At 61.7% G+C, this 56893-nt stretch carries 50 protein-coding genes, 1 tRNA gene, 2 rRNA genes and 3 pseudogenes (1 of these 56 only partly in view); 32 read left to right on the top strand and 24 right to left on the bottom strand.

Annotation, left to right across the window (positions count from 1 at the left end):
- A protein-coding gene (locus tag AC5J09_RS12690) for a trimethylamine N-oxide permease (RefSeq protein ID WP_494297733.1) crosses the window boundary here: on the bottom strand, positions 1-1378 show its 5' portion. It extends 407 nt beyond the left edge of the window; the window shows 1378 of its 1785 coding nt (coding positions 1-1378); it begins with the start codon at positions 1376-1378; its stop codon lies off the left edge, out of view.
- Positions 1379-1614: 236 nt separating this feature from the next.
- On the opposite strand from AC5J09_RS12690, the gene AC5J09_RS12685 reads away from it, so the two are divergent.
- A complete protein-coding gene (locus AC5J09_RS12685; RefSeq protein WP_494297732.1) occupies positions 1615-3984 on the top strand; it encodes a trimethylamine N-oxide demethylase in 2370 nt (789 codons plus the stop codon).
- A gap of 510 nt (positions 3985-4494) precedes the next feature.
- On the opposite strand, the gene AC5J09_RS12680 is transcribed toward AC5J09_RS12685, so the two are convergent.
- The 7 genes from AC5J09_RS12680 to AC5J09_RS12650 all read right to left on the bottom strand — a co-directional run bounded on the left by AC5J09_RS12680 (position 4495) and on the right by AC5J09_RS12650 (position 11771).
- The gene (locus tag AC5J09_RS12680) at positions 4495-5832 is read right to left on the bottom strand and encodes a trimethylamine monooxygenase (RefSeq protein WP_494297731.1); all 1338 of its coding nucleotides are present in this window, start codon (positions 5830-5832) and stop codon (positions 4495-4497) included.
- A gap of 65 nt (positions 5833-5897) precedes the next feature.
- Entirely contained in the window at positions 5898-6938 is a 1041-nt protein-coding gene (locus AC5J09_RS12675; RefSeq protein ID WP_324762626.1) for a heme-dependent oxidative N-demethylase family protein, read from the bottom strand.
- A gap of 110 nt (positions 6939-7048) precedes the next feature.
- Positions 7049-8014: a PDR/VanB family oxidoreductase gene (locus AC5J09_RS12670; RefSeq protein ID WP_494297730.1), complete on the bottom strand. Its 966-nt coding sequence runs from the start codon at positions 8012-8014 to the stop codon at positions 7049-7051.
- The gene (locus AC5J09_RS12665) at positions 8011-8616 is read right to left on the bottom strand and encodes a dimethylamine monooxygenase subunit DmmA family protein (RefSeq protein ID WP_494297729.1); all 606 of its coding nucleotides are present in this window, start codon (positions 8614-8616) and stop codon (positions 8011-8013) included. The genes AC5J09_RS12670 and AC5J09_RS12665 overlap by 4 nt, the downstream gene beginning before the upstream one ends.
- 11 nt (positions 8617-8627) lie before the next feature.
- Positions 8628-9761: an aminomethyl transferase family protein gene (locus tag AC5J09_RS12660; protein ID WP_494297728.1), complete on the bottom strand. Its 1134-nt coding sequence runs from the start codon at positions 9759-9761 to the stop codon at positions 8628-8630.
- 195 nt (positions 9762-9956) lie between these two features.
- On the bottom strand, positions 9957-10841 hold the full coding sequence (purU, locus tag AC5J09_RS12655; RefSeq protein WP_324763426.1) for a formyltetrahydrofolate deformylase: 885 nt from the start codon (positions 10839-10841) through the stop codon (positions 9957-9959).
- A gap of 195 nt (positions 10842-11036) precedes the next feature.
- Positions 11037-11771, bottom strand: coding sequence for a helix-turn-helix domain-containing protein (locus AC5J09_RS12650; RefSeq protein ID WP_324762622.1), 735 nt, complete (start codon positions 11769-11771; stop codon positions 11037-11039).
- Between the two features lie 387 nt (positions 11772-12158).
- On the opposite strand from AC5J09_RS12650, the gene AC5J09_RS12645 reads away from it, so the two are divergent.
- The 6 genes and pseudogenes from AC5J09_RS12645 (at position 12159) to AC5J09_RS12620 (ending at position 15627) form a co-directional block, all read left to right on the top strand.
- On the top strand, positions 12159-12476 hold the full coding sequence (locus tag AC5J09_RS12645; RefSeq protein WP_324762621.1) for a hypothetical protein: 318 nt from the start codon (positions 12159-12161) through the stop codon (positions 12474-12476).
- Positions 12477-12484: 8 nt separating this feature from the next.
- Entirely contained in the window at positions 12485-12868 is a 384-nt protein-coding gene (locus tag AC5J09_RS12640; RefSeq protein ID WP_100669950.1) for a hypothetical protein, read from the top strand.
- A 13-nt stretch (positions 12869-12881) separates the two neighbouring features.
- Complete coding sequence (locus AC5J09_RS12635; protein WP_003532521.1) at positions 12882-13043, top strand: hypothetical protein; 162 nt, start codon at positions 12882-12884, stop codon at positions 13041-13043.
- A 14-nt stretch (positions 13044-13057) separates the two neighbouring features.
- On the top strand, positions 13058-14455 hold the full coding sequence (locus tag AC5J09_RS12630) for an APC family permease (RefSeq protein ID WP_324762620.1): 1398 nt from the start codon (positions 13058-13060) through the stop codon (positions 14453-14455).
- Between the two features lie 139 nt (positions 14456-14594).
- A pseudogene (locus AC5J09_RS12625) lies at positions 14595-15336 on the top strand (hypothetical protein); the annotation flags it as partial.
- 27 nt (positions 15337-15363) lie between these two features.
- Positions 15364-15627 (top strand): hypothetical protein, encoded by a 264-nt coding sequence (locus AC5J09_RS12620; RefSeq protein ID WP_100669952.1) that lies wholly within the window; start codon positions 15364-15366, stop codon positions 15625-15627.
- A gap of 113 nt (positions 15628-15740) precedes the next feature.
- Here the strand turns inward: AC5J09_RS12620 and glnT are convergent, their stop codons facing one another.
- The 5 genes and pseudogenes from glnT to AC5J09_RS12595 all read right to left on the bottom strand — a co-directional run bounded on the left by glnT (position 15741) and on the right by AC5J09_RS12595 (position 21184).
- Positions 15741-17048, bottom strand: coding sequence for a type III glutamate--ammonia ligase (glnT, locus tag AC5J09_RS12615; RefSeq protein ID WP_018099595.1), 1308 nt, complete (start codon positions 17046-17048; stop codon positions 15741-15743).
- A gap of 81 nt (positions 17049-17129) precedes the next feature.
- Positions 17130-18459, bottom strand: a pseudogene (locus tag AC5J09_RS12610) (FMN-binding glutamate synthase family protein).
- A 14-nt stretch (positions 18460-18473) separates the two neighbouring features.
- Entirely contained in the window at positions 18474-19160 is a 687-nt protein-coding gene (locus tag AC5J09_RS12605; RefSeq protein ID WP_411926159.1) for a GltB/FmdC/FwdC-like GXGXG domain-containing protein, read from the bottom strand.
- A 36-nt stretch (positions 19161-19196) separates the two neighbouring features.
- Positions 19197-20102 (bottom strand): class II glutamine amidotransferase, encoded by a 906-nt coding sequence (locus AC5J09_RS12600; protein ID WP_494297727.1) that lies wholly within the window; start codon positions 20100-20102, stop codon positions 19197-19199.
- A 107-nt stretch (positions 20103-20209) separates the two neighbouring features.
- On the bottom strand, positions 20210-21184 hold the full coding sequence (locus tag AC5J09_RS12595) for a GlxA family transcriptional regulator (RefSeq protein ID WP_324762618.1): 975 nt from the start codon (positions 21182-21184) through the stop codon (positions 20210-20212).
- 94 nt (positions 21185-21278) lie between these two features.
- On the opposite strand from AC5J09_RS12595, the gene AC5J09_RS12590 reads away from it, so the two are divergent.
- Genes AC5J09_RS12590 through folD form a run of 5 tightly spaced genes read left to right on the top strand, consistent with a single transcriptional unit; the run spans position 21279 to position 27262 of the window.
- The gene (locus AC5J09_RS12590) at positions 21279-22529 is read left to right on the top strand and encodes a sarcosine oxidase subunit beta (protein WP_275597055.1); all 1251 of its coding nucleotides are present in this window, start codon (positions 21279-21281) and stop codon (positions 22527-22529) included.
- Between the two features lie 25 nt (positions 22530-22554).
- Entirely contained in the window at positions 22555-22833 is a 279-nt protein-coding gene (locus tag AC5J09_RS12585) for a sarcosine oxidase subunit delta family protein (RefSeq protein ID WP_018099601.1), read from the top strand.
- Positions 22830-25793 carry a sarcosine oxidase subunit alpha gene (locus AC5J09_RS12580; protein ID WP_494297726.1) on the top strand — a complete coding sequence of 988 codons (2964 nt, stop codon included), beginning with the start codon at positions 22830-22832 and terminating at the stop codon, positions 25791-25793. The genes AC5J09_RS12585 and AC5J09_RS12580 overlap by 4 nt, the downstream gene beginning before the upstream one ends.
- A complete protein-coding gene (locus AC5J09_RS12575) occupies positions 25786-26319 on the top strand; it encodes a sarcosine oxidase subunit gamma family protein (RefSeq protein ID WP_018099603.1) in 534 nt (177 codons plus the stop codon). Before AC5J09_RS12580 ends, AC5J09_RS12575 begins: the two co-directional genes overlap by 8 nt.
- Positions 26320-26341: 22 nt before the next feature.
- Positions 26342-27262, top strand: coding sequence for a bifunctional methylenetetrahydrofolate dehydrogenase/methenyltetrahydrofolate cyclohydrolase FolD (folD, locus tag AC5J09_RS12570; RefSeq protein ID WP_494297725.1), 921 nt, complete (start codon positions 26342-26344; stop codon positions 27260-27262).
- A 111-nt stretch (positions 27263-27373) separates the two neighbouring features.
- Here folD and AC5J09_RS12565 read toward each other — a convergent pair whose 3' ends face one another.
- Both AC5J09_RS12565 and AC5J09_RS12560 read right to left on the bottom strand, forming a co-directional pair.
- Complete coding sequence (locus AC5J09_RS12565) at positions 27374-29008, bottom strand: arylsulfatase (protein WP_100669959.1); 1635 nt, start codon at positions 29006-29008, stop codon at positions 27374-27376.
- A gap of 296 nt (positions 29009-29304) precedes the next feature.
- Entirely contained in the window at positions 29305-29601 is a 297-nt protein-coding gene (locus AC5J09_RS12560) for a hypothetical protein (protein WP_494298904.1), read from the bottom strand.
- A 280-nt stretch (positions 29602-29881) separates the two neighbouring features.
- Here AC5J09_RS12560 and AC5J09_RS12555 point away from each other — a divergent pair, with 280 nt between their 5' ends.
- Complete coding sequence (locus tag AC5J09_RS12555) at positions 29882-31033, top strand: HPP family protein (RefSeq protein ID WP_494297724.1); 1152 nt, start codon at positions 29882-29884, stop codon at positions 31031-31033.
- Positions 31034-31079: 46 nt separating this feature from the next.
- On the opposite strand, the gene AC5J09_RS12550 is transcribed toward AC5J09_RS12555, so the two are convergent.
- Positions 31080-31436 (bottom strand): cupin domain-containing protein, encoded by a 357-nt coding sequence (locus AC5J09_RS12550; RefSeq protein WP_494297723.1) that lies wholly within the window; start codon positions 31434-31436, stop codon positions 31080-31082.
- 74 nt (positions 31437-31510) lie between these two features.
- Positions 31511-32362 (bottom strand): LysR family transcriptional regulator, encoded by an 852-nt coding sequence (locus AC5J09_RS12545; protein WP_494297722.1) that lies wholly within the window; start codon positions 32360-32362, stop codon positions 31511-31513.
- A gap of 205 nt (positions 32363-32567) precedes the next feature.
- On the opposite strand from AC5J09_RS12545, the gene metB reads away from it, so the two are divergent.
- The 5 genes and pseudogenes from metB to AC5J09_RS12520 all read left to right on the top strand — a co-directional run bounded on the left by metB (position 32568) and on the right by AC5J09_RS12520 (position 36272).
- Entirely contained in the window at positions 32568-33731 is a 1164-nt protein-coding gene (gene metB / locus AC5J09_RS12540) for a cystathionine gamma-synthase (RefSeq protein ID WP_275597060.1), read from the top strand.
- Positions 33732-33760: 29 nt separating this feature from the next.
- Complete coding sequence (locus AC5J09_RS12535; protein ID WP_275597061.1) at positions 33761-34438, top strand: 5-formyltetrahydrofolate cyclo-ligase; 678 nt, start codon at positions 33761-33763, stop codon at positions 34436-34438.
- Between the two features lie 75 nt (positions 34439-34513).
- Positions 34514-35146, top strand: coding sequence for a hypothetical protein (locus AC5J09_RS12530; RefSeq protein ID WP_494298903.1), 633 nt, complete (start codon positions 34514-34516; stop codon positions 35144-35146).
- Positions 35143-35736, top strand: a complete 594-nt coding sequence (locus tag AC5J09_RS12525; protein ID WP_379937221.1) for a hypothetical protein — start codon at positions 35143-35145, stop codon at positions 35734-35736. Before AC5J09_RS12530 ends, AC5J09_RS12525 begins: the two co-directional genes overlap by 4 nt.
- A pseudogene (locus tag AC5J09_RS12520) lies at positions 35733-36272 on the top strand (hypothetical protein). Before AC5J09_RS12525 ends, AC5J09_RS12520 begins: the two are co-directional and overlap by 4 nt.
- On the opposite strand, the gene AC5J09_RS12515 reads toward AC5J09_RS12520, so the two are convergent.
- The 4 genes from AC5J09_RS12515 to AC5J09_RS12500 all read right to left on the bottom strand — a co-directional run bounded on the left by AC5J09_RS12515 (position 36223) and on the right by AC5J09_RS12500 (position 40711).
- Complete coding sequence (locus tag AC5J09_RS12515; protein ID WP_494297721.1) at positions 36223-37539, bottom strand: hypothetical protein; 1317 nt, start codon at positions 37537-37539, stop codon at positions 36223-36225. The pseudogene AC5J09_RS12520 and the gene AC5J09_RS12515 sit on opposite strands and share 50 nt — an antisense overlap.
- Before the next feature lie 186 nt (positions 37540-37725).
- Positions 37726-38697 (bottom strand): Gfo/Idh/MocA family protein, encoded by a 972-nt coding sequence (locus AC5J09_RS12510; protein WP_324762609.1) that lies wholly within the window; start codon positions 38695-38697, stop codon positions 37726-37728.
- An 11-nt stretch (positions 38698-38708) separates the two neighbouring features.
- Positions 38709-39905 (bottom strand): mandelate racemase/muconate lactonizing enzyme family protein, encoded by a 1197-nt coding sequence (locus tag AC5J09_RS12505; RefSeq protein ID WP_324762608.1) that lies wholly within the window; start codon positions 39903-39905, stop codon positions 38709-38711.
- Between the two features lie 23 nt (positions 39906-39928).
- The gene (locus tag AC5J09_RS12500) at positions 39929-40711 is read right to left on the bottom strand and encodes an IclR family transcriptional regulator (RefSeq protein WP_324762607.1); all 783 of its coding nucleotides are present in this window, start codon (positions 40709-40711) and stop codon (positions 39929-39931) included.
- A gap of 210 nt (positions 40712-40921) precedes the next feature.
- Here AC5J09_RS12500 and AC5J09_RS12495 point away from each other — a divergent pair, with 210 nt between their 5' ends.
- The 14 genes from AC5J09_RS12495 to AC5J09_RS12430 all read left to right on the top strand — a co-directional run bounded on the left by AC5J09_RS12495 (position 40922) and on the right by AC5J09_RS12430 (position 53288).
- Positions 40922-41353: a VOC family protein gene (locus AC5J09_RS12495; RefSeq protein ID WP_494297720.1), complete on the top strand. Its 432-nt coding sequence runs from the start codon at positions 40922-40924 to the stop codon at positions 41351-41353.
- A gap of 2 nt (positions 41354-41355) precedes the next feature.
- Positions 41356-42504, top strand: coding sequence for a 4-hydroxybutyrate dehydrogenase (gene gbd / locus AC5J09_RS12490; protein ID WP_494297719.1), 1149 nt, complete (start codon positions 41356-41358; stop codon positions 42502-42504).
- The gene (locus AC5J09_RS12485; protein WP_494297718.1) at positions 42501-43679 is read left to right on the top strand and encodes a mandelate racemase/muconate lactonizing enzyme family protein; all 1179 of its coding nucleotides are present in this window, start codon (positions 42501-42503) and stop codon (positions 43677-43679) included. The genes gbd and AC5J09_RS12485 overlap by 4 nt, the downstream gene beginning before the upstream one ends.
- Before the next feature lie 110 nt (positions 43680-43789).
- Entirely contained in the window at positions 43790-44923 is a 1134-nt protein-coding gene (locus AC5J09_RS12480; protein ID WP_494297717.1) for a mannonate dehydratase, read from the top strand.
- Positions 44924-44978: 55 nt separating this feature from the next.
- Positions 44979-46190 (top strand): ABC transporter substrate-binding protein, encoded by a 1212-nt coding sequence (locus AC5J09_RS12475; protein WP_324762604.1) that lies wholly within the window; start codon positions 44979-44981, stop codon positions 46188-46190.
- Positions 46191-46261: 71 nt separating this feature from the next.
- Positions 46262-47122 (top strand): carbohydrate ABC transporter permease, encoded by an 861-nt coding sequence (locus AC5J09_RS12470; protein ID WP_100669977.1) that lies wholly within the window; start codon positions 46262-46264, stop codon positions 47120-47122.
- Positions 47119-47967, top strand: coding sequence for a carbohydrate ABC transporter permease (locus tag AC5J09_RS12465; protein ID WP_100669978.1), 849 nt, complete (start codon positions 47119-47121; stop codon positions 47965-47967). Before AC5J09_RS12470 ends, AC5J09_RS12465 begins: the two co-directional genes overlap by 4 nt.
- Before the next feature lie 12 nt (positions 47968-47979).
- Positions 47980-48795 carry an aldo/keto reductase gene (locus AC5J09_RS12460; protein WP_494297716.1) on the top strand — a complete coding sequence of 272 codons (816 nt, stop codon included), beginning with the start codon at positions 47980-47982 and terminating at the stop codon, positions 48793-48795.
- Positions 48796-48818: 23 nt separating this feature from the next.
- On the top strand, positions 48819-49889 hold the full coding sequence (locus tag AC5J09_RS12455) for an ABC transporter ATP-binding protein (protein WP_411932469.1): 1071 nt from the start codon (positions 48819-48821) through the stop codon (positions 49887-49889).
- 2 nt (positions 49890-49891) lie between these two features.
- Positions 49892-50647 carry an SDR family NAD(P)-dependent oxidoreductase gene (locus AC5J09_RS12450; RefSeq protein WP_494298902.1) on the top strand — a complete coding sequence of 252 codons (756 nt, stop codon included), beginning with the start codon at positions 49892-49894 and terminating at the stop codon, positions 50645-50647.
- Between the two features lie 36 nt (positions 50648-50683).
- A complete protein-coding gene (locus AC5J09_RS12445; RefSeq protein ID WP_494297715.1) occupies positions 50684-51433 on the top strand; it encodes a ribonuclease activity regulator RraA in 750 nt (249 codons plus the stop codon).
- Between the two features lie 62 nt (positions 51434-51495).
- Positions 51496-51978: a heme-degrading domain-containing protein gene (locus AC5J09_RS12440; RefSeq protein WP_494297714.1), complete on the top strand. Its 483-nt coding sequence runs from the start codon at positions 51496-51498 to the stop codon at positions 51976-51978.
- A 70-nt stretch (positions 51979-52048) separates the two neighbouring features.
- Positions 52049-52546 (top strand): 2,4'-dihydroxyacetophenone dioxygenase family protein, encoded by a 498-nt coding sequence (locus AC5J09_RS12435; RefSeq protein WP_411932466.1) that lies wholly within the window; start codon positions 52049-52051, stop codon positions 52544-52546.
- Entirely contained in the window at positions 52524-53288 is a 765-nt protein-coding gene (locus AC5J09_RS12430) for an SDR family NAD(P)-dependent oxidoreductase (RefSeq protein WP_494297713.1), read from the top strand. The genes AC5J09_RS12435 and AC5J09_RS12430 overlap by 23 nt, the downstream gene beginning before the upstream one ends.
- Positions 53289-53469: 181 nt before the next feature.
- Here AC5J09_RS12430 and AC5J09_RS12425 read toward each other — a convergent pair.
- The 3 genes from AC5J09_RS12425 to AC5J09_RS12415 form a co-directional block, all read right to left on the bottom strand.
- Positions 53470-53546, bottom strand: a tRNA-Met gene (locus tag AC5J09_RS12425).
- Positions 53547-53643: 97 nt separating this feature from the next.
- A 5S ribosomal RNA gene (gene rrf / locus AC5J09_RS12420) occupies positions 53644-53758 on the bottom strand.
- 247 nt (positions 53759-54005) lie between these two features.
- Positions 54006-56868, bottom strand: a 23S ribosomal RNA gene (locus AC5J09_RS12415).
- Positions 56869-56893: the final 25 nt, after the last annotated feature.

Raw genomic sequence — 56893 nt, 5'->3', positions numbered from 1 at the left:
TGGAGACGGCGAGCACGAAGAAGTAGCCGCCGACATCCGAGGCGATGGCAAGCAGGAACAGATTGAAAGCGAAGTCGGTCCACATGGCCCGGGTCGGCGCGCCGTTCTCGTTCACATGGTCGAGATATTTCGGCAGCCAACCGTCCTTCGAACCCTGGTAAAGCGTGCGCGAGGAGCCGGCCATCGCCGTCATGATGGCCAGGAAGAGCGCGAGAATCATCAGCACGACGAGAAGCTGGGTGACGATACGGCCGGCGCCGATCAGGCCGCCGAGCGCCTCGGCCACACCCGTGCCGTCGATGATGCCGGGCGCCAGCATGCCGGCATGGCCAAGCACGCCCTGGAAGGCGAAGGGTACGAGGAAGAAGAACAGGCAACAGACGAGGCCGGAATAGAAGATGGCCTTGAAGGTATCGGTCCGGGGGTTCTTCAGTTCGCGCGTATAGCAGACCGCCGTTTCGAACCCGTAAGTCGACCAGGCGGCAATATAGAGACCGCCGAGAAAGAGCGTCCAGCCGCCATTGCTCCAGGTGCCGTCCTCGCCGGAATAGGCCACCGTCGGAGGCACGAGGCCGGTGACGTTGGAGGCAACGATATGGCCGCTGACGATCGGATAGATGCCGATGATCAGCAAGGGAACGAGGACGAGCATAGCGAGCCACTTCTGAACGCTGGCCGTCCCGGCAATGCCCCGATGCTGGATCGCGAAGATGATCAGCATCAGGATGCCGCCGATCAGGAATGTGGCGTTGATATTGGCCGTGGCGAGGAAGGGAATGCTGAAGCTGACCAGCGACCAGTTGCGGATCATAGGCGTCAGCGCCGCTACGCCGTCGGCTGCGAGAACCGCCTTGACGGCATCTTCCGGCGCGGTGCCGGCATGGGCCGCGATATACTCGGCGACACGGGGGCTATCGGCGGTGACGGAGGCGGCATGGGCGCCGATCCAATCGAGCACCGCCTGCGAATCCACCGCAGGAATCGGGGAGAGGGCGTTGAGGATATAACCCGCGGCGATCACGCAGCCGAGCGAAAGCACCGGCGACCACGCGAACCAGTTGCACCAGACGGAAAGCGGAGCGATGAATTTCGAATAGCGCAGCCATGCGGTCGCTCCATAGACGGAGGCGCCGCCGGACTTGTTGGCGAACATCCCGGCGATTTCCGCATAGGTGAAGGATTGCAGGAAGCCCATGATCATCGAAATGATCCAGACCGCAAAGGCCAGCTTGCCGGTCGTGCCGGCAATGCCGCCGATGGAAAAAAGCACGAGCGGCGGCACGCCAGCTGCCACCCAGAAAGCGCCCTTCCAATCGAGCGCGCGTATAAGCTTTCCCTCGGTGCCGGCAGCAATGCCGGCGTTCACCACATCTGTCATTGCTGAATTCCCCTTTTAATTGTTCCGGACGTGTTCTTCGATACGTCTCCCTGAACATGCCTCCCACGGCAGCCGGCCCGATGTTTTTGGTCACCCATTTATGCATTGAATTCAGATCCGGCCGTTTATGCATAGTGAAGAATGTTTCTTCATAGTCAATATATCTCCTTTACTTCGGTGGGGTATTTTGCCAGCATGATCCCGGGCAGGGCCCAACATTCGGCCGCGAGGGTGATATGGAAGTTCGCCATCCTGGGATGCTTGGGGGGAGGCCGGTTTCGGCGAGCATAATCCGCTATCCGGGCATTCCGGCGCTGCCGAAGGACACGGAACGATACCGATGCAAGGGTGGCGGCTCACTGGTCCTACGCGTCGAAGCGGGAGACCTGGTGACGGTCACCGATGCCGAGGGCGGCCAGGCATGCGAACTTTCCTTCGTTGACGAAAGCGGCCGCTTCCAGGCGGCAGGCCTCGGCGCGGCGTTCACCAATGCCGCCGATGGCCTCAAGACCATTCTCTCCCGCGAAGAGGCGGGCGCGCTGCGTATTCGCAGCGCGCTTCGGCGCCGCGGTGCGGATCTGGCCACGGCCGGCGCCGTGCGCATCTTCGGGGAACGATCCACGCCGGGCAGCAGGGTCGAATTCACGATCGCGCTGAAGGGGCTGCTGATCGTTGCCGCACCTGCGGAGGCGATGTCGCCCGAGGCACAGGACACGGCAACACCCATTGAGGTCAGGGTCCGCCGCAGCAGGGTGGTCCGCGACTATTCCTCCGCCTTGCCGGAGCCGCTGGCAGATCCGATCGAGGACATCCGCATCAAGGCTGCAACCGCGTCGGCGTATTTCGTGCGAGCCGGAGATTTCATACAGATCATCGACGTCTATGGCCGCCAGTGCACGGACTTTCAGGCATTTGCCGCCCGCAAGATCGACAAGGGCCTCGACCTTGCTCTCGACTCGACCGTCACCCGTACCCTGCTCGGGCGCAGCTACCCGGCGCCGGGCCTCCCCTCCAAGGCTTTCGATCGCGATTTCGAGCCGCTGGTGGAGATCGTACAGGACACGGTTGGCCGTCACGACGCTTTCGCCACCGCCTGCAATTCGCGCTATTACGATGACATGGGCTATCCCGGCCACGTCAACTGTACGGACAATTTCAACGCGGCGCTTGCGCCTTATGGCATCCCCGGCCGCAAGGGCTGGGAAGCGCTCAACTATTTCTACAACACCAATATCGACAACGACAATCAGCTCTATCTCGATGAGCCCTGGTCGCGTCCGGGCGACTACGTGCTGATGCGAGCCCTGACCGACCTTGTCTGCGTCTCCTCCTCCTGCCCAGACGATATCGACGCGGCAAACGGCTGGAATCCGACCGACATTCACGTCCGGACCTTTTCCGGAAAAGAGCAATTCTCACGAGCGGTAGCCTATCGCATGACACCCGATGCCGAGCCCGAACTGACGCGTGAAACCGCTTTTCACCCCCGCTTTTCCGCGCTGACGCGAGACTACGCTGAATATCGCGGCTATTGGCTGCCGAACCGGTTTTCGTCGGCGGGACCGGTCGAGGAATACTGGGCCTGCCGGGAACGCGCGGCAGTCATCGATCTTTCGCCGTTGCGCAAGTTCGAGGTCACGGGTCCGGATGCCGAGGAATTGCTGCAATATTGCCTGACACGCGACGTGCGCAAGCTTTCGACCGGGCAGGTCGTCTATTCCGCCATGTGCTACGAGCATGGCGGCATGATCGACGACGGCACCCTTTTCCGTCTCGGCGACAGGAACTTCCGCTGGATCGGCGGCGACGATTACAGCGGCATCTGGCTGCGAGAACAGGCGGAGAAGAAAGGCTTCAAAGCCTGGGTGCGCTCCTCGACCGACCAGATGCACAATATTGCCGTTCAGGGCCCGAAGAGCCGCGACATCCTCAAGGAGACCGTCTGGACGGGACCGCGTCAGCCCACGATCGGTGAGCTCGAATGGTTCCGCTTCGCAGTCGGTCGCATCGGAGGCTTCGAGGGCGCCCCCGTCGTCGTCTCGCGCACCGGCTATACCGGCGAGCTCGGCTATGAGATATTCTGCCATCCCAAAGACGCCCTGACCGTTTTCGACGCGGTCTGGCGGGCCGGCGAGCCGCATGGGCTGAGGCCGATGGGGCTGGAAGCGCTCGACATGGTTCGCATCGAGGCTGGCCTGATCTTCGCTCATTACGACTTCGACGATCAGACCGACCCGTTCGAGGCCGGTATCGGCTTCACGGTGCCGCTGAAGTCCAAGCAGGACGATTTCATCGGCCGCGAAGCGCTGATCCGCCGCAAGGAAAACCCGCGCCACTTGATGGTCGGCCTCGACATACAGGCGAACGAGGCGGTCGGCCACGGCGACTGCGTGCATGTCGGACGCGCACAGATCGGCGTCATCACCAGTGCCACCCGTTCACCGGTCCTCGGCAAGACGATCGCGCTTTCCCGGATCGACGTTACGCATGCGACAGTCGGCACGCAGGTGGAGATCGGCAAGCTCGACGGTCAGCAGAAGCGCCTGCCCGCAGTCGTCGTGCCGCTGTCGCACTACGATCCGCAGAAGAAGCGGCCGCGCTCCTGAACCGATTTGGGTAATCCTCTCTAGACTAAGGCCTGTTGAGATTCATTTTGAGTTTATGACGGCTGCAGCAAGATGGCTAATGGCGTTGAAGCTCTGGTCGGTTTCGTCGGCACGCTCGGCGATGCCCTTGAACTCCTTGAGTACCAACCGCACGCCATTGCATGTGTCCTTTGATCGTAACCGATCAATGGACAAAACATGAAGCAGCTCAAAGGATTACAGCGACTTTTCGGAGGACTGCAACCTCTCCTCCGTCCTCATCCTGTGCTTGTCACAGGGATGAGAGCAGCGCCGCGTCTGCGGCGCGAGAAGAGCTCTTTCAGCCCAAGGACCTGGTCTGGCTGGATTCCTGTGACAAGCACAGGAATGAGGAAATCGAACAAGCGGCGGCGGGTGGCCCGAATCTCAAGAGGCCCTGAAGCACTTCCACGAAAAGTGTGTACCTCGGACGCGCAGGCGCGATTTTGCCCCTCCCACAGGTGGGAAGGGCATACACCGAGGCGAAGATCGTCACGTGCGCAGATATTCCTCCAGGGAGTCGTCAAGCGCTTCCACCCAAGGCGTGTGATGCTTTGGCGACATATTGCCCGTCATCAGCGACCGATAGGCATTGTCGCGAAAACCCATGATGTTTTCCGCCTTGTGGTGCTCCCACTTCATGAAGGTCCGGTTGACCCCTTCGATATCGAAGCTCGGATAATCGGTTTCGGCGAGCAGTTCCTTCACGTAGTCGCCCTGATACCAGATCATCTCTTCGGCATGTTCGAGCGTTTCCTCGCGGGCGCGCCACATGTCGAAATTGGCCTTCAGCTCCTCTTCCGGCGGCAGCTCGAGGCGGCCCATCATGACGTCGCGCGCCCACCAGGCCTGCACGTCGAACATGTTGAAGGTGTAAAACTGATCCTGCATGCCGATGTAGAAGAGCTGCGGATTCTTGTCGAAGACCACGCCCTTGTAGAGATGGTCGGCCCAAAGGCGGTTGGCGGTCTTGAGCCTGAGTTCATCGGGCAGGAACGGAAAATGGTGCTGATAGCCGGTGCACAGGATCAGCGCGTCCACTTCCTTTGTCGAGCCGTCCGCGAAATGGGCCGTCTTGTTTTCGAGCTTCGTCAGCAGCGGCCGTTCCTCGAAGTTTTCCGGCCAGTTGAAGCCCATCGGCTTTGAGCGGTAGCTCGTCGTCACCGATTTCGCCCCATACTTCCAGCATTGCGAACCGATATCCTCTGCCGAGTAGCTCCGGCCGACAATGAGAACGTCCTTACCCTTGAATTCCAGCGCATCGCGGAAATCGTGGGCGTGCAGAACGCGGCCGTTGAAGGTTTTCACGCCTTCGAAATAAGGGACGTGCGGTGTCGAGAAGTGGCCGCTCGCAACGACCACATAGTCGAATTCCTCGTCATACATGCGGTCTTCGAGGCGGTTATGAGCGGTAACCGTGAACTTCTTCGTCTGTTCGTCGAAGTGCACCATGCGCACCGGGGTATTGAAACGCACCCAGTCGCGCACATTCGCCTTCTCCACACGGCCCTTGATATAATCCCACAGCACCGCGCGCGGCGGATAGGAGGCGATCGGCTTGCCGAAATGCTCCTCGAAGGTGTAGTCCGCGAATTCCAGGCACTCCTTCGGACCGTTAGACCAGAGGTAGCGATACATGCTGCCATGCACCGGCTCTCCATATTCGTCCAGTCCGGTGCGCCAGGTGTAGTTCCACAGCCCTCCCCAGTCGGACTGCTTTTCATAGCAGACGATCTCCGGAATCTCGGCACCCTTCTGGGCGGCCGACTGGAAGGCCCGCAACTGGGCGAGGCCCGATGGACCGGCACCGATGACGGCAACTCTTGTCATGACGCATTCCCCTTGATTTGTGGAAGTTGCAATTGCATGCAGTCGTCTTAGCGCTGGAAGCGGCGTCAATCCGGGAATGTGCCGGGACTGGTCGGCGCGCCGTCGTCGAATTTCGTAAGCCAGTCGATCGTGGTCTGGCGATAGCGCGTCAGGCCCTTGTAATCGATGAGTTCCGGCGGCAGCGTGCTGAGCACGCGCGGAAAGCGGCGCGCCCATTTCGGGACCGTCACGAGCTCATTCATATTCATCAGATAGCAGCGGATGACGAAGAGGATGGCGTTCGAGCGCGGCAGGCGCCACAGGCTCTGCACCTCGACGCGCAAATGCACCTTCTCGCCGACGTTTTCTGGCGTGACCGTGGCGCGGTCCGGACCCCATTTATGATAGTTTTCCGGGCTGGTATCGAGGCGCGGATTGATCGTCATCGTCCAGTTGAAACGGCGCGTAGGCTTGCCCTGCTGCAGATTCAGGAGGAATTTAAGGGCGCGGTCGAAGACGCCCATCTGATGAGCGAGCGGCACCGGGCCGTGCCATTCCATGAAGTTCATGCCGATGTCGAAATCGAGCGACCAGTCGGCCTGGGTCGTCACCATTCCGGCATCCATCCAGAGATTGCCGTCGCGCTGGTCGACGATGCAGAAATCCCCCTGCGCCTGGCGGGTGATGTATTCGAGCGGTTCATAGGGAAGCGTCGAGCGATCGCCGAAGGTGAAGGTGTCGTCGATGCCGAGCGGCCGGTTGATCCAGCGCCATTGATCGCCGTTCCTGGTGAGCGTGAAATGTTCGGGAAAGCCGGCGGCCTGCTCCTCCATCAGAAGTTCCAGGGTATCCCATTGTGCCGTCATCATGTGTGGCAGGGCCTGGTAGCGCAGCGGGTCCTCTTTCAGAACCAGAGCCCGATCCTGCATCTCGGCGACGTAGTGCTCATCGACGTCGATCAGGCTTTCGAAGGCGGTGCCCTTCTGCCCCTTCACGTGCGGTTCCATGTTCACCGCGTACATGTATTCGTCGCGGTCGAAGGGAAACGGAAAGCGCCGGATGTTTTCCGGACTGTTGCGATAGCTGAAATCGTCCCGGAAGGTTTCCTGCTTGAAGGCGATTGCCATGCCCGTTCTCCTCTTGGTCGGCCCGATTGATCGTTTCGTCGAACGATCCAAGTGTTTGAAACCACGCATTTCTGGGCGGAAAACTGTTGGACGGTTTTCCTGGAACGGCTCTACAGGTCGAGATGCAAAGCCTTTCCCTCGAACCGGGAGACGCAGAGCATCACCTTTCGGCCGGAAGCCTTTTCTGCGTCGGTCAGATAGAGGTCGTTATGCAGCAGCTTGCCGTCGCAGAGGGCGACCGTCGTTTCGCACTGCCCGCAGGCACCGCCGCGACAGAGAAAGGGCGCATCGATGCCGGCCGCCTCGATCGCCTCCAGCATGCTCTCGTGATGACCCACATGGACGGTCTTGCCGGAGCGCGTCAGCTCAATCGAAAAGGGTTTGCCGGGCTGGGAGGACAGAAAGCGCTCGGAATGCAGGTTCTGCTCCGGCCAGCCGGCCTCAAGCCCGGTCTTGAGTACGCCGTCGATCATGCCCGCGGGACCGCAGACATAGAGATGCGTGCCGAGCGGCTGGCTGTCGAGCAAGCGGGCGAGCGGAATGCGATTGTCTTCGGCATCGCAATAGATCTTCACCCGATGCGGTCCGTAGCGGGCGACGAGGTCCTCGCAGTAAGCGCCGCGGTCGCGCGTTCGAATGGCATAATGCATTTCGAAACAGGCGCCCTCGCGGGAAAACTGCTCCATCATGGCGATGAAGGGCGTGATCCCGATGCCGCCGGCAATCAGCAAATGCTTTCGGCCGCGCCAGTCCGGCTGAAACAGGTTGACGGGGTGGGAGACCTTCATTTCGTCGCCTTCGCGCACCTTCTCGTGCATGAAGGACGAGCCGCCGCGGGAATCCTTGACATGCAGCACGCTGATCTCGTAGGCCGAACAATCATATGGTGCCGACATCAGCGAATAGGCATTGCGCCGGACGTGACCATTGTCGTTCATCGAAACGATGACGTGGGCGCCACCGGAGAAATAGGGCATCGGTCGGCCGTCCAGGCGCTCGAAACGGAAGCGTTTGATGCGATGAGCGACCGGCGTCACCCGGGTCACTCGGACGGGAATTTCAGTACCACCGCTCACAGGAACAACTCCTCCGGATCAGGCGCGCTGCCGGGTTCTTCCGCATCGACATTGACGCCCTGGAAGGCGCCGAGGCGCCGCGAGTAATGGTCGCGTACGAGAAGCTGCAGACCGCAATGGCCGCAGGGAAAGGGGCTGTGGGTGACGTCCTCGGTGACGCCTTTGCAGTGGACACATTGCACGCGGCGCGCCAGCGAGCCGCGGTGTTCGGTGATGATCGAGGCATGGTCCATGCCGTGATCGAGCGCCACCATCATCGCCTGGCCGATAAAGCCCTCCGTGCCGGCGATATAAAGCCGCGTCCCCATATGGGCGGCCGTCAGCGTGCCCCTGAGGCGGAAGAGCAGCGTCGCGATCGTCGGGGCTGCGAAGAACATATGGGCGCCAAGCGCGCGCAGCGCCTCGCCGTTTCCCTTGCCCTGCGAGCCGCGCGCGACATAGAGGATCTCGCTGCGGGACAGCGCCGTGTCGTCGAGTACCGGCTTCCTGTCGAGGAGGGCATGGGCGCCCTCCCCTTCCAGGGCGAAGATGTGCCGCCGGGCGCGCGGCTGAATGGAAAGTCCCGTATAGACCGGACGGCTCTTAATGCCTTCGACAAGCATGGCCGCCTCCCCTAACCCACGGCCGTCCTCTTCTTCTTCTCCGGATCGTCGAAGGTCAGCGTGTGGGCGATCGCCCTGGCGTTGAGGTTCTTGCCGCGCACCTCGAGCTTCACGCCCTGGACGGCTTTGTCGACGTCCAAACGGGCAATCGCCATGGATTTCTTCGTCAGCGTCGAATAGCTCGGGCAGGTGATTACACCGACCTTCCTGTCCTCGGCATAGACTTCGTCGCCGAGATCCGCCGGCCCGTCGGCATCGATCAGCATGCCGAAGATCTTGAAGCGTTCCTTGCCTTTCAGGCGCGCATGCTCCTCTGCTCCGCGGAAGCCCGTCTTGCCGGGGCTGACGGTGAAATCGAGGCCGAGTTCCCAGAGGCTGTCGCCGGGCGGTTGGTCGGCGAACGGATACATCTGCGAATTGTCGTAAGGATAGAAGAGCAGGTAGCTTTCGACCCGCAGCATGTCGAGCACGCTGAAACAGCAGGGGATGATGCCCATCTCCCTGCCTTCCGCGACGATGCGATCCCAGATCATCACCGCATCCTGCCCGCGCACGAAGATTTCATAACCACGCTCTCCGGTATAGCCGGTGCGTGAGATCATGACGGGAGCGCCGAAGAGCGTCGTCTGCATGTGGTGGAAATATTTAAGGTCGCGGATGCCCGGCACATGTTTTGCGAGATAGTCGACCGCAAGCGGACCCTGCAGCGAAAGATCATGCAGATCGTCGTCGAACAGGACTGCGCAATTGCGACCTGCGGCCTGTTTCACGATCTCCTCGTAGCCGGAGCCGGAGCCGTGGACCAGCATCCAGGAATTCGGGCCGGTGCGGTACACGATGCAGTCGTCGGTGAAATGGCCGCGATCGTTCAGCATGCAGGCATAGACGGAGCGTCCGGGATAGATCTTCGTCATGCCGCGGGTGGTGATGTAGTCGAGCACGGCGATGGCATGCGGACCGACCAGGTGCACCTTCTTCAGGCCGGAAACGTCCATGATCCCGGCCTTCGTGCGGATCGCGACATGCTCTTCGGACATGTCCTTCTCGTAGGTCCAGGCGGTTCCCATGCCGCTCCAGTCCTCCAGTTTCGATCCGAGAGCGCGATGCCGATCCGCCAAGGCGGAGAAACGCCAAGATAAAGCCATTTCGTTCCCTCTTTTTTCCCATACGGAATATTTATTTCCTGAATATATTCAGTATTCCGCAGGGAAGCAAGCGGGCCCGATTATTTTTGTCGCGTGGTTAAGGCGGCGATTCGCGGGAGTTGGTGCGGCTTCCGGCTCTGATGCGATGGGCGGTAATGGGGCGTGGGAGTAAGCCGGTTTCGGCCTCTATCGGCCTCAGCCCATCCGTTCCGACGCGTAGGAACCCGGGCTCGGCGGGAAGACGACGACGCGGTTGCCGTTGATGAAGCAGCGGTGGTGGATATGGGCGTGCACGGCGCGGGCCAGCACCTGGCTTTCGACGTCGCGGCCGATCGAGACGTAATCCTCGGCCGACTGCGCATGGGTGATGCGGGCGATATCCTGCTCGATGATCGGTCCCTCATCGAGATCGGCGGTGACGTAATGCGCCGTCGCGCCGATCAGCTTCACGCCGCGCTCATAGGCCTGCTTATAGGGGTTCGCCCCCTTGAACGACGGCAGGAAGGAGTGGTGGATGTTGATGATCTTCCCCGACATCTTCTTGCAGAGCGCATCGGAAAGCACCTGCATGTAGCGGGCAAGAACGATCAGCTCGGCGCCGGTCTGCTCGACGACGTCCATCAGCTGGGCTTCGGCCTTCGGCTTGTTCTCCTTCGTCACCTTGATGCAGTGGAAGGGGATGTCGTGGTTGACGACCACCTTCTGGTAGTCGAAGTGGTTGGAGACGACCCCGACGATGTCGATCGGCAAGGCGCCGATCTTCCAGCGGTAGAGAAGATCGTTCAGGCAATGGCCGAAGCGCGACACCATGAGCAGCACCTTCATGCGCTCGGACTGTTCGTGGAGAGCCGTCTCCATCTCGAACTTCGAGGCAATCGGTTTCAGCCCTTCCTTGAGAGCCGCAAGGCCAACCCGCTCCTCCGAGATGAAGCTGGTGCGCATGAAGAACTTGCCGGTATCCAGATCGTCGAACTGCGAGCTGTCGGCGATATTGCAGCCCTGCTCGGCCAGATATCCCGATAGCGCCGCAACCACGCCGCGCGTCGACTTGCAGGATACGGTCAGAACGAAATTCTGCATGTTCATTTCTCTCCCCTCGCCGTTCGTAGCGCGCACGGGTGTCGATCCATCCTCGTTGCCGACGCCGCAAATTGCTACCAGAGCAGATCGATGAAATCAATCTGCAGGAATATATATTTCTCCTGAGGCAACTTTCCTTTCACAGCTTGGCGGAAAATCGCGCGTAGGGCGAAAAGAAATGAGCAGAAGCTTTCCTCAGTCCTCTCCGCGGCCGCGCGGATAGGAAATGATCGACAGATACCGGATCGGCAGCGTGGTCAGTTCTTCCGGCCCGTGCGGCGCGTCGGCGTCGAAGAACAGACTATCCCCCGGAGTCATGCGGTAAAGATTGTTGCCATGCCGGTAAACCACCTCGCCTTCCAGCATGTAGAGGAATTCCAGACCATCGTGTTGAAACGTCGGAAAGACGTCCGAGTCTTCGGTCAGCGTGATGAGATAAGGCTCGACGACGACGCCGGAGGTGTTCGATCCGATATGGCCGAGGAGGTTGTACTGGTGGCCGGCGCGGGTGCCGCGCCGCTCGACGTCGACGCCCTCCCCCGCTTTGACGAACACGGCGCTATGCTCCTCCTCGAAACGGCGGAAGAAGGCGGTGATCGGCACGCCGAGCGCCCGGGACAGCGTCTGCAAAGTCGTGAGCGACGGCGATGTGTTGCCATTCTCGATCTTCGACAGCATGCCGACCGAAATATCGGTCGCGGAGGCGACGTCGGCTACTGTAATGCCGAGCTTCTTGCGGAAGGCACGCACCTCATGACCGATCGCGACTTCCAGCACCTTTTCACGAGTATCGCGGATGGCATGCGGATCCTGAGTGAACGGCGTGACACGCGCCAACTCTGCCGCCGTCTTGCGCGCGCCGTCGGCGCCCACGGACGCTTTGCCGTTCTTCTTCGAGTTCCGATGCTTTTCCGCGTTTTCCCTGCCCATGCCAATCTCGCCTCGTTTTTACTGATAGTAAATATTTCTGGGTCTTCCACAACGCCATAAGCGCGCGGCCGAGGAAGTATTCTGCCCTGAGTAGAAGATCAACTCTCGCTGCAGCCTATGCCTGCTCCGCCGATGTGTTGCGCGTGACGAGGCATGGCCGCGAACACGCTGGAATGCGCCCGCGCCTCCGTCAGCCCCCGCCTCACTGTCGCTCGATCTCCCGGGCTCGGCCAGGTCGGGACGGCGTCACTTGACAGTGGTTTCGCTTTGCCTGACATTCCTGTTAGGCAAATATTTTTTCTAAGCAGAAAACGGCCGGCTCCCGGCATCCAAGTTACAAGGAACGAAAAACTACCCGGAGGAAGAACCATTGGAGGAGGAAAGCGAATGGAAGCGACACTAAGCAAGCTTGGCGAAGATGCGAGCTTCAGCCAGCGTATCGATGTAATGCACAGACGTGACCGCGTCTGCCTTACGGCCTTCGTCGTGGTCCTCTGGTGCACCCTGCTCTTCGCGCTGTTTACCGTTTGGCCCTACATCGCAACGCCGGCCATCGCCGTCATCCTGACGGTCGCCTGCGGCCTGGTGCTGCTCTTCAACACAGCCGCCATCATTGCCATGCTGCGCCATTACGAAGAAGACAAGCACTTCATCTACAGCCTCGATCTCAAGCATCTCGACGAGATGCGCCCGCAAAGCCGCTAGGAGGCATCATGGCATACGAACCTCCGAAACAGAGCTTTGCAGGCCAGATCTTCGACGTGATCACGTTGCTCGTGCTGACCATCGGAGCCCTCTACATACCGCTCTATCTTGGCCTTGCGGGCGCGGCCAAGGTGCCCGATCCGATCGCCGATCCGACCTGGGAAGCGCTCGGCCAGAACGCCACCGAGCAGCAGCAGTGGGCCGCGCTCGGCATCACCGATCCGGCGGCCGCCAACGACATCATCACCGCGCGCTTCGACTATAGCTTCAGTTGGGCCTCGCTCGTCGTCATGGCCGTGCTCGTCATCGGTTACTTCGTGATGGTGGTCCGGCTTTCCGACAGGGAATACCGCGAAGTGATCGAAGAACGCTTCGGCACGAAGCGACGCTAGGGAGGCGGCGGCCATGTGGGACATACTCGAATACGCGGCCTGGGCGCTTTCGGCGCTGTTCGGCGTGCTGATGCTCGCCGATCTCGTTCGCATCGACACCACGTACGACAACGAACTGCTGATCTCCTCTCGCGAAGGCGAGATCGAGGCGACGGCAGAGCGCCACGAGATCTGAGGGGAGGACGGCAAATGGACGATACTACATCCGCCGCAGCCGAGCCGGACCGGCTGCGCCTGCTGAGGGTGCTCGGGCCTGCACATGTCTGGGCACTCGGCGTCGGCATCGTGCTCGTCGGCGAATATATGGGCTGGAATTTCTCGGTGGGCAAAGGCGGCATGATCGCCGGCCTGTTGGCCTGCTGGGTGGCCGGCCTGCTCTACACCTGCGTCGCCATGATCGACTCGGAAGTGACTTCGACGGTCGCCGCGGCCGGCGGCCAGTACGCTCAGGCCAAGCACATCGTCGGCCCGCTGATGGCCTTCAATGTCGGCCTCTTCCTTGTGATGGCCTATACCATGCTCGAAGCCGCCAACGCCATCACCGTCGGCTTCCTGCTCGACACCGTGGCCGGAATGCAGGGCCAGGCCGGGCTCAACCAGCAACCCTTCATCGTTCTCGCCATCATGTTCCTGGCGTGGCTCAACTATCGCGGCGTGCTCGCGACCCTGACCTTCAACCTGGTGATCACCGCCATCGCCTTCCTTGCAATCGTGGCGTTGTTCGTATCGGTGCAGTTCGGCGCCTCGGCGGTGCCGCTCGATTTTTCGGCCATCACCTCCGATCCGCTACCCTATGGCTGGGTGGGCATCGTGGCATCGCTGCATTTCGGGCTCTGGTACTATCTCGGTATCGAGGGTACCTGCCAGGCGGCCGAGGAGGTGCGCTCTCCTGCCCGCTCGCTTCCCTACGGCACGATGGCCGGCATCATGACGCTGCTGATCGCGGCCACCATGACCTGGTATATCTGCTCCGGCCTGATGCCGTGGGAATATCTCGGCCAAGCCGGCACGCCTTTGTTCGACGCCGCCCGCGTCACCGGCAGCACCGGACTGATGGTCCTGCTCTTCGTCGGCACGGCATTCGCCACGCTCGCCTCCGCCAACGGCTGCATCAATGACGCTTCCCGCGCCTGGTTCTCCATGAGCCGTGACCGTTATCTGCCAAGCTGGTTCGGTGCCGTCCATCCGGTCTACCGCACGCCCTATCGAGCGATCGTATTCCTGGTCCCGATCGCGCTTATCTTCGCGCTCGGCGCCCCGCTCGACCAGGTCGTGACCTTCTCGATCCTGTCGGGCCTGCTCGGCTACACCTTCATGACCTTCAACATGGTGATGTTCCGAAACAAGTGGCCGCTCGGCAAGATCAAGCGCGGCTACGTGCACCCGTTTCATCCTTTACCCACGGTCGTGCTGCTCATTCTGTGCTCGACCGCCTATTTCGCCGTGTTCCTAGGCTACGGCACGCAGCTCAGCGCGATGATGTGCTTCTACATCGTGGCTTCGCTGTGGTTTCACTTCCGGCGCTACAAGTTCGTACGCCGCGGCGATCAGTTCACGATGCCGTGGCCAAAGCCACAAGGCTATTGATCGGGTCGGGCCGGCGGCGCCTGCGAGCCGCCGGCCTTCAAGGGGCGCGCAGTGCCCGTTCGGCGCGCGCCGCCCGCCCTCACGAAACTGTCCGGAGCGCTTCCCGCGCAGAAGCCGGCGACCAAGCCAGGGCGATCGTATGATCACCACAATTGCCTTCTCTGCCTTCGCAATAGCTTCCGGCGTATGGATGAGCGTTCGCGCGGTCCGCGACCACCGGGCGGCCATTACCGCGCGCCGCGGCCTCCTGGACGACGCAGCGCGGCACTTTCCGGGCGCCCGCATAACCCACGGCGCAGATCACTTTCCGATCCTCGCCGGCAGGCTGGACGACGGGCGGCAGGTACGGGTCGAACTCGTCCCCGACACGCTGGTCTGCCGACGATTGCCACAACTGTGGCTGAAGCTCACCCTGCTCGAAACCAGCCCCTGTGCCAGGCCGAAGATCGGTGCGCTGGCGCGGCCGACCGGCGCCGAATTCTACTCGCTCGTGCACGAGATGCCGCATCTGTTGATCCCGCCGCCCAGCGACGCCGCCCTCCTGATGCGCGGCGACGGCAATGCTTCGCGTCGGCAGGTCGAACGCGCCGCAGCCATGTTCGGCAAGCTGTTCGCCGATCCCACGCTCAAGGAGGCCGCGATTACTTCACGCGGCGTGCGGCTGGTCCGCCAGGCGGCTCAGGGGCAACGCGGCGCCCATCTGCTGCTGCGGCAGGCGCAGTTTTCAATCACGGCCATTGCGCCCGAGACGATACGCCGGACGATCGCCGAAGCAGAGGCCCTGAGCGGCTCGCTGGCGGACGATGAGCCTGCTTATTCGCTGCCGCCGTCGGCGGGAGCGATTCCAGAAGGTATTCAGCGGTTTTCGGACCGGGAGTGCGCAGTTTCAAAGTGCTGAGGAGGCCGCCGTGGCCAAGCCGATCAATCCCTATCTCGTGCTGATATTGGCCACGATGCTGCCCGGGGCCGGCCATGTCGCCCTGCGCGATGCGGCTCGGGGCCTGGCCTTCGCTTTTTTCGTCGTTTTCTTTTCGGTGATCACCTACATGACGACGCCACCGGACCGCTCCTTCATCGGGCGGCATGCAGGCGGCATTTTCGTCTGGGCCCTGTCGATCCCCGACGCCTACCGCCGTGCGCGCATCCGCACGGTGATGGCCCGGAAGAGCTGAAGCGACCTGCAGGTCACGGCCGGGACGTCGGCCGAGGCGTTTCAAAGATCGTTTCACTGTCTTTCAACAGCGAAACGATCCGGTTCTTTCAAGCTGACGGAAAATCCCTGGTGCTACACGTCGAGCGTGGTCTGGTGCTCCCATTCGGTGAATTGCGAGCAATAGGTGTTCCACTCGCCCTGTTTCAGCTTCAGATAGGCGGCGGAGAACTCGCGTCCCAGGGCCTCCTGCAACTCCTCGTCCCGATTGTATTCCCGCAATGCGTCGAGCAGGTTCAGCGGAAGCTTCGGCGCGTCGGTTACCTTATGGCCGTCCTTGTACATGTCGATGTCGTAGTGACGGCCGGGATCGGCCTTGGAGCGAACGCCCGAAAGGCCGGCCGCAATGATGATCGCCTGCAGGAGGTAGGGATTGACGGCGCCATCCGGAAGGCGCAGCTCGAAACGGCCGGGGCCGGGAACGCGCACCATGTGGGTGCGGTTGTTGCCGGTCCAGGTCACCGAATTTGGCGCCCAGGTTGCGCCGGAGATCGTGCGCGGCGCGTTGATCCGCTTGTAGGAGTTGACCGTCGGATTGGTAACCGCGGCGAGCGCGCTTGCATGTTTCATGATGCCGCCAAGGAAGTGGCGTCCCTCGGCTGAAAGGCCGAACTCCGCTTTGCTGTCGGCAAAGGCATTCACCTCGCCTTCCAGGTCCCAGACCGAAATGTGGCAATGGCAACCGTTGCCCGTCAGACCCTTGAACGGCTTCGGCATGAAGGTCGCGCGCAACCCGTGCTTCTCGGCGACCGACTTCACCATGAACTTGAAAAAGGAATGCTTGTCGGCGGTCCGGAGCGCGTCGTCATACTCCCAGTTCATCTCGAACTGGCCGTTCGCATCCTCATGGTCGTTCTGGTAGGGCTTCCATCCGAGTTCGAGCATGTAGTCGCAGATTTCGGCGATCACGTCGTAGCGGCGCATGATCGCCTGCTGGTCATAGCAAGGCTTTTCCGCCGTATCGAACGTGTCGGAAATCTTCGATCCGTCCGGCGAGATCAGGAAGAACTCCGGTTCGACGCCGGTCTTGACGCGAAGACCTTCCTGGGCGGCCTGAGCGACGAGCTTCTTCAGCACCACGCGCGGTGCCTGTTCCACGGGCGCGTCGTCCATGACGCAGTCTGCCGCCACCCAGGCGACATCCTTCTTCCAGGGGAGTTGGATGGCCGCGGACGCATCGGGGAGAGCGAAGAGATCGGGATGCGCAGGCGTGAGATCGAACCAGGTGGCAAAACCTGCGAAGCCCGCGCCGCCCTTCTGCATGTCGGCGATCGCTTCTGCGGGAACCAGTTTGGCGCGCTGCCCGCCGAAGAGATCGGTGTAGCTGATCATGAAATATTTGACGCCCTTTTCGCGGGCGAATGTGGAGAGATCCAGTGTCACTTTGTTCCCCTTTTGGATTCCGACACTCAATTTCAAACGAAAAGGCCGCACCCTCTCAAGTGCGGCCCGTCATCCTTTCATTCAAAAGGTACCTTTGCCAGGATACCAGCTCGTTCCCGCAAGCGGCACCTGCGCCATGGCTGCGGCTTCCATCGTCAGCGCGCACAGATCCTCCGGCTCGAGATTGTGGAGGTGGTTCTTGCCGCAGGCACGGGCGATGGTCTGTGCTTCGAGCGTCATCACCTTCAGATAGTTGGCCAGCCGCCGGCCGGCGGCGACCGGGTCGAGGCGCTTCATCAGTTCGGGGTCCTGCGTCGTGATGCCGGCGGGGTCCTTGCCCTCGTGCCAGTCGTCATAGGCGCCGGCCGTCGTGCCGAGCTTCTGGTATTCTTCTTCCCAGTGCGGGTCGTTGTCGCCGATGGCGACCAACGCCGCGGTGCCGATGGCCACCGCGTCGGCTCCAAGTGCCAGCGCCTTGGCGACGTCCGCGCCGGAGCGGATACCCCCGGACACGACGAGCTGTACCTTGCGGTGCATGCCGAGATCCTGGAGCGCCTGGACGGCCGGCCGAATGCAGGCAAGCGTCGGCATGCCGACATTCTCGATGAAGACGTCCTGCGTCGCCGCGGTCCCGCCCTGCATGCCGTCGAGCACGACGACATCCGCACCGGCTTTGACCGCGAGCGCCGTGTCGTAATAGGGCCGCGCACCGCCGACCTTGACGTAGATCGGCTTCTCCCAGTCGGTGATCTCGCGCAGTTCGAGAATTTTGATCTCGAGGTCGTCCGGCCCGGTCCAATCGGGATGACGGCAGGCTGAGCGCTGGTCGATGCCCTTCGGCAGGTTGCGCATGTTGGCGACCCTGTCGGAGATCTTCTGGCCGAGCAGCATGCCGCCGCCACCGGGCTTGGCCCCTTGCCCGACCACCACCTCGATCGCATCCGCGCGGCGCAGATCCCTCGGGTTCATGCCGTAACGCGACGGCAGGTACTGATAGACGAGCGTCTGAGAATGACCGCGCTCCTCATCCGTCATACCCCCGTCGCCGGTGGTGGTCGACGTTCCCGAAGCCGTCGCACCGCGTCCGAGTGCTTCCTTGGCGGGGCCGGAAAGCGCTCCGAAGCTCATGCCGGCGATGGTGATCGGAATCTTCAGATGGATCGGCTTCTTCGCGAAGCGCGTTCCCAGGACGACCGAGGTGTCGCATTTCTCGCGATAGCCTTCGAGCGGATAGCGCGAGATCGATGCGCCGAGAAAGAGAAGATCGTCGAAATGCGGAACCTTGCGCTTGGTGCCGGCGCCTCTGATGTCATAAATGCCCGTCGCAGCCGCACGGCGGATTTCCGCAAGCGTATAGTCGTCGAAAGTCGCGGACTTGCGCGGCGGGGTATAGCGGGTTGTGATAGCTCATACTGGTCCCTGCCTTTAATACGCGTCTGCGTTGTCGATGTTGAAATTGTAGAGCTTGCGGGCCGAGCCGTAGCGCTTGAATTCTTCCGGACGGACATCCTTGACATCAGCCTTTTCCAGGAGCTCGGCCAGCTTTTGCAGATGCTCCGGACGCATCTCCTTCTCGATGCAATCGGCGCCGAGACTCTTGACCGTGCCGCGTACGAAGAGCTTGGCCTCGTAGAGGCTGTCACCCAAGGCATCGCCCGCGTCGCCGAGCACGACGAGGTGGCCCGACTGGCCCATGAAAGCCGACATATGGCCGATATTTCCATGGACGACGATATCGATGCCTTTCATCGAGATGCCGCAGCGCGACGCCGCGTTGCCCTTAATCACAAGCAGGCCGCCGCGGCCGGTCGCGCCCGCATACTGGCTGGCATCGCCCTCGATGACGACTGTGCCGGACATCATGTTTTCCGCGACACCCGGGCCTGCCGAGCCATGGACCCTGACCGTTCCGCCGTCGTTCATGCCGGCGCAATAGTAGCCGACGGAGCCGTTCACATCGACCACGACGGGACCGTCGATCCCGACGGCGACCGCATGGCTTCCGCGCGGATTGGCGACTTCGAAGGACAGATCGTTCGAGCCCTGCTGAATATTATGGAGGGACCTATTGAGTTCACGCAGCGGCGTGGTGGCGAGATCAATAACAGGCATACTTGAAAAATCCTTGGAAAGGGGCCGAAATACCCGTCAGGCGGCCTTCTGATGGTCCCAGAAGTAAACGGTCGCGGGCTCCGGCTCCCAGATGCGCGCGCTCTCGATATCCGGCAAATTGACCAGCGCCCGGTATTCGGAACCGAATGCGACATAGCGATCCGTTTCAGCCATGACCGCCGGCTTGCACGCGATCGGGTCACGCACGACGCCGAAGCCCGACTTGGTACCGACGACGAAGGTAAAGAAACCGTCGAGGTCCTCGAGCGCGCCGGTCAGGGCCTGTCCGAGATCCTTGCCCTTGGCCATTTCCGCCGTGAGGTACGCGGCAGCGACCTCCGTGTCGTTCTGCGTCTCGAAGGCAATTCCTTCACGGATCAGTTCCCGGCGCAGATTGTTATGGTTCGACAACGATCCGTTATGCACGAGGCACTGATCCGACCCGGTGGAAAACGGGTGTGCGCCAAGTGTGGTCACGGCCGATTCCGTAGCCATTCGGGTGTGGCCGATGCCATGCGAACCGCCCATCGAGCGCACATCGAACCGTGCGACGACATCCTTCGGCAGGCCGACTTCCTTGTAGATCTCGACACTGTCGCCGGCACCCATGATGCGTACATCCGGGCGGATGGCGGCGAGAACGGCACGGACATCCCCGAGCCTGGCGGCTGCGATCCCAACGACCGCATGGGTGCTCTTGACGGCAACGCGTGCCGGCACGCCTGCTTCGGCGAGGTCCCGTTCAAGGTCTGCGAAGTCAATCTCGGGCTTCGCAGACTGGATCGTCACCTTCGCCTTCCCCTCGGTAGCCGAGCCGTAAATGGCCAGCCCGGCCGAGTCCGGACCACGGTCCGTCATGGTGATCAACATGTCCGAAAGAAGCTCGCCAAGCTGCGGCTCGAGCCTGCTGTCTTTCAGAAACAAACCAACAATGCCGCACATTCGCGTAGTCCCTCCATTCGTGCATGGAACGATGCTAGCACGCAGTCGCGGGACCATCAACTGTGGAGAATATTTTTTTCTTACTAGGCAAGATCAGAAGCGTCAGCTCATGAACCGTTGCGGCGGCGCAGGCTTCCCGGAGTCTCCGAAAACAGGCGTTTGAACGCATTCGAAAAATGTGCGGGGCTCGAAAAGCCCGTGGCGTAGGCGATCTCCGGGATAGAGAGCGGGCTCTGCTGCAGGAGCCGGCGGGCATGCCGCAGCCGGATCTCCCGGTAGGTGTCGAGAAAGCCGGCACCGCGATGCTCCCTGAAAAGCCGGTCGAGATGCCGCGGGCTCACCCCGGCCAGACGCGCCATGACAGTCCGGTCGAGCGGCCGTTCGATCGCCGTTTCCATCTTCTCGAGAACCGCAAGCAGGGCGGGATGATTGGTACCGAACCGCTCTGCGGCCGAACCGCGCTGCGGCGCCGCCGGCTCGGCGACGGCCGCGTGCAGATACCAGTCGCTGACCCGGCGGGCGAAGTCGGTTCCCAGGCGTTCGGCGATCATCGCATGCATCATGTCGAGCGGCGCCACCCCGCCGCCGCAGGTGGCAATTCCACCGTCCAGCACGAAGCGCGCATGTCTCGGGTTGAGATGGGGAAATGCTTCCTTCAGCGCAGGCGCGTGCTCCCAGTGAATGGTGAAGTCGCGGCTGTCGAGCAGTCCCGCAGCGGCAAGCACGAAGGCTCCGCTCGATATGCCGCCGACGCGAATACCGAGGCGCGAGAGCCGCCGGAGCGTCGTGTGGGATGCAGACGTATCCGCCCAGTCGGTTGGCTCTCCGCCCGCGCAAACGAAGACGGTATGGCAGGCTTCCGCTTCACTCTCCAGATCCGCACAGCCGACCGACAGCCCGGAAGATGAAGAGACGGTCCCTCCTCCCTGCGCAAGCGGGACGATCTGGTAGAGCGGCCGGCCGGCAAGAAGATTGGCCGCACGCAGGGGCTCCGTCGCCGATGCGTAGCTCATCAGGGCAAAATTGCGCACCAGCAAAAATCCGATCCTCTGCACGTTCTTGCTGTCGGAAGATGCTGTCATGACCGATTCCTACATCGGAAAGTCCCAAAATTGCAAGTCTCCGGAGGATCGGGATGTTAACCTGCCCCCTTGGATTACTTTTGGGGCGGCATCCATGCGCTACTCAGCACTTTCCATCCTCCTGAACGGTCTGCGCGGCAACCGGAACTGGACGCCGGCATGGCGCCAGCCCGACCCGAAGCCCCATTACGACGTGATCATCGTCGGCGGCGGTGGCCATGGCCTGGCGACGGCCTACTATCTCGCAAAGGAATTCGGCATCGCCAATGTCGCGGTGCTGGAAAAGAACTATATCGGTTCGGGCAATGTCGGCCGCAACACGACCATCATCCGCTCGAACTACCTGCTCCCCGGCAACAATCCGTTCTACGAGCTCTCCATGAAGCTCTGGGAGGGGCTGGAGCAGGATTTCAACTTCAATGCCATGGTCTCGCAGCGGGGCGTTCTCAACCTCTTCCATTCCGACGCTCAGCGCGACGCCTATACGCGGCGCGGCAATGCGATGCGGCTGCACGGGGTGGACGCGGACCTTCTCGACCGGGCGGCCGTGCGCAAGATGCTGCCCTTCCTCGATTTCGACAATGCCCGCTTCCCCATTCAGGGCGGGCTCCTGCAGCGCCGCGGCGGCACCGTGCGTCACGATGCCGTCGCCTGGGGCTATGCTCGCGGCGCAGACAGCCGCGGCGTCGACATCATCCAGAATTGCGAAGTGACCGGGATCAGGCGGGAAAACGGGCGCGTCATCGGCGTCGAGACCAACCGCGGCTTCGTCGGCTGTGGAAAGCTGGCGCTGGCGGCGGCCGGCAATTCCTCGCAGGTCGCCGAAATGGCCGGATTGCGCCTGCCGTTGGAGAGCCACGTGCTCCAGGCCTTCGTATCGGAAGGCTTGAAGCCGTTTATCGACGGCGTGGTCACGTTCGGAGCCGGGCATTTCTACGTCTCGCAATCGGACAAGGGCGGCCTAGTCTTCGGTGGCGATATCGACGGCTACAATTCCTATGCCCAGCGCGGCAACCTCGCGACCGTGGAACACGTGGCGGAAGCCGGCAAGGCGATGATCCCGGCATTGTCCCGTGTGCGCGTGCTGCGTTCCTGGGGCGGCATCATGGATATGAGCATGGACGGCTCGCCGATCATCGACCGCACCCCGATAGACAATCTCTATCTGAATGCCGGCTGGTGCTATGGAGGGTTCAAGGCCACTCCCGCCTCGGGATTCTGCTTCGCCCACCTTCTCGCCCGGGGCGCGCCACAGAAGACCGCCGCAGCTTTTCGTCTCGACCGTTTCGAGCGCGGCTTCCTCATCGACGAAAAGGGACAGGGCGCTCAGCCCAACCTTCACTGATTTCGCGCACCAAGGAACATCCGAAATGGCAAGCCTCGTGCCCTGCCCGAATTGCGGGCGAAGACCCAAGGAAGAATTCACCATCAAGGGCGCGGCCCTGTCGCGACCGGCGGCTGACGCGGATTCGGCCGATTGGTTCGACTACGTCTACCTGCGCGACAACCCGCGCGGCGCCTACGAGGAATACTGGCACCACACGTCCGGGTGCCGCCGCTGGCTCGTCGTTGCCCGGGACACCGTGACGCATGAGATTGCGGCGTGCGACGATGCGGCCGACCGCTCTCGATCGGAGGCGCGCAAATGAGCTCCTACCGTTTGCCGAAACGCGGTCTCGTCGACCGCAACGTCCCGCTCTCCTTTACCTTCGACGGTCGCCCCATGCAGGGCCTCGAAGGCGACACGCTCGCTTCGGCATTGCTTGCGAACGGGCGGATGCTCGTCGGACGCAGCTTCAAATACCACCGGCCCCGCGGGATCCTGACGGCGGGGGCCGCCGAACCGAACGCGCTGGTCACGGTTGGCCGCGGCGGCCGCGCCGAGCCGAACACGCGCGCCACCATGCAGGAGCTCTACGAGGGCCTCGAGGCGCGGAGCCAGAACCGCTGGCCCTCGCTCGACTTCGATATCGGTGCGCTGAACGGTCTACTGTCACCCTTCCTCGGCGCGGGCTTCTACTACAAGACTTTCATGTGGCCGGCGCCGCTCTGGGAGAAGCTCTACGAACCGGTCATCCGCAAGGCTGCCGGCCTCGGCAAGGCAAGCTACGAAGCGGATCCAGACGCCTATGAGAAGAGCTGGGCGCATTGCGACCTGCTGGTCATCGGCGCCGGCCCGACGGGGCTAGCCGCTGCACTCACCGCCGGCCGCGCCGGCGCACGGATCATTCTCGTCGACGAGGGCTCGCTGCCCGGCGGCTCGCTCCTGTCCGATACGGCGACGATCGGCGGCAAGGCGGCGGCTGATTTCGCCCGCGACGCAAGCGATGAATTGCGGTCGATGCCGAATGTCCGGGTCCTGATGCGGACGACCGCCTTCGGCTGGTATGACGGCAACGTCTTCGGCGCGCTCGAGCGCGTGCAGAAGCATGTGCGGGAGCCCGCCAGCCATCTGCCCGTCGAGAGGCTGTGGCGGATCGTTGCCGGAAAGGCCCTGCTTGCGACAGGTGCCGAAGAGCGCCCGCTCGTCTTCGGCGGCAACGATCGGCCGGGCGTGATGATGGCTGGCGCGATGCGCGCCTATCTCAACCGCTACGGTGTCGCCCCGGGCCGGGCGACCGCCATCTTCACCACCAACGACAGCGGCTATGCGCTCGCGCAGGACCTCGAAGCCGCAGGCGTCGACGTTGTCGCCATCGTCGACAGCCGCCCTGCGGCCGGCGTCGGCTATCGCGGCAAAGCGCGCCTCGTCCGGGAAGCGGTCGTGTGCGGCACCAAGGGCGGCAAGGCGATCTCGGCGATCGAAGTTCATCACGGCGGTCGAACGGAAACGATCGCGGTCGATGCGCTCGCCATGGCGGGCGGCTTCGACCCGGTCATCCACCTTGCCTGCCACCGAGGCGGCAAGCCCGTCTGGTCTGCGGAAAAGGCGGCGTTTCTCGCGCCCGGGAGCTTGAAGGGGCTCGAGGCTGCAGGCGGTGCCGCAGCGACGACGGGCCTCGCTGCCTGCCTCGGGGAAGGCGCCGCACGAGCTGAAGCCATCGTCAAGGAGTTCGGTCTGTCCTGCCCGCCGGTCGCCCTTCCCAAGGTCGAGGGCGACGAAGGCAGACATTCCCCTGCCCCGCTGTGGTCGATCCCCGGGGTCAAGGACAAGGCCTTCGTCGACTTCCAGAACGACGTGCATCTCAGGGATATCGGTCTGGCCGTCCGCGAAGGCTACAGCCATGTCGAGCTTGCCAAGCGCTACACCACCACCGGCATGGCCACGGACCAGGGCAAGCTCTCGAACGTCAATGCGATCGGGTTGATCGCCAAGGCACGCGGCGTCTCGCCCGCCGAGGTCGGGACGACGACCTTCCGCCCTTTCTACACGCCGGTATCCTTCGGTGCGCTGACCGGCGCGCATGCGGGCCATCATTTCCAGCCGGTCCGCAAGTCGCCGCTTCATGACTGGGCAAAGAAACACGGTGCCGTCTTCGTCGAGACGGGTCTCTGGTATCGATCCTCCTGGTTCCCGCTGAACGGTGAGCGGACCTGGCGGGAGAGCGTCGAGCGAGAGGTCCTGAACGTACGGAAGAATGCCGGACTCTGTGACGTCTCGATGCTCGGCAAGATCGAGATAACAGGAAGCGACGCCGCCGAATTTCTCAATCGCGTATACTGCAACGCCTTCCTCAAACTGCCCGTCGGAAAGGCGCGTTACGGGCTCATGCTGCGCGAGGACGGCTTCATCTACGACGACGGCACGACGAGCCGACTCGAGGAGAACCGCTTTTTCATGACGACCACCACCGCCTATGCGGCCGGCGTCATGAACCACCTCGAATTCTGTGCGCAGGTGCTCTGGCCGGAACTGGACGTGCGTCTTGCCTCCATCACCGACCAGTGGGCGCAAATGGCGATTGCCGGTCCGAAAGCACGCATGATCCTGCAGAAGATCGTCGACGAGGATATATCCGACGCGGCGTTCCCGTATCTTGCAGCGAAGGAGGTTTCGCTGTTTGGCGGCGCCCTTCACGGCTGCCTCTTTCGCATTTCCTTCTCCGGCGAGCTCGCCTACGAACTTGCGGTTCCGGCCAGCTACGGGGAAAGCGTCGCCGATGCACTCCTGGAGGCGGGGAAGGATCACGGCATCATGCCTTACGGCGTCGAGACGCTCAGCGTTCTGCGCATCGAAAAGGGCCATGTGACGCACAACGAGATCAACGGGACCGTCGTGCCGGCCGATCTGGGCTTCGGGAAAATGGTTTCGGCCAGCAAACCGGATTTCGTCGGCAAGGCGATGCTTCAGCGGGAGGGGCTGACTGCGCCCGACCGGCCGCAGCTGGTGGGCCTCGTACCGCTCGATCCGCAGCAGTCGTTCCGCAGCGGCTCGCACATTCTCGCCAAGGGGGCGGCAGCCACCCTCGAAAACGACGAGGGCTATGTCACCTCGAGCGCCTATTCTCCGCATGTCGGATCCACCATCGCGCTGGCGCTCGTCAAGAACGGCCGCAACCGTCACGGCGAAGAGGTGCTGGTCTGGAGCGGCCTTCACGGAGAATCCACGCCTGCACGTCTCTGCAATCCGGTTTTCTTCGACCCTCAGAACGAGAGGCTCCATGTCTGAATTCCGTCCAACCCTTCGTCCGGCGCTCGGCAGCAAGCAGACGGTCGCTTTCGCCGATTTCAGGCTCTCGCCACTTCCGGAAGGCACGATCATCCATGTTCTCGCCCGGCCGGGTCAGGAGGACATCGTGCCCTTTCTCGGCAGGTTCACCGACGCGGCTCCGCACGCTTTGCGCCCGGTTTCGCCCGACCAGTGGTTCATCATCAGCGACGCACCTATCCCGCATCAGGAAATGAAGAGCCTCTTTGCCGCCCTCGAACCGCGCGCCACCGGTGTCGATCAGAGCCACGGCCGCGTCCGCATCCGGATCGAGGGAAAGATGGCGCATCGCGCGCTTTCGAAAGGCACAGCGCTCGACCTCGACCCGTCCGCGTTCCCGATCGGGCAGTCCGCGGTGACGCTGATCGGCCATATCGCGGCCCATGTCACCCGCGTCGGAGCGGAAACCTTCGAGATCATCGTGCTGCGGGGCTTTGCAGAAAGTCTTTGGGACGACCTTGCCCGAATGGGCCTGGAATTTGGCTGAACCCCACTGTCGGATAGCGAACATGACGACGATCATCGACGGCAAGGCCGTAGCGGCTTCCATCAACGGGGCGATAAAAGACGCAAATGCCGAGCTGCAGCAGCAGACGGGCAAGAAAACAGGACTTGCCGTCATTATCGTCGGCGACGATCCCGCAAGTCATGCCTATGTCGGCGCAAAAAGCCGCATGGCCAAGGCGTGCGGCTTCTTTTCGGTACAGCATACGCTGCCGAAGGAAACGACGCAGCAGGAGCTTGCGGGCCTGGTGCATCAACTGAACGGCGATGACGGCATCCATGGAATTCTCGTGCAACTGCCATTGCCGGAACATCTGGACGCAGATGCCATCATTCAGTCGATCCGGCCCGAAAAGGACGTCGACGGCCTGCATGTCGCCAATGCCGGAAAGCTCGCAACCGGCGATCTGGAGAACGGCCTGATCTCCTGCACCCCGGCAGGCGCGATGGTCTTTGTGCGCCGCGTACACGGTCGCGATCTTTCCGGCCTGAATGCGCTGGTCATCGGTCGTTCGAATCTCTTCGGCAAGCCGATGGCACAGCTGCTGCTGAATGCCAATGCGACCGTGACGATCGCCCATTCCCGCACCACCGATCTGGCTTCGATTTGCCGCAACGCCGATATCGTGATCGCTGCGGTCGGCCGGCCCGAAATGGTCAAAGCGGACTGGTTGAAGCCGGGCGCCACCGTCATCGATGTCGGGATCAATCGTGTTCCCGCACCTGAGAAGGGGGAGAACAGGACGAGGCTGGTCGGCGACGTCGCCTTCGCGGAGTGCGCACCTTTTGCATCGGCTATTACGCCGGTCCCCGGCGGCGTCGGGCCGATGACTATCGCCATGTTGATGGCCAACAGTGTGATTGCAGCTCACAGAGCGTCCGGCCTGAAGGTGTCCGAACAGCTCTCGAAGCTGATATCCGGCTGAGCCCGCGCCCAGTACCGTCGATCAATACGGTCCCACCGAGTGGTGTAAATCCTTCGATGAATAGTCCAGCGACGGTCCGCCAATGGGATCGGACCGTCGCTGGCTCATTAGCTATTTGCCTCCGCCGGCCGAGCGCAAAGCAGCTTCGATCTTGCTCAGATTGAACGAACCAGGCGATTGGCTGGGAGGATAATCCTTCATCGTCTGCAGGAACTTCGCTGCCATGCCTTGGATCGGCACGATGACGAAGACGCGCTCCAGGAACCAATCATTGTAGGTGTTCGAATTGTGCTGCGCTTTCTCGAAGGGATCACGGCGCAGGTGAAAGAGCAGCGGCACGCGCAGCTCGGTGAAGGGTTCGCGCCAGACACCGAAGGCTTCGCCCCGATTTTCCAGGAAGACAACTTTCCAATCGTCGTAACGCGCCGCCACGACCTGACCATCGTCGTTCACGTACCAGAACTCACGACGCGGTGACTCGTTGACCTTGCCTTCCAGATAATCGAGCTGGTTGTGGCCGTCGATGTAGTTGCGGTAATGACGGCCGTTCAGATCGACCCCGTCAAGAAGTTTTTCCTTGATGTCCGGTGCCCCCGCGATGGCGGCGAAGGTCGGCAGCCAATCCTCGTGCGAGACGATACCGTTCAACGTCTTTCCGGCCGGGAAGCGACCGGGCCAGCGCACAAAGGTCGGAACGCGATAGGCTCCTTCCCAGTTCGAGTTCTTCTCGCTTCTGAAGGGCGTCGTGGCGGCATCCGGCCATGTATTGTAGTGAGGCCCATTGTCGGTGGAGTACATGACGACGGTGTTTTCGGCGATGCCGAGATCGTCCAGAAGCTGCAGCAGTTCGCCGACCTGCATGTCATGCTCGACCATCCCGTCATGGTACTCGTCGCCGCTCGGTCCCGATATCCCGGTATTGGACTCTTTCACATGCGTACGAAAATGCATCCGCGTGGCGTTCCACCAGACGAAGAACGGCTTCTGCGCCTCATGCTGACGTGAGATGAAATCCCGAGCCGCAGCGAGGGTTTCCGCATCGACCGTTTCCATCCGCTTTCTCGTCAGCGGCCCGGTGTCCTCGATCTTTCCGTCCGCGCTGGCCTTGATGACGCCGCGCGGGCCAAAATTCTTTCGAAAGTCCGTGCTTTTCGGATAGTCGCGGTTCTCAGGCTCTTCCTCGGCGTTCAGGTGGTACAGATTGCCGAAGAACTCATCGAAACCGTGGTTGGTCGGGAGGTGTTCGTCGCGGTCGCCCTGGTGGTTCTTGCCAAATTGACCCGTCGCATATCCTTGGCTTTTCAGGACGGTGGCCATCGTCACGTCGCTCTCTTGCCAACCTTCCTTCGCACCCGGTAGACCCACCTTCGTCATGCCGGTGCGAACGGGGACGTTGCCGCCGATAAAGGCGGCCCGACCCGCTGTGCAGCTTTGCTGACCGTAGTAATCCGTGAACGACAAGCCTTCCTGGGCAATCCGGTCGATGTTCGGGGTCCTGTAACCCATCATGCCACGATTGTTGTGGCTGATATTCCAGGTACCGATGTCATCTCCCCAGATGACGAGAATGTTGGGCTGTTTCCCGCCGGAAGCTGCCGGCTGTTGCTGAGCCTTTGCAGTGCCAACGCCCGTGACACCGCTTGCGGCAGCTGCAGCAAGCATCGTGCCGCCGAGCAGGAGGCTTCGACGATCTAAAGACAAGGAATCCTGCACTTTCTCGCGCTTTTCGGCATCTGGAGGGCTCATGCTTTGCTCCTGAATAGATAAATAGGTGTTTTTCCGATGCGCGGCTTGCATCCCTGCACATCAAGGCGTGGTCTTGCCGTGACAGCTCCCTGGAGCTGGAAACCGTTCCCAAGCTCGAGTGCCGGCCACGTAAGCCGGCCAGATTATCGGTCGGACGTACGGGCATGAGAAGTTGGACCAAGGGGCAATGCGACGGCGAGAGCCCGCCCGAGTAGACCTCCGGGCGTTGCGTGCTTTGCCGGCGGCGTGAGGAAAACGGTTTCCACCGGCGCACGCGAAGTGAGAAAGGAAATTCTCTAGAGATACATGCCCAGGCAGAGAATCGAAACGGCCAGCATCGGCAACCGTCGACTCCTCACGCGAAACATGGGGGCGATCGCGAGGGCTGCGAGAGAGGCGACCGCTGCGGCAAGAACGCTTCCGGCAGAGAGATACAGACCCAATGCTCCGACGAAAACCGCGGCTCCGACAGTCGTCTCGGCCGCGGATTCCCAGTTAAGGGATCCAGTGCGAAAAGCGGAAAGAAACGCAGGGCCGCTCAAGCCTAGAGCGAGCCAAATCAGCACAGAAGAGGAGAAGCCGAAGAAATCCAAGTTGCACCCGTACCCGACTGTGGTCGTGTTAGGGCAGCAATTTACGTGCCAACTTCCAGCCTCCCCTGGAATGGGCCGCAGCAGCGAACGAAAACGCGCGATGCGATAGTGATCGCTACGCCGAGGCACTTCTCCTCGATCCGCGTCATCGCGCCCGGTCACACTGGCCCATTTCCGAAATGTCGCTGGAACCACACAGAAATCCGTCCGTGCTATTGCTTCGCCCTTTTTATAGGCACATAAGCTTCGAAAAATAAGCAACTGCATCCGACGCTCCCGAATGATTGTCCCCCCTCCGCCACACGAAGTTCGAAAGTCCGGCCGTTTGCCGAGATTCAAGCTGTTCTCGCCGATTCTGGCGGGTGCAACGCTGAAAGAGCGCTTGATCGGCTGTATCGGAGCGTTGATCGGGATTTGTGTCACCGGCCTGGTTTGCGGGTTCGTTTTTGGGGACGACCCCCAGTTGCCGCTGATCGTTGCGCCCATCGGCGCCTCTGCCGTCTTGCTCTTTGCCGTGCCGGCCAGTCCGCTTGCGCAGCCTTGGTCGATCATCGGCGGAAACACGGTTTCCGCCCTGATCGGCGTCTCCGTGACCTATATCGTGGCGGACCAGATGCTTGCCATCGGCCTGGCAGTCGCTCTGGCGATTCTTGCGATGTCGCTCACGCGATCGCTTCATCCGCCAGGAGGCGCCGCCGCGCTGACGGCTGTCATCGGTGGAGCCGCGGTCGCACGCTCAGGTTTTTGGTTCCCGTTCATACCCGTTGCGATCAACTCCCTGATCCTCGTCGGATTGGGCATTGTGTTTCATAGGCTGGCGCGCCGCCAATATCCTCATCGGCCCGGAATTGCGCCGGTGAATACACATGCGACGGCGGATCCTCCACCTGCGCTTCGTGTCGGCTTCAATTCCGAGGACATAGACTCGGCAATCGCGCGGTTGAATGAAACACTCGATATCAGCCGGGAGGACATCGATGCCCTCTTGAGGGAAGTCGAACTGCAGGCCCTCGTCCGACAGAGGGGAGAGTTGACTTGTGCCGACATCATGTCCCGCGACGTCGTAACCGTGCCCGGCGACACGACCCCCGAGCATGCACGATACCTGTTGTTGAAGCACGACATTCGTACACTTCCAGTGCTTGACGAGAACGAGAAGCTTCAGGGTACGGTGGGCCTGCGGGAGCTCGCCGGCAAAGAGCCCGGCAGCAAACTGCCGATAAGCGCGGCAGCTACCGCCAGGCCATCCGACCCTGCGATCGGCCTGCTCCCCCGCCTGACGGACGGGGCGACACACGCCGTCGTCATTCTCGACGACGGCGGCAAGGTTGTGGGCATCATATCCCAGACCGATCTGCTCGCAACTTTGGCCAAAAGTCTCTCGCATAATGGTCTGTCCGAAATAATGCAGGGCAACGGGCAGGGTATCTGAGGCGTCGAGCCGTGGATATTATATGCAGGACCAGGTCGTCCGGGCGCTAGATGCGTGTTTTTGGCGCCGGTGCTCGGTCCGAGTCACCCGAATTGGGTTCTCCCTTTGGCTCGATTAGAAGAACCTTGACCTCCATCTCTGCCCGGGGACGATGCACAACGCCTTTCGGAACCACAAACAGCTCGCCAGCTCTGACCACCTGAGAGGGTTTCGCTTCGATGTCCATAATCATTTCGCCCTCCAGGACGTAGAAGAAATCGTCCGTGGTCTCATGCTTGTGAAATGGGTATTCCCCTTTAAACTTGACGACCATGACATCGTTGTCGTTGTAATCGGACACGACGTGCGGATCCCAATGGCTCGAAAACAGAGCCAGCTTCTCGGAAATATTGATTGGTTTCATCGGATATCCTTTCGGCTGTTCGCCGCAACGATCGGGGAAGGTGATTTGATCCGACGCGAGTTCTCCGACCCGCTTCAGACGCCGGCACAGGACGCGGCGGCCCTCAATCCCGCCCGAATGCGATCCAGCATAGACCGATCTGCCTTAGCTGAGGAAACGAGATAAGCGGGGTAGGCAAATTCCGGACTGTTGGGAACGAGCTCGAGACTGCCGTCCGCAAGATAGGGCCGAACGAAGCCCTGCCGAAAATATCCGGATCCGCCGACTGCCAGAATGTAGTCGAGAGCAAGCGGCCCATAACTGATCGCCACCACCGGACTCGGACCGCCCGGAAAAGCCGCCCTATAGCTGCCGGCAAAATCCTCTCCCCAATCGATGCCAACGAGGTCTTCCGGTCCGGGCGGCTGCGGCATGGCCGTCGTGCGGACGAAAACGAGTTTTTCCTCGAAAAGCAGCTCCGTAAGCGTGCCTGGACGATTTGGCGCTCCATAAAGGACCGCCGCGTCAAGTGAACCGTCCTGCACGAGCTCCATCAGCCGCTCCGATCTGTCGATCGACGTTCGAATGGCCACGCTGGGGCATTCGCGGCGCATCCACAAAAGCCAATGCTTCAACAGTGGATCCCACAGACTGAGCTCCGCACCGATCGTCACCATGGCCTCACGCCCCGGGGGCAAAGCGACCGTGGTTCGCGCCGCCTCCCATACTTGCACCAGGCTCGTCGCAAAACGGAAAAACTGCTCTCCGGCGGGGGTCAGCCTGGCACCGGCCTTGTTCCGAATGAACATGGGCCTGTCGAGTTGTTCCTCGAGCACGCGAATTCGCGCACTGACTGCGGTCTGGGAGATGTTCAGATTGGCAGCGGCATTCACGAAACTTCCTGTCTTGACCACCTCGAGGAACGTACGCGCAATGCTGATGTCCATCTTCGCCCCGCGCAAATAGCGTCGCCACGTCAGCCTGACTGCCGGCGGCACGCACTCATCAAATAAGTGCAGAATATTTGCGGTTAACCAGCAATTCAATTCGTTTGTCAGCGGAATTCCCGCTTGCCATCCTGGTCCGCGTGCCTCGGCTGATCCCGACCAGCCACGCTGCTTTGCTGCCATCTGATGAAGGGCCCTACTGCCGATGTTCGAGCGAAAATCCTCTGACAGAGCCGAAACCACGGCTGCAGCCCACGGGGTCGCGACCGACCCGGCATTCGGCTCCGTGGTGCCGCCACTATACTTGTCCAGCACCTACGAGTTCGCCGGTTTCGACACGCCGCGCGCCTATGACTACGGCCGCTCTGGAAATCCGACCCGTGACTTGCTGGCGCAAGCACTTGCGAAGCTCGAGGGAGGCGCCGGCGCGGTCGTCACGCCGAGCGGCATGGCCGCGCTCGACCTCCTGTTAGGGCGCTTGAGGCGAAACGATCTCGTGCTGGCACCACATGATTGCTATGGCGGTACATTGCGACTGCTGAAGGCGCGTGCCGATCTGGGGCACCTCACATTCCGGCTTACCAACCAGAGGGATCTCGGCGGATTCGAGGCCGCACTAGCGGATGCTCCGGCTCTCGTCCTCATCGAGAGCCCCAGCAATCCCCTGATGCGCGTCACCGACATTGCCCGATTGTCCAGTCTCGCCAAGGCGGCAGGCTCCGCCGTGGCCGTCGACAACACGTTTCTCTCCCCCGCTCTCCAGCGGCCCCTTTCTCTCGGAGCCGATTACGCCATTCACTCGGCGACCAAATTCCTGAACGGGCATTCGGACGTCATCGCCGGTGCGGTGATCGCTGCCGAGCCACAGGAGGCACGTGATCTCAAGCGCTGGGCCAACGTCACCGGGGCAGTCGCTGCACCTTTCGATGCCTGGTTGACTTTGCGCGGGCTGAGAACGTTGTTTGCGCGAATGTCCAGCCAAGAACGCAGCGCCATGACGATCGCCGAATATCTCGACGCCCATCCTGCGGTGCGGCACGTCCACTACGCGGGGCTTCCGGATCACGCAGACCACGAAGTCGCAAGACGGCAGCAGCGCGGCTTCGGCGCCATGATGAGTTTCGAACTTGAAGGGGGCGTTCCCGCCGTTCGGCGGTTCCTGGCACATGTTGGCTGCTTCACATTGGCCGAGTCGCTTGGAGGGGTCGAAAGTCTCGTAGCTCATCCGGCCACCATGACCCATCTCGACATGGGGGCTGAAGCCAGAGAGAGCGCGGGTATTCGCGACGAGCTTCTCAGACTTTCGATCGGGCTGGAACACATTGACGATCTTCTGGAAGGACTTGAACTTGGATTGGGCGCCTGTTGAGCGAAGATCGATTGAGGAGGTAGACAGGGATGGACATCGACGATGATATTCCGCCGACTTTTGCGTCGCCACCCTGCTTGATGCACGAACTCGACCCGGCCTATGCGGGCCTGTCATCCGACCGGTCGATCTGTGCCGATGTCAGGCGGTGGCGGACAAGCGAACGGGCTCGCCTCATCGCGCAACGCCTGGCCATATCTCCCGACCTTCGGGCCGCTTGCGAAGCGCAGATCGTCAGCCGTCTACTTGCCGAGATCGGACCCGTGCGCGGCCGTGTGGTCAGCGTCTACTGGCCGTTTCGGGGTGAGCCCGATCTCAGACCGCTGATTCGGCAAATAGCCGATGACGGCGGCCGATGTGCGCTCCCGGTCGTGGTCGAAAAAGGACAGCCTCTGGAGTTTCGCATCTGGCGGCCAGGCGACAAACTCGTCCGTGGTATCTGGAACATACCCGTTCCGGCCAGGCCTGTTTCATGCACCCCCGATATCGTCGTCGCCCCGGTCGTGGGCTTTGATCCGTCGTGCTATCGGCTTGGTTATGGCGGGGGCTATTACGACCGGACACTGGCGGCAATGGCGGCGACGCGTCGCGTGCTGGGCGTTGGTTTCGCACAGTCGAGGATAAGGACTATTTATCCTCAGGCGCATGACATCCGGATGGACGCCGTGGTGACCGAATCGGGCACAGATCATGCTAGCGTGCGTTGAATTCCGATTGGGCAGCGGGCATCGAATCGAGAACGTGGCGCCTTGGCGAAAATTGTTCTAGGTTTCTCCGCGGGCTTGGGTCGACTTGTGGACGGCTGCGGATCGGGTGTCGCGATGGACGAGCAACGACGGAGCTACCGGCAACGGCTCATTGCGCTGGCAGCCGCCAGTATCGGCACTCTCGCGGCCAGTGCGATCTCCTACGGAGCGGCGATCTATCGCGCCGCCAATCCCGAACCCCTGCGCGCCGCCGGGCCGGGCGAGACGGTCGATACCGGGCGATGGCACGTGACTATCGCCGGAGCCCGCGTGAGCGATGTCCCCCCTTCCGGCAGGAGACCGCCCGAACCGAAAACTTTCCTGCTTGTCGATTTCGAGGCCGGCAACCGCTCGGCGGCGACCGCCCACCTGCCGGCGAAACTGCTCACCTTTGCCGGCCTGGAGGCGAAACTTGCCTCCCCCAACTTCTATTTGACACGGGACAAGGCGTTCAGCCCCGGCCTGCACCCGGGCATGCCGGAGAGTTTGACCGCCGTATGGGAATGGCCGGCGGGGGAAATGCCGCCGCGTGAGCTGGACCTGCTGATCGGGAGCCAGATCTACAAGAAACGCGACAATCTCTATGGCGCCTCCAACTGGTTCGACCGTGATCCGGTGGCGGTGGTGTCCCTGACTGTTGAGCAGGAAGCGGCGAGGGCAAGGCAATGAAGGCCTTCGCAAATATCGTCGCCCTGCTCCTGGCGACGGCGGCGCTCTACGGCATGCAGCACTCGACGCCCTCCTACAGCGAAATCCTGTCGCCCGTGGCGGTGCCGGCCGCGCAGGGAAAACCGGCGCAGGCCGAACGCTTCGTCTTCGGGGTCGCCAAGGTGCATCTCGCCCGGCAACTGGTCGCTTCGCATTTCGGCGAGCCGCGTACCTACACCACCTCCGGAAAATGGCTTGTCGTCGAAGCGGCGGCGAAGGCGCAAGACCGATCGATATCGCTGACCTCGGCTGCGTGGCGCGGCCCCTCCGGCCTTCGCTTTGCCATGAGCACGCGCATCGGCAGTTCGCTCGGGCTGTTGGGTGCCGAGCGCCTGGAGCCCGGGATTCCACGCCCGGTTCTGCTGATATTCGAGCTGCCCGAGGACCAGATCGAGGGCGGTACACTGCTGGTCGCCGAGACCGCGCTGACTCCCCTGTCCGAGCAGGTGGAGATCGCCATGGACAGCGTGCCGCCGGAAAGCAGGCACGAGTCCCTCACCCTTGCACGCGGCGGCCGCATCATGCCCTGGTCGCTGGAGTTTCAGCAATGAGCGCACGGGCTTCGTCACGGGAGAGAACGAGCTACTGGATCAGCCTCGTATCGCTGCTCGCCGCCGTGCCGCTCGCGGTCCTCGTCGGGTCCCGGGGCGAATTCGCCGCATGGCTGCAACGGCGCATGCAACCACCTGTGACCGTCGAGCGCGACGGCAGCGGGCAAGGCGCCGGCGGCAGCTGGCGGCTCACATCGCTGCGCCGCCTGCCGGGAACCTTGCCGGACACGAGCCTCATGCTGGCGGAAATCGACGTCTCGGTCCAGGCAGCGGACGTCTTGAAGCAGGCCTTGCCCTGCGCGCTCTCGCTGACGGATGGCGCTGGCCGCCGCTGGGACCCGCTGCCGCTGCCCGGCCGTCTTTTACGCCAGGCTGATCCGGCAATTGCCGACAGGCCGCAATGCACGACGCTGACGATCGGTGAGGCCGGCGAGGCGTCGCTTCGCGTGGTCTAGCTCTTTCTCGTGCCGCGGCAGGCAGACGGGTTCACCCTGTCGCTTGCCCTGACCGGCTCGCCTCCGATTCTCTTGAAATAACGCTTTTCCGGTGACCATAAGCCTGTGGGACGCCGGCTTCGCCGGATCGGGATACGGCGTATTCCAGCATGGCGGCCAGCAGGGCGATCCGCACCGGACCGAAAAGGATTCCGCCGTCGAGCTCGGTCGGACTGCCGACCAGAACGGCCAGGACGTCGCCTATCCGCTGCCAGGTTTCGAGGTCGTACGGGCCGAGATGACGGGTTGCGCCGTACCACGCCCAGGCGGGGAGCCAGCTGGTGGCGCGGTAAAGCACGACGAAGGCGAGCAACGTCCCGAGACCGGCGCCGAGCACCGTGCGCAGGCAGGCCCAGACCGGCCGGTAGCGGGTCCGATAGCCTCCGAGGAAGTGGGCGGCGAAATCGGCCAGCCATCTGCGTAGCGTGGTGGCGCGAGCGGGCGGCGACGGAGCGGCGACGGGTTTTGCCGAAACGTCGTAGCCATAGACGATGGCAGCCATTACGAGCCAGACGAGCGGCAGGAGGGCGTAGAAGAACAGTTCCTGCGCCTGCGTGACGAGCCCAGGCTCCTGGAACTCCACCGCAGTGCCGCCCGCTGCCGCGTGTGCTTCCATGGAAAATCCGGCGATGCCGGCTTCCACCGCATCGAGAAACGCGCCGGCGCCGAGCCAGCTTATGAAGTCGTCCTTCCATCTGTCCAGCGCATAGAGCCCGATGAAGATCCAGCTCGCGTCCGCCGCCACGATAACGAAACGCAGCCACGGCAACTGCAGGCGCCCGTTGGCGCGCTTGGCAAGCCATCGCACGAACCAGCAGGCGAGGATCGCCGCAATCAGGCTGCGCGAGCGCAGGAGCTCGAAAATCTGTAACCGTTCTCCCAGTGCCACCCGATCCAGGGCGAGACGCGAATACTCGCGCACCGTGTCGCCGAGGAAACCCCACGCGGCGTAATAGGCGAAGAACGGCAAGAGGGCTGCGGAGGCAATCACCAGAAGGCGATTCAACTGCCGTTCCTTCTTCGTCGAGCCGGCAGCTGGCGCCACGCCGCGCAACGCGGCGAGCACCGGCAGGCCGGGACGCAGGATCGCGAACATCGCAATGACCACCAGCAGCTTGACGAGGACGACAAGCGACAGCGTTACCATTCCGCCAAGGGGGGTTTTCAGGCCGACGCCGACCGCAGCCTCGAGGAGCAGGACACGCGCGATATATCCGAGCGTCGCGGCAAGCAGAAGCTGCGGCCAGAAACGCGCAAGAAGGCGCGCCGTCAATGCCGCCAGTCCGCCGATATCCTTGAGCATCCCCATGCCCCGAACCTAACCATAACCTTCCGGGCGCTCAACCGGGCAATTAGATGGAAAAATGGCGGTCCGCGGGGCTGCACTACGGAAGGATTGAACGCCCCGTATTGCTATGCTGAAAGCGACCCTGCAGACAGCCGCCGTAACTCGACCTTAAACGCGACGTGGCAGGCAACATCAGTATCAGCCGCGCTAACTTGCGCGAAGCCCGGAGGCAATATAGATCGCGTCCAGCGCCTTCATGTTGCCGATGGCATCCTGGCCGCCCGTCGGCAGCGAAGTCCCATTGTTTACCGCGTCCACGAATGCAGCCAGTTGGTAGTCGTAGGTGGTGCCGGCAGCTAACGTGAACTCGCGGTAGCTGTCCCCGAACCATTCCCGGATGGAATGTCCCTTGTGCGGCAGGCAGGGGTTGTCGACCTCGATCGCGCCCTTCTCGCCCTCGACCCGAAGCAATCCCCGAAACGGCGGGCTGGCGATGTCTGCAACCAGTTGCGCTTCAACCCCGCCTGCAAAGCCCATCGACACCTCCATCCGCTGATCGACGTTCAGCGGCGTAAGCTCGGCATGCGCGGAGAGGATCTCGGGCTCCTGGCCCATGAAGCTGCGCAGCCAGTGCAGCGGATAGCATCCGAGATCCATCATGGCTCCGCCACCCTGCGCCGGGTCGTGCCGGATGTTGTGCGGATCGAACGGGATATCGACATGGAATTCCGCCCGCAACGCGCGGATCTCCCCGAGCGCTCGCGACGCCTTGCGCGCAAGAAGATGCAGGAAGACGGGATGGTAACGGTCGTGGAACGCTTCGGCCAGCACTCTCCCGGCAGTCTCGGCTGCCTCGACCATCAACTCCGCCTCGTCGGCCGTCATCGCCAGAGGTTTTTCGCAGAGCACATGCTTGCCGGCCTTCAGCGCCTTGATCGACCACTCGGCGTGCGCGGCCGGCGGCAGAGCATTGTAGATGATGGTGATGTCCGGATCCGACAGAAGCTCGTCATAGCTTGAATAACCCTTCGTGATCCCATGCAGCCGCGCATAGGCCTCGACAGCGGCGCGACGCCGGGAGGCGACCGCATGGATGACGCAGTCGTCACGACGACGCGCTGGCTGAATGATGGACCGCGGCGCGATGCCGGCCGCGCCTAGAATACCGATCTTGTGCATCGGTCTGCTCCTCAATCGAAAAAGGCGTGGTCTTCCGGCGACAGGTAGGCTTTGGCGCGTTCGGCGATGATCTCCACGCCCATGCCCGGCCGGTCCGGAACGTCGATCATGCCGTTGGTTACGATCGGAGCCGGGAACCCATCGACCAGATCCGTCCACCACTCCGGATCCGCCGTCGTGTATTCAAAGGCGATAAAATTGGCGGGGAGGGTCGCAGAAACCTGGACCAGGGCCGCCAGCCCCAGCAGCCCGTTCGCGGTCCCATGGGGGGCTACGGTGATGCCATGCAGATCCGCGTATTCCGCGATCCATTTCAGTTCAGCGATTCCCCCTACGTCGGCGGGGTCCGGTCCGATCACGTGAACGGCGTGGGATTCGATCAGGTCCTTGAAGTTCTGGCGCAGATAGATCTGCTCCCCAGTATGAATAGGCGTCGTCGAGCATCGGGTGAGTTCCCTGTAGACGCCGGCATTGACCCAGGGCGTGTAGTCCCCCGACAGGAGATCCTCGAGCCACAGGAGGTTGAAGGGTTCGAGCATCCGCGCCAGACGGATCGCGTCCGCCAGCATCCAGCCCGGTCCGCAGTCCAGCGCCAGCCCCACCGTGTCGCCAGCCACCTCCTTCATGGCCGCTACGCAGTCTACGAGATGCTTGAGGCCTTTTTCCGTGACTGGACCCCGATCGAGAGCGCCGTGAAAGGGGCTGGCGCTCGGCTCCCCATAGTAGAAGTTCGGCACTTCGCGCTTCATCGGCGAATGAAAGCCGATCGGCTGCTTGATGATGGTGAAGCCCTCCGGCAGGGCCATCATCTTCGCGATGTCGTCGGCATAATCCTGCGGTTCATGGCCGGCGAAGGGAAATCGCATCGAGCCGTTGTAGACCCGCACCCGGTCACGCACCTTCCCACCAAGCAGCTTGTGGACGGGCAGGCCCGCCGCCTTTCCAGCAAGGTCCCAGAGCGCCATTTCGATGACGCTGACGGCACTCCCCCAGGGCTTGAACCCGCCTCTCTGGCGAATCTTCAGCATCACCCTCTCCACGAGGGTGGGGTCTTCACCGATCAGCGCATCGCGGAAGGCCATGATGTGCGGCTTCAGGTAGGGCTTCCAGGTTTCCGCCTGGGCGAAGCCCGATATGCCTTCGTCCGAGACGATCCGGACGATCGGGCTCTTGCCGATGACGGCACATTTGATGTCGACGATTTTCATGCGGGTTCCCCCCAAGGCACAATTCAGACTGGAATGACGGCACTGATGGCCTTGGCGGTCTCTATCGCAGCCAGGCGGATCTCCTCCATGCGGCTGGGCTGGGTGCCGGCCAGGAACGGCACGCTGACCGCCGCCAGCATCCTGCCGCTGCGCGTGAACACCGGCGTTGCGAAAGCCTGGATGCTGGGGGCGTTCTCCCCCTTGTCCTGCGCCCATCCGAGACGCCTGATGCGGGCGAGTTCGCTGCGCAGCCGTTTGGGATCCGTGATGGTCTTAGCGGTGAAGGCAACGAGCGGACGCGCGAGCCAGTAATCCAGGTCTTCTGGCGGCAGATAGGCGAGCAGCAGCTTGCTCGCCGCGCCAGCATGGATGGGCATGCGCTGCCCCGGCGCCACTGTCAGGGCATACTCCCGCTTGCCCTGAGCTGCCGCGAGAACAAGGATTCCCTCCTGATCGAGGATACTCAGCTTGACCCCCTCGCCCAGTTCGGCGGCCAGCTTGTCGAGATACGGCTGGCAGAGGGCGGCAAGGTCGAACTCCGTCGCCCGGACGCCGACATGGGCTGCAAGCGACAGCAGCCGGCGTCCCAGGTGATAGCTGCCCGTGTCGTCACGGTAGACGATGTCATGCTGCTGCAGCGAGTTGAGGATCCGGTAGATGGTCGTTCGGGGAAGCTTGAGCGCCTCCGTCAATTCGCTGATCGAAAGTCCCCTGTCCTTGCGTTCGATCTCGCACAGCACATCCATCATCCGGTCTATGACCGGGATCGTGTGCTTGCTCACGCCATCTTCTGCGGCTTCGCTCATCGGCACCTGCCCTGTTGACAAAACTCGGCTCGTCATTAGCATACATATATGAACTGTCAAAGTTCATATTTGGATAGCCGAAGGAGGCGGACGTCCGAATTCGGTTTCACGCTGACATGCCGCGAAAGTGCACCCGCACGGCGACAAAACACCCCAGCGAAATGAAAACCACCAGCACCCTCCCTCATTGGCCAAGTACAGGGGCTCAGAATGCTGACCGTTTCCGCAATTACCCATGTCGCCATAAGGGTGCAGGATATCGCCCGCACCCTCGATTTCTACATCAACAAGCTGGGCTTTTCGGAGCTTCTGCGCCTCGACCGCGACGGGCGCCTCTGGCTCGTCTATCTGCGCATCACCGACGATCAGTATCTTGAGGTCTTTCCGGAGGGCCGGGGCGGAGACGCTCCAGGAGCGGAGGCCGTGGGATACAACCACATGTGCCTTTCCGTCCCGAGCATAGATCAGACCGTCCGCGAGCTTGAAGCCGCTGAAATTCCGCTCTTCCGACCGAAGGTCCAGGGCGCCGACGGCAATTGGCAGACTTGGATCGTGGACCCGGACGGGCATCGCATTGAGCTTATGGAGATGGCCTCGGACGGAATGCAGGCGAAGGCGATTGCCCGCCTCCGGGGGAACTGATCATGCCCAGGATCAACTATCTGACGGCAATCGATTTTGGCCCGGGAGAGCTGAAAGGCCTTCCCGCAGCCATGGCTGAGCTCGGAATATCTCGGCCGCTCTTCATTTCCGACCAGGGCCTGGCCTCCTCGGGGCTGGCCGACAAGGTGCAGGCTTTGATGCCTGAGGTGACCGCCTCCTATCTCGAGACGCCCTCGAACCCGACGGAAGCTGCCGTCTCCGATGCGCTCGAGGTCTATCGCGCGCGTTCTTGCGACGGCGTGATCGCCCTCGGCGGCGGCTCGCCGATCGACCTGGCAAAGGGCGTCGCGCTCCGGGCAACGCATGAGGGATCGCTGGAGCAGTACGCCGCCATCTACGGCGGCGTAGAGCGCATCCGACCAACCGTCGCGCCGGTCATTGCCATCCCGACAACGGCCGGCACCGGCGCAGAGGTCGGGCGCGCGGCACTGCTCACGCTGGACGACGGCCGCAAGCTTGGTTTCATCAGTCCGCACCTCATCCCGCGGCGCGCCATCTGCGACCCGCTGCTCACGCTCGATCTGCCACCGGCGCTCACCGCAGCGACGGGACTTGATGGCCTTTCCCACTGCATCGAAACCCTGTTTTCGCCGCGCTTCAATCCGACCGCGGAAGCGATCGCGCTGGATGGCGCGGGCCGCATCTGGAGAAATCTTCCCCAGGCGTTCGCCGTGCCGGGCGACATCACAGCCCGCAGCGAGGTCATGCTCGGAGCACTCCATGGCGGTCTGGCTTTCCAGAAGGGTCTCGGCGCCGTCCATTCGCTCAGCCATGCGCTTGGCGGCCTGAAGGAGCCCAGGCTTCATCATGGCACGCTGAACGCCATCCTCATGCCGATCGTCGTACGCTTCAATGCTGCGGCGGTCGGTGACAAGCTGAACAGGTTGCGGGCAGCCATGGGACTTCCGGCAGGCGCCGACGTGCCTGGCGAATTGGAAGCCTTGAACCGCCGACTGAACATGCCCGCCGGCCTGGCGGCCATGGGCGTCACCCCAGGATGTTTCGACTGGGTCATCGAGCGGGCGCTTGCCGATCACAGCCACGCCACCAACCCTCTGCCTCCGACAGCGGAGGACTATCGCGCCATGCTGCAGGAAGCCTTGGCCCAACCCGGCAGGAACCGCCCATGAAGATCACGGCCCAGAAAGTATTTGTCGCGAACGCCCAGAGGACGAACTTCGTCTTCGTCAAGCTCTACACCGACGACGGGATCGAGGGCGTCGGCGAGGCAACGCTGGAATGGAAGACGAAGACCGTCGTCGCGGCTCTGGAGGAGCTGGAACGGGTCCTCGTCGGCCGCGATCCCTTTGCCGTGGATGCCATCATCGAGCAGCTCCACAGGGACAGCTACTGGCGAACGGGCGCCGTCTTCCGCACGGCGCTCGGTGGCATCGAGGCCGCCCTCCTCGACATCAAGGGCAAGGCGCTCGGCGTTCCCGTCTTCGAACTGCTCGGCGGCAAATTCCGTGATCGTGTCGAATGCTACGCCAACCACTGGTTCTTCGGTGCAACAAAACTCGAGGAATACGCGGCCAATGCCCGCAAGGCAGTCGCTATGGGGTACCGGGCCCTGAAATGGGATCCTTTCGACACCGCGGATCTTGAAATGGACCGTCGGCAGCGACGCCGGACGATCGAGATCGTCGAGGCCGTCCGAGATGCGGTGGGGCCCGACGTCAATCTGATGCTCGACGTCCACGGCCGCCTCAATGTCCCGACGGCGATTGCCATGTGCCGGGCACTGGCACCCTTCGATCTGACGTGGGTCGAAGAGCCGACGCCGCCGGAAAACATCGATGCGCTGGCAGAAGTGCGTGCCGCCAGCCCGGTGCCGATCGCTGCCGGCGAACGCTGGTACGAACCGGGGAAATTTCTCGAGGCCCTGTCCAAGAAGGCTGTCGATATCCTGCAGCCCGACGTGTCGCACGCCGGCGGGATGAGCGAGACGAAACGAGTTGCGCATCTGGCGCACACGCATCTCATTCCTGTCGCGCCTCACAATCCCGTCGGGCCGGTCATGAACGCCATGACGCTGCACGCCTCGCTCGCCATGCCGAATTTCTCGGTCTTCGAGACCGTATCGATGGATGTCCCCTGGCGCAAGGAACTTGTCCGGGAAACCCTGCAGTTCGACAAAGGGGCAATTCTGGCGCCCACAGCGCCGGGTCTCGGCGTCGAACTGATCGAGGAAGCCTGCGAGCGCTTTGCCTATCAGCCAACCAATGTTCCGCTCTTCGATGGGTCCATGAACACGACCGGCGTAGCGACGGGCGCTCACACATTCGCGGCGGACGAAAGCGAATAGAAGTCACGGGAAAGGGAGTTGACACCGGCTCCCCTTCGCCACATAGTTATATTTAGAACAAGTGCAGTTCAAATATGAACTCACTTAAGCAGCAACGGGGGGAAAGCTGCTTGAAGGTCGGAATCTCATTGTATGGGCCGCTTCTGAGCGAAGCGGGTGCCCGTTTCGCCAGTCAGCTCGGAGTGGAAGACGTCGTCGTCCACCTCACCGACTATGGACGGAACGCGGACGCGAGCGCCTATGCCGCGGGTGGCGTCGTCGGCCCGATCAACGGCGAATGCATCGATGCGCCTCTGTGGTCCTATGATCGCCTGACGGACCTGGTGGCGATGCTCTCGCGACACAACCTCAGGGTCGCCGCCCTCGAGAACATCTCGCCCAACTTCTGGTCCGACATTCTGCTCGACGGTCCGAAGAAGGATGCGCAGATGCAGGACCTTCAGGACCTCGTCAGGAACATGGGGCGTCTTGGCATACCTGTTCTCGGATATAATTTTTCCATCGCCGGCGTGTGGGGATGGCAGCGCAAGCCGGTGGCGCGCGGCAATGCGGTGACGGCCGTCTTCGCCATCGACGAATTCGACGCTGAAAGCCCTGTCCCCGACGGCATGGTCGGCAACATGCGCTACCGCCTGGCCGTTCCCGGGGCAAAGCCTCAGACGGTTGACGAGGCCACACTTTGGTCGCGGCTTCATTGGTTCCTGGAGAAGCTTTTACCGGTAGCGGAAGAATTTCGCGTCCGGTTGGCCGCGCATCCGGACGATCCGCCGGTCGAACGGCTGCGCGGCACCGCGCGGCTGGTCAACAGCCACGCCAAATACGACCGGCTTCTTTCGCTCGTAGAGAGCCCGGCCAACGCGCTGGAATTCTGCGTCGGCTCATTGGCGGAAATGCCCGATGGCGACGTCTATGAGACGACCCGCCGTTTTGCCCGTCGAAACGCCATCGCCTATGTCCACTTCCGCAATGTCCGCGGAAAGGTGCCGAACTACGTGGAGACCTTCGTGGACGACGGTGACGTCGACATGGCCCGCATCGTGCGCGTGCTCCACGAGGAAGGATACGACGGGATACTGGTTCCTGACCACGTTCCGGAACTCGAGTGCCCGGCCCCATGGCACGCCGGACATGCCTACACGATCGGCTACATGAAGGCGCTTGTCGCACACGCAGACGCCTTGACCAGAAGCTCTTCCGGGTCCGCCGGCCATCGGGCCGAGGAACCCTCGGCGGCTGCGGAATAGATCATGCCAGCCACACGGCTGGAAAACAGACAACGGATTCAGTTGGGAGGTAAACATGAAAACGTTGACTATGAAGCTGGCGATGGCCGCAACAGCGTCGTTTCTGGCAATGTCGGCCGCTGCTTGGGCTGGCGAAGTGGTCTGGTGGACGCCGAACTTCAACGAGGCCCGTGCCCGGGATCTCGTGGAGAAATTTCAGGCTGCCAATCCGGACGTGACAGTGAAGCTTGAAATCACCACCACCGACGGACTGCCGCAGCGCATCCTGACGGCCCTGCAGTCGGGAGCTGCGCCGGACGTCATCGACGTGCAGCATGGCTGGGTGAACGGCTACGCTCAAAATAACCTGGTCCTGCCCGTCGACGAGGTGTTGACCGATCGCGAGGACTACATTCCCGCCGCCCTGGGGTACGACACTTGGGACGGCAAGCTGTGGGGCATTCCCTACCGGATCGAAACCCATGCCGTGATCATCAACAAGGGCGACTACAAGGCGGCCGGTCTCGATCCCGAAAACCCGCCGACCACGTGGACCGCCTTCAAGGACGCTGCCAAGAAACTGACCACCAACGGGAAGTCCGGCTTTGCGATCACGGGCGGCGGAGAAGTCGGCAACACCATCTTCCGGTCCTTGCCCTTCATGTGGATGCTGGGTGGCGGCATCATCTCGGATGACGGCAAGCAGGTCCTGGTCAACAGCCCGGAATCCATCGAAGCCGTGACCTTCTACACCGACTTCCTGAAGGAAGGCATTTCGCCGTCGTCGACGCTGGAGAATGACGGCACCGCCAATCGCCGGCTGTTCATCGCCGAGACGGTGTCGATGTATCAGTCCGGTCAGTTCGATATCCAGTCTATCCGCAAGGAAAACCCCAATATCGACATCGGCGTAATCCCGGTCCCCCATCCCGACAACGGGAAGACGGCAGCGATCCTCGGGGGGTGGAGCTTTGTCATTCCGAGCGAGGCGAAGAACCCCGACGACGCGAAGAAGCTCCTGGGCTTCCTTGCCGAGGCGGAGAACCAGGCCGTTCTGACCGACACCTTCCCCGCCCGCCTGTCTGCTATGGAAGCCGAACGCTTCAACGACCCGATCCTGCAGGTCTTCAAGGAAATGCTCCCGTTCGGACGGCCCGTGCCGGCCCATCCGAACTGGGTCCAGATATCCCAGGCCTATTTCGATGGGATCCAGCGCATCCTTCTCGGCGACGAGGACGTCAAGACCGCCATGGATGGCGCCGCCGAAGAAATCGAAGGGCTTCTTTAGATCCCTCCCGTCCGGAAGGCGCTCGGCATCCTGCCGACGCCTTCCCGTCCTGTAATCAGGAATGAAATCGGATGCAGAAACAATCCACTGGATACCTGTTCGTTTTACCCGCGCTCATGGTGCTGGGCATGCTGATCGCTTATCCGGTCGCCTATACCGGGCTGCTGAGCGTCACGGACAATGCCGGAAATTATGTCGGGCTGGACAACTTCCGGCGCATTCTGTCCGCGCGCGCCACACCGACGGCATTCTGGAACACCCTCTGGTGGGTGTTCGGGTCCATCGTCTTTCAGGTCATCCTCGGCGTCCTGACGGCAATCCTGCTGAACCAGAACTTTCGCGGCAGGGCCGTCGTCCGCTCTGTGACCCTGGTGCCGTGGGTGGTGCCGGGCATCGTTGCCGCAACCACCTGGGCATGGATGCTCCACACGGAGTTCGGCATCATCAACTACATGCTCACGAGCCCGGGTCTGATCGACGAGCCGGTCGGCTGGCTGACGAACGGCAGCACCGTGATGCCGGTGATGATCGCAATCAACATCTGGAAGATGTTTCCCTTCGTCGCCATCATGGTCCTGGCCGGGCTGCAGTCCATTTCCAACGATCTCTACGAAGCGGCCCGCATCGATGGGGCAAGCTTCTGGGAAGAGGTCCGCTACGTCATGCTGCCCCAGGTTCGGACGGTGATCGTCGCGGTCACGCTTCTCCTGGTCATCTGGGCCTTGAACCACATCACCATTATCTATGCCATTACCCGCGGAGGACCGGCGAACCGGACCTTGATCACACCGATCCAGATCTTCAGGACAGCCTTTGAGAGCGTCCAGTTCGGACAGGCGGCGGCCCTTTCCGTCATGTTCTTTGCTGTCGCGATCGTGGTTGTGTTCATCTACATCCGGACGCTGGCCTCCAACCCGGAGGAAGCGCGTTGAACAAGCTTCAGACCCTCAAGCGCCCAGGCCTGCCGGGCTGGCTGATCCTCTTCGGTTCGGTTCTGCTGGTCCTGGTCTGCCTGTTCCCCTTCTGGTGGATGGTGCTGTCTTCGGTGAAGACGCTGCGCGAGCTCTACACGGTTCCGCCGATCTGGTGGCCCGCGGCCCCCACATGGGATAACTATCGCACAGTCCTGTTTGAATCGAACATCCCGCGCTACTTCCTCAACAGCATCGTCATCTCCGTCGGATCAACGGCACTCGCGCTGGTGCTCGCGATCTTTGCTTCCTACGGCTTTGCCCGCTTCAACTTCAAGGGAAAGCCGCTTCTCCAGTCCTTCGTGCTGGTGGGCCAGCTCCTGCCGACGGCCGCCATCATCGTGCCCCTGTTCGTCACGCTTCGGGTGCTGAATCTGGTCAACACCTACTGGGGCCTGATCCTCGTCTACATGATCATCACGCTGCCGCTGTCGGTGTGGATGCTCACCAGCTACTTCAAGAACATTCCGGTCGAACTGGAGGAAGCAGCGATCATCGACGGCGCCAGCCGCCTGGAGTGCCTCTTCCGCATCACGCTTCCCCTTTCCTTGCCCGGTCTCGCCTCCGTCATGGTCTACGCCTTCGTCACGACCTGGAACGAGTTCATCTTCGCGCTCTGCTTTGCCACCGACTCCTCGGTGAAGACGCTGCCCATCGGGCTTGCGGAGTTCTCGACGGAGTTCAACACCGACTGGGGCGCCGTCATGGCAGCCTCCGTGGTGATGACCCTGCCGATTGCCATCCTGTTTCTATCCATGCAGCGGCTCTTTGTCGGTGGCCTGACCGCCGGCGCGACAAAGGGCTGAGAGAGGAATGCAATGACCTATACCTCCCCTATCCCCCAACTTGGCCTCGGTACATTCGGACGCACGGGCGACGCGGGCATCCGGGCGATCCTGTCGGCGATCGAGATCGGCTATCGCCACATCGATACGGCCCAAAGCTATGATACCGAAAGCAGCGTCGGCGAAGCCATCCGCCGTTCCGGGCTGCCGCGGTCCGACTTCTTCGTCACCACCAAGGTCGCAGACACCAATCTGTCGAAAACCGATTTCCTGCCGAGCGTCGAGAAGAGCCTCGAGACGATCGGTACCGACCAGGTCGACCTGCTGCTCATTCACTGGCCATCCCAGAATGATGAGGTGCCGTTCGACGACTACATGCTGGCGCTGGCCGAAGCACGGCAACGCGGATGGACCCGCCATATCGGCGTCTCCAACTTCCCGATCGCTCTCCTCGACAAGGCCTTCGCTCTTCTGGGCGAGAATACGATCACCACGGATCAGGTCGAGATCCACCCTTACCTGCAGGCACCACGGCTCGTGAACCACTGCCGCAGCAAGGGACTGGCGCTGACTGCCTACCAGCCCCTCTACAAGGGAGCCGTCAACGACGACCCGCTGCTGAAGGCCATCGCCGAGACCCACGGCGTCACTGCCGCTGCCGTCGCGCTGGCCTTCCTCATGGCGGAAGGCCACGCCGTCATCCCTGCCTCCTCCAGCCTTGAAAATCTGAGAAACAACTTCGCATCGCAAGACGTGAACCTCACCGCCGACGAGATCACGCGGATCCGCATGCTGGACCGCTCCGCACGGCATATCAATCCGGCCAAATCACCCCGCTGGGATGATTGAGACGCCCTGACAGGAGACTGCAATTGGCACCGGTATCGATCAACAACGTTCGGAAATCCTATGGCGCCCTGGAGGTGCTGCATGGCGTGTCAATCGACATAGCCGACGGCGAATTCGTGGTTCTCGTCGGCCCGTCCGGCTGCGGCAAGTCGACCTTGCTGCGCATGCTGGCCGGGCTCGAGGACATCTCGGCAGGAGAAATCTCCATCGGCGACCGCGTCGTCAATTCCCTTCAGCCGAAGGAGCGCGACATCGCCATGGTCTTCCAGAGCTATGCGCTCTACCCGCACATGACGGTCGAGCAGAACATGGGCTTCTCGCTGAAGCTTGCCCGCGCGCCCAAGGAGGAGATCCGCAGCCGGGTCGCCAAGGTTGCGGCCATGCTCAACCTCGTCGACTATCTCGACCGCTACCCGCGTCAGCTGTCCGGTGGGCAGCGCCAGCGCGTCGCCATGGGCCGCGCCATGGTGCGCAATCCGGAAGTCTTCCTCTTCGACGAGCCGCTGTCCAACCTCGACGCGAAGCTGCGGGTGCAGATGCGGTCGGAGATCAAGCAGAACCACCATCGGCTCAATACGACGACCGTCTACGTGACGCACGACCAGATCGAGGCCATGACCATGGCCGACAAGATCGTCGTGATGCATGGCGGGATCGTGGAGCAGGTGGGATCTCCCCTCGAACTCTACGATTACCCGGCAAACCTTTTCGTTGCAGGCTTCATCGGCTCCCCTGCGATGAACGTCATTGGCGGCAAGGTGAGCGGCGGCGGCTTCATCGGCGACGACGGCACCCGCATTGCCCTGCCCTTTCCGGTGACGGAATTCGAGGGAGGGGAGATGAAGCTCGGCATCCGTCCCGAACATCTCCTGCTCGACGCGAACGGGCATGCGGCCGAGATCATCACGATCGAGCCCACCGGCGCGGAGACACAAGTTCTCCTGCGGCTTGCCGGCCACGACATCATCGGCGTCTTCCGCGAACGAATCCTGCGTAAGCCCGGCGAGATCCTGCATGTCTCCCTCCTCCCCGAGCGTATCCAGCTTTTCGACGGCAAGAGCGGGCGGCGCATCGACTTCCGGGAGGCGGCGTGACGATGGCGATCTATCCGGACCTGAAGGGAAAGACGGTCGTGGTTACCGGGGGCGCAAGCGGTATCGGCGCAGCGCTGGTCGAAGCCTTCGCCCAGCAGGGAGCCAAGGTCGGTTTTCTGGATCGGGACGAGACGGCCGGCACGGCTCTAGCCAATGCCTTGACGTCGCAGGGCAGCCAGGTTCTCTTCGTGCCCCTTGACCTGCGCGACACGGAAACGCTCCGCGCCGGCATCGAGACCGTCAGAACTGAGCTGGGAGCGATAACCGTTCTCGTCAACAATGCCGCGCATGACGAACGCCATGCGACGGAGGATGTGACAGAGGCATATTTCGACGATCGCATCGCCACCAACTTCAAGCACCAGTTCTTCGCCTCCCAGGCGGTGCTGCCCGACATGAGGGCGGCTGGCGGCGGAGCGATCATCTGCATGAGTTCGATCTCGTGGATGGCCGGATTTGGCGGCATGGCGCTGTACACCGCCTCCAAGTCGGCCATTATCGGGCTTGTCCGGTCGCTCGCCCGGGACTTTGGCCCGTTCAACATCCGCGTCAACGCCGTCACGCCAGGCTGGATCATGACGCAGCGACAACTGGATCTCTGGCTGACGCCGGAGGCGGATGCCATGCGTCAGGAACGCCAGGCTCTCAAGCAACGGCTGATGCCGGCGGATGTCGCCAAGCTCGCTCTCTTCCTGGCATCCGACGACGCGCGGGTGATCACCAGCCAGAACTACATCATCGACGGCGGCTGGGTCTGATCGCCGCCTTCAAATTCCCACTTCGAGGTTCATGACATGCAGTCTCCCGCAGAAATCAAAGACATCAACCGACCGGCACGTGAGTTGTGCGACGCCCTGGCTCTGATCGGCACGGCAACCGCCAGCAGCGAACTGAGCCTCATGGGGATCCGTGACCCGCAGATCCGCGGGCCGCTTCCCCTGAAGTACGGCCGCTCGGTGGCTGGTCCGGCGCTGACGCTGCAGTGCATGCCGAAGCGCGAGGATCTTTACGGCTCCAACGAATACGACAATCCCGAACTGCAGCTGCATCGCCACGTCCTCTATCCGGCCCAGGCCGGCGACATGGTGGTCGTCGATGCCCGCGGCGACATGGCAAGCGGTATCTTCGGCGAGATGATGCTGACTTTCCTGGCCGGCCGTGGTGGCGCGGGCATCGTCGTGGACGGCTGCATCCGCGATTCCGCCAGGGCCAAGGAACTCGATCTCGGCATCTGGGTGCGGGGTGTGACACCCAACTATCACGCCCAGACCGGGCTGATCCCCTTTGCGGTCAACGTGCCGGTGGCATGCGGCGGTGTTTTGGTGATGCCGGGCGACATCATCGTGGCCGATGACGACGGGGTGATTGTCGTGCCGGGCGCGCTTGCGGTCGAAGTGATCGCGCGTTCGAGCGAACACGCCGAGTGGGAAGAGTTCGCCCGGTTTCGCCTGTCACAGGGGGGCGATCTGCGCAAGTATTACCCGCTCACGGAAGCGGTGCAGGACGAATACGTCGCCTGGCGCAATGCTCAGATGGCCGACTGATCGAAGGACGCAACAAGGCTCAGGCGCGACGGAGCGGCCGAGCCGCTTCGCCGAAAAGAAAAATGCAAGGACCGGATATCACCATGGCAGCGGCACTGACGATAGAAGAGCTGATCGCCGAGGAGGAGACCATTCAGCTCGGTGGCTTCGACTATGAACTGGCATGGCGGCTCGGCTGTGCCATTCGCGAGACGGCCTCTGTGAAGAGCCTGCCGATCGCGATAGAAGTCAGCCACCATGGTACCGCCGTTTTTACGGCGCTGCTGCCCGGAGCCTCTCCGGACAACCTGGTGTGGGCTCGCCGGAAGCGGGCGGTGGTCGAACGGTTCAACCGCAGCTCGCTCTACATGCGCCTGCTTTGCGAGCGCAATGCCACGGATTTCCACGCCCGCTATCGCCTCCCCCCTGCGGACTTTGCGGCCAGCGGTGGCGGCGTTCCCGTTCGCGTCCGGAACGTCGGGATCGCAGGTACCGTTGCCATTAGCGGCCTGCTGGATGTGGAAGACCATGCGATGGCCATGCGGGCGCTGGAAAAGCTCGCGTGACACCGCGAACCCATGCGGCGCGAAGCTTCGCGTGACTGAGATCGGCGCAGCCTGCAGAAAGGTTGGGAATATGTACAAGTTCATGAAGGGCTCTACCCACGAGCTTGCCTCGGCGGAAATTGCCATCAAGGCGATACCGGACGATCCGCGCGTCTGGGTGCCTCAGGCCCCGGACGTCTTCTTCCGGCCGATGTTTCTCAACACCTTGACAGGGCAGTGGTGCAACCTCCTGAAGGTCACCCGCTCGGGCATCCTGTCCCGGCATGTGCACCCCGCACCAGTCTTCGGCATGGTGATGAAGGGCAAATGGCACTACTTCGAGCACGACTGGGTGGCGGAGGAAGGCTCTTTCGTGTTCGAGCCGCCCGGCGAGATCCACACGCTGAACGTCCCCGAGGATTGCGACGAGATGATCACCTTCTTCAACATCTCGGGCTGCATGGTCTATCTCGACAAGGACAACAGCCAAATCGGCTACGAGGACGTGTTTACCAAGATCGACATGTGCCGCGCTCACTACGCGCAGGTCGGATTAGGGGCGGATTATGTCGATCAGTTCATCCGCTGACACCGCGGAATGGGCCCGCGGCTGGACGGAAGGGCGCACCGTCCTCGTGACAGGAGGAACAGGCGGCATCGGCAGAGCCATCGCTCAATGCTTTCGTGACGCCGGCGCAACGGTTCACGCCACGGGCGCAACGGACGTCGAATGCGCCCAGGCACGAAGCAACGACCCATACGGCAGGATTCGCTACGGCGTACTGGATGTCCGGTCCAACGATGCCACCAAGGGCTTCATTGGGGAACTCGGCGACCTCGATGTCGTCGTCAACTGCGCCGGCATCATCCGCCGGGGTCAGGAGCGTGATCCCGACGTCTTCGACACCGTGGTCGACATCAACCTGAACGGCACGATGCGCGTCTGTGAGGCATCGCTGGACAGGCTGGCGGCCAACAACGGCTGCATCATCAATATCGCCTCCATGCTAAGCTTCTTCGGCGGCGGGCTGGTGCCGGCGTATTCGGCCTCCAAGGGCGGCATCGCCCAGCTCACCAAGTCCCTGGCGATCGCCTACGCCCCGAGGGGCGTGCGGGTGAACGCCATTGCCCCCGGGTGGATTGCAACGCCACTGACGAAGGCGCTGCAGGACGATCCGGCACGCGCCGGTCCGATTCTGGCGCGAACGCCGATGGCCCGCTGGGGTACGCCGGAGGACCTGCAGGGCATAGCGCTTTTCCTCGCAAGCCCGCACGCCGGCTTCATCACGGGAACGATCGTACCGGTCGACGGCGGTTACGCCGTCACCTGAGGTCAGGATTCACCTTGACGGAAGAAGCAGGTCTGCGTGGCCTTCGTCATTGATGCTTGGCACGGAGACCCGTCCGCATCCACAAGAGGTCGCAGAGGAGTGAGAAAGAGAAGCTTTTTCGATAAGCGCCAAAAACACAAAAAACCCCTGGGTAGGGGCTCTTTGTTATCGCAGAGATCGTTGGTTGCGGGGGCAGGATTTGAACCTGCGGCCTTCAGGTTATGAGCCTGACGAGCTACCGGGCTGCTCCACCCCGCGTTATCCGAGTTTTGCGCGGCAAAAGGTCGGTCTGTTGGCCGGTTTGTTTCGGCCGTGTGAGAGAAGATGATCGGTTTGTTTCTCTTGCGATTTGCAGACCTGGCAGCGACCTACTCTCCCGCGTCTTAAGACGAAGTACCATCGGCGCTGGGGCGTTTCACGGCCGTGTTCGGAATGGGAACGGGTGCAGCCACCCCGCCAGAACCACCAGGTCGGCAAAGCGCAAGATTTGCGCCTTAAGGGCGCAAACCGAATTGAGAAGCTGGTGAAGCGGGCGGTTTAACGCCTCGACTTCTTTTGAACACGTCTTTTTTGATGTCTTGTCCGGATCATTCCAGCAGCCGGCAGAGCCGAGCCGCCGGTTGTCCGGCGCGCCGTCCGCAGCGCAGCGATCTTGCGATCGCGTCAGCGTGAGGACAGAAGAATGATGCTCATCTTTGATGAGCATAAGCAATGGGAACGATCAAGCCGATCGAACGATTAGTACCGGTAAGCTTCATGCGTTGCCGCACTTCCACACCCGGCCTATCAACGTGGTCGTCTTCCACGGTTCTCAAGGGAATACTCGTTTTCAGGTGGGTTTCCCGCTTAGATGCCTTCAGCGGTTATCCCTTCCATATATAGCTACCCTGCTATGCCCTTGGCAGGACAACAGGTCCACCAGAGATATGTCCATCCCGGTCCTCTCGTACTAGGGACAGATCCTGTCAATATTCCTACACCCACGGCAGATAGGGACCGAACTGTCTCACGACGTTCTGAACCCAGCTCACGTACCGCTTTAATTGGCGAACAGCCAAACCCTTGGGACCTGCTCCAGCCCCAGGATGCGATGAGCCGACATCGAGGTGCCAAACAACCCCGTCGATATGGACTCTTGGGGGTCATCAGCCTGTTATCCCCGGCGTACCTTTTATCCGTTGAGCGATGGCCCTTCCACGCGGGACCACCGGATCACTATGACCGACTTTCGTCTCTGCTCGACTTGTCAGTCTCGCAGTCAGGCGGGCTTATGCCATTGCACTCGACGAGCGATTTCCGACCGCTCTGAGCCCACCATCGCGCGCCTCCGTTACTCTTTCGGAGGCGACCGCCCCAGTCAAACTACCCACCATACACTGTCCCGGATCCGGATGACGGACCGCGGTTAGACATCCATGACGATAAGGGTGGTATTTCAAGGATGGCTCCACGAGAACTGGCGTCCCCGCTTCAAAGCCTACCACCTATCCTACACATGCCGACACGAATGCCAGTGTAAAGCTATAGTAAAGGTGCACGGGGTCTTTCCGTCTGACCGCAGGAACCCCGCATCTTCACGGGGAATTCAATTTCACTGAGTCTATGTTGGAGACAGCGGGGAAGTCGTTACGCCATTCGTGCAGGTCGGAACTTACCCGACAAGGAATTTCGCTACCTTAGGACCGTTATAGTTACGGCCGCCGTTTACTGGGGCTTCGATTCAGAGCTTGCACCCCTCCTCTTAACCTTCCAGCACCGGGCAGGCGTCAGACCCTATACGTCGTCTTGCGACTTCGCAGAGCCCTGTGTTTTTGATAAACAGTCGCTACCCCCTGGTCTGTGCCACCCCATCCTACTTGCGTAGAAAAGGGTCACGCTTCTTCCGAAGTTACGCGTGCAATTTGCCGAGTTCCTTCAACATAGTTCTCTCAAGCGCCTTGGTATACTCTACCTGACCACCTGTGTCGGTTTCGGGTACGGTCTATACGGTGGAGCTATTTCCTGGAACCGCGTCCCCGCCCGGACAATCCAATAAGTCCGGACAAGTTGAGCAATCCGTCACTACCACCAGGCCCACGAATATTAACGTGGTTCCCATCGACTACGCGTGTCCGCCTCGTCTTAGGGGCCGGCTAACCCTGCTCAGATTAACTTTAAGCAGGAACCCTTGGTCTTTCGGCGAGAGGGTCTCTCACCCTCTTTATCGTTACTCATGTCAACATTCGCACTTCCGATACCTCCAGGACCCCTCACGGGTATCCCTTCACTGGCTTACGGAACGCTCCGCTACCCCTATACACCTAAGTGTATAAGCCTCAGCTTCGGTGCATGGCTTCAGCCCCGTTACATTTTCGGCGCAAAGACCCTTATTTAGACCAGTGAGCTGTTACGCTTTCTTTAAATGATGGCTGCTTCTAAGCCAACATCCTGGTTGTTTTGGGATCCTCACATCCTTTCCCACTTAGCCATGACTTGGGGACCTTAGCTGGAGGTCAGGGTTGTTGCCCTTTTCACGACGGACGTTAGCACCCGCCGTGTGTCTGCCGACTAGTACTCCTCGGTATTCGGAGTTTGGTTAGGATCAGTAAGACGGTGAGTCCCCATAGCCCATCCAGTGCTCTACCCCCGAGGGTATTCGGTCGACGCACTACCTAAATAGTTTTCGCGGAGAACCAGCTATTTCCGAGTTTGATTGGCCTTTCACCCCTAGCCACAAGTCATCCCAATCTATTGCAACAGATGCGGGTTCGGTCCTCCAGTTGGTGTTACCCAACCTTCAACCTGCTCATGGCTAGATCACTCGGTTTCGGGTCTAATGCGACATACTAAACGCCCTATTCAGACTCGCTTTCGCTACGCCTACACCTACCGGCTTAAGCTTGCATGTCACACTAAGTCGTTGACCCATTATACAAAAGGTACGCCGTCACCCTTGCGGGCTCCGACTGTTTGTAGGCATCCGGTTTCAGGTTCTATTTCACTCCCCTTGTCGGGGTGCTTTTCACCTTTCCCTCACGGTACTTGTTCGCTATCGGTCATGCACGAGTACTTAGGCTTGGAGAGTGGTCTCCCCATGTTCAGACAGGATTTCACGTGTCCCGCCTTACTCAAGGACAATGAGTGTTATACGTGTACGGGGCTGTCACCCACTGCGGCAGACCTTTCCAGATCCTTCCACTTCATTCCTCATTGCCACTGGCCTGGTCCGCGTTCGCTCGCCACTACTTGCGGAGTCTCGGTTGATGTCCTTTCCTGCAGGTACTTAGATGTTTCAGTTCCCTGCGTTCGCTTCTTATCCCTATTGAATTCAGGATAAGATACCTTTCAACAATGCTTGGAAACCACTTTGGTTTCTTGACGCCGGATAACCGGCGACGGCCTCTGGCCTTGCGAAGCCTTAAGGCTTCGATACCAGCGGCCAACCAAAATGATTTTCCAAGCATCTAAGGTGGGTTGCCCCATTCGGAGATCCATGGATCAAAGCTCATTCGCAGCTCCCCACGGCTTTTCGCAGCGTATCACGTCCTTCATCGCCTGTGCATGCCAAGGCATCCACCAAATGCCCTTCTTTCACTTGATCGTTCTCATTGCCAATGCTCATCGCC

The organism is Sinorhizobium sp. (genome assembly GCF_059070375.1).
Note: the sequence above shows the minus strand (reverse complement) of the source record. Positions and strands in the feature narration are given on the sequence as shown.

What these genes read in the sequence shown, in the direction of transcription:
- AC5J09_RS12575 (WP_018099603.1), top strand. Translation starts at nt 25,786, where the DNA reads ATGTCTGAATTCCGTCCAACCCTTCGTCCGGCGCTCGGCAGCAAGCAG.
- AC5J09_RS12500 (WP_324762607.1), bottom strand. Translation starts at nt 40,711, where the DNA reads ATGAGCGAAGCCGCAGAAGATGGCGTGAGCAAGCACACGATCCCGGTC.
- AC5J09_RS12635 (WP_003532521.1), top strand. Translation starts at nt 12,882, where the DNA reads ATGTGGGACATACTCGAATACGCGGCCTGGGCGCTTTCGGCGCTGTTC.
- AC5J09_RS12640 (WP_100669950.1), top strand. Translation starts at nt 12,485, where the DNA reads ATGGCATACGAACCTCCGAAACAGAGCTTTGCAGGCCAGATCTTCGAC.
- AC5J09_RS12450 (WP_494298902.1), top strand. Translation starts at nt 49,892, where the DNA reads ATGGCGATCTATCCGGACCTGAAGGGAAAGACGGTCGTGGTTACCGGG.
- metB (WP_275597060.1), top strand. Translation starts at nt 32,568, where the DNA reads ATGTTCGAGCGAAAATCCTCTGACAGAGCCGAAACCACGGCTGCAGCC.
- AC5J09_RS12555 (WP_494297724.1), top strand. Translation starts at nt 29,882, where the DNA reads ATGATTGTCCCCCCTCCGCCACACGAAGTTCGAAAGTCCGGCCGTTTG.
- AC5J09_RS12470 (WP_100669977.1), top strand. Translation starts at nt 46,262, where the DNA reads ATGCAGAAACAATCCACTGGATACCTGTTCGTTTTACCCGCGCTCATG.
- AC5J09_RS12580 (WP_494297726.1), top strand. Translation starts at nt 22,830, where the DNA reads ATGAGCTCCTACCGTTTGCCGAAACGCGGTCTCGTCGACCGCAACGTC.
- AC5J09_RS12675 (WP_324762626.1), bottom strand. Translation starts at nt 6,938, where the DNA reads ATGGCAATCGCCTTCAAGCAGGAAACCTTCCGGGACGATTTCAGCTAT.
- AC5J09_RS12485 (WP_494297718.1), top strand. Translation starts at nt 42,501, where the DNA reads ATGAAGATCACGGCCCAGAAAGTATTTGTCGCGAACGCCCAGAGGACG.
- AC5J09_RS12645 (WP_324762621.1), top strand. Translation starts at nt 12,159, where the DNA reads ATGGAAGCGACACTAAGCAAGCTTGGCGAAGATGCGAGCTTCAGCCAG.
- AC5J09_RS12475 (WP_324762604.1), top strand. Translation starts at nt 44,979, where the DNA reads ATGAAAACGTTGACTATGAAGCTGGCGATGGCCGCAACAGCGTCGTTT.
- AC5J09_RS12510 (WP_324762609.1), bottom strand. Translation starts at nt 38,697, where the DNA reads ATGCACAAGATCGGTATTCTAGGCGCGGCCGGCATCGCGCCGCGGTCC.
- AC5J09_RS12650 (WP_324762622.1), bottom strand. Translation starts at nt 11,771, where the DNA reads ATGGGCAGGGAAAACGCGGAAAAGCATCGGAACTCGAAGAAGAACGGC.
- AC5J09_RS12495 (WP_494297720.1), top strand. Translation starts at nt 40,922, where the DNA reads ATGCTGACCGTTTCCGCAATTACCCATGTCGCCATAAGGGTGCAGGAT.
- AC5J09_RS12430 (WP_494297713.1), top strand. Translation starts at nt 52,524, where the DNA reads ATGTCGATCAGTTCATCCGCTGACACCGCGGAATGGGCCCGCGGCTGG.
- AC5J09_RS12535 (WP_275597061.1), top strand. Translation starts at nt 33,761, where the DNA reads ATGGACATCGACGATGATATTCCGCCGACTTTTGCGTCGCCACCCTGC.
- folD (WP_494297725.1), top strand. Translation starts at nt 26,342, where the DNA reads ATGACGACGATCATCGACGGCAAGGCCGTAGCGGCTTCCATCAACGGG.
- AC5J09_RS12525 (WP_379937221.1), top strand. Translation starts at nt 35,143, where the DNA reads ATGAAGGCCTTCGCAAATATCGTCGCCCTGCTCCTGGCGACGGCGGCG.
- AC5J09_RS12440 (WP_494297714.1), top strand. Translation starts at nt 51,496, where the DNA reads ATGCAAGGACCGGATATCACCATGGCAGCGGCACTGACGATAGAAGAG.
- AC5J09_RS12685 (WP_494297732.1), top strand. Translation starts at nt 1,615, where the DNA reads ATGGAAGTTCGCCATCCTGGGATGCTTGGGGGGAGGCCGGTTTCGGCG.
- AC5J09_RS12545 (WP_494297722.1), bottom strand. Translation starts at nt 32,362, where the DNA reads ATGGACATCAGCATTGCGCGTACGTTCCTCGAGGTGGTCAAGACAGGA.
- AC5J09_RS12680 (WP_494297731.1), bottom strand. Translation starts at nt 5,832, where the DNA reads ATGACAAGAGTTGCCGTCATCGGTGCCGGTCCATCGGGCCTCGCCCAG.
- AC5J09_RS12515 (WP_494297721.1), bottom strand. Translation starts at nt 37,539, where the DNA reads ATGGGGATGCTCAAGGATATCGGCGGACTGGCGGCATTGACGGCGCGC.
- gbd (WP_494297719.1), top strand. Translation starts at nt 41,356, where the DNA reads ATGCCCAGGATCAACTATCTGACGGCAATCGATTTTGGCCCGGGAGAG.
- purU (WP_324763426.1), bottom strand. Translation starts at nt 10,841, where the DNA reads ATGCAGAATTTCGTTCTGACCGTATCCTGCAAGTCGACGCGCGGCGTG.
- AC5J09_RS12590 (WP_275597055.1), top strand. Translation starts at nt 21,279, where the DNA reads ATGCGCTACTCAGCACTTTCCATCCTCCTGAACGGTCTGCGCGGCAAC.
- AC5J09_RS12600 (WP_494297727.1), bottom strand. Translation starts at nt 20,102, where the DNA reads ATGTGCGGCATTGTTGGTTTGTTTCTGAAAGACAGCAGGCTCGAGCCG.
- AC5J09_RS12665 (WP_494297729.1), bottom strand. Translation starts at nt 8,616, where the DNA reads ATGCTTGTCGAAGGCATTAAGAGCCGTCCGGTCTATACGGGACTTTCC.
- AC5J09_RS12595 (WP_324762618.1), bottom strand. Translation starts at nt 21,184, where the DNA reads ATGACAGCATCTTCCGACAGCAAGAACGTGCAGAGGATCGGATTTTTG.
- AC5J09_RS12445 (WP_494297715.1), top strand. Translation starts at nt 50,684, where the DNA reads ATGCAGTCTCCCGCAGAAATCAAAGACATCAACCGACCGGCACGTGAG.
- AC5J09_RS12585 (WP_018099601.1), top strand. Translation starts at nt 22,555, where the DNA reads ATGGCAAGCCTCGTGCCCTGCCCGAATTGCGGGCGAAGACCCAAGGAA.
- AC5J09_RS12660 (WP_494297728.1), bottom strand. Translation starts at nt 9,761, where the DNA reads ATGGCTTTATCTTGGCGTTTCTCCGCCTTGGCGGATCGGCATCGCGCT.
- AC5J09_RS12550 (WP_494297723.1), bottom strand. Translation starts at nt 31,436, where the DNA reads ATGAAACCAATCAATATTTCCGAGAAGCTGGCTCTGTTTTCGAGCCAT.
- AC5J09_RS12630 (WP_324762620.1), top strand. Translation starts at nt 13,058, where the DNA reads ATGGACGATACTACATCCGCCGCAGCCGAGCCGGACCGGCTGCGCCTG.
- AC5J09_RS12460 (WP_494297716.1), top strand. Translation starts at nt 47,980, where the DNA reads ATGACCTATACCTCCCCTATCCCCCAACTTGGCCTCGGTACATTCGGA.
- AC5J09_RS12505 (WP_324762608.1), bottom strand. Translation starts at nt 39,905, where the DNA reads ATGAAAATCGTCGACATCAAATGTGCCGTCATCGGCAAGAGCCCGATC.
- AC5J09_RS12435 (WP_411932466.1), top strand. Translation starts at nt 52,049, where the DNA reads ATGTACAAGTTCATGAAGGGCTCTACCCACGAGCTTGCCTCGGCGGAA.
- AC5J09_RS12565 (WP_100669959.1), bottom strand. Translation starts at nt 29,008, where the DNA reads ATGAGCCCTCCAGATGCCGAAAAGCGCGAGAAAGTGCAGGATTCCTTG.
- AC5J09_RS12605 (WP_411926159.1), bottom strand. Translation starts at nt 19,160, where the DNA reads ATGCCTGTTATTGATCTCGCCACCACGCCGCTGCGTGAACTCAATAGG.